This is a genomic window from Brevibacterium limosum (assembly GCF_011617705.1).
Classification (GTDB): Bacteria; Actinomycetota; Actinomycetes; order Actinomycetales; family Brevibacteriaceae; genus Brevibacterium; species Brevibacterium limosum.
On the sequence record NZ_CP050154.1, the window covers coordinates 1,958,572 to 2,015,308 of the forward strand.

Consider the following 56,737-nt stretch of genomic DNA (forward strand, 5'->3'; position numbering starts at 1 on the left):
CCGGAATCGACCTCGGCGAACCCGAATCCGATTCCGGGCAGCTCGCCCTCGACCTCGATTCGGACAGTGCGGTGACCACACACGGTCAGCGGGCCGCCGCTCTGCTCGAAGTCCATGATGTGCTGGCCAAGGCGGTCGACGACGCGAACATGACTCAGGTCTACCGCGACATCGAACTGCCGCTCGTGCCCGTGCTCGCGCGGATGGAAGCCACCGGGATCGCCGTCGACGAGGACGGCCTGTCGAACCTCATCGGCGAATTCACGAAACAGGCCGAAGCCAGCGCTCAGGAGGCCTACGACGCGATCGGCCACGAGGTGAACCTCGGTTCGCCCAAGCAGCTGCAGGCCGTGCTCTTCGATGAGCTCGATATGCCCAAGACCAAGCGGACGAAGACCGGTTACACGACCGACGCGGACGCCTTGGCAGAGCTGTTCGTGAAGACCGAACATCCCTTCCTCCAGCATCTGCTGGCCTACCGGGATTCGACGAAGCTCAAACAGACCGTCGTCGGTCTGCGGGGGTCTGTCGCCGACGATGGGCGCATCCACACCACCTACCAGCAGACAGTGGCCGCCACCGGCCGGCTCTCGTCGCTAGACCCGAACCTGCAGAACATCCCGGTGCGGACCGAATCGGGACGCCGCATCCGCAATATCTTCATCGCCGACCCCGAGGTGGCTGACGGGACCCTGCTCACCGCGGACTATTCGCAGATCGAAATGCGGATCATGGCCCACCTGTCCGGTGACGCCGCACTCATCCAGGCGTTCAAGGAGGGCGAGGACCTCCACTCCTATGTCGGTTCGAAGGTCTTCGGAGTCGGCATCGACGAAGTGGACTCCGAGATGCGTTCGAAGGTCAAGGCGATGTCCTACGGGCTGGTCTACGGCCTCTCCGCCTATGGGCTCTCTCGGCAGCTGGCGATCGGCGTCGACGAGGCCAAGGCGCTGATGGAGCAGTACTTCGAACGCTTCGGAGCCGTCAAGGACTACCTCGACGACATCGTCGAGCAGGCTCGCGCCAAGGGGTTCACGGAGACCATCATGGGCCGTCGTCGTTATCTGCCGGCGCTGCACAGCGACCGCCGTCAGCTGCGGGACATGGCCGAGCGCGCCGCACTCAACGCGCCGATCCAGGGTTCGGCCGCCGACATCATGAAGATCGCCATGCTCAAGGTCGCCTCGCGGCTGGAGGAACTGCGGTCACCGATGCTGCTGCAGGTCCATGACGAGATCATCGTCGACGTTCGAGACGATGAGATCGACGAGGTGAAGACGGTCGTCACGGAGGAGATGGGCTCGGCGTTCGAACTCGATGTGCCCTTGGACGTCAACGTCGGCACCGGCCGTTCCTGGCACGCCGCCGCCCACTGAGCTGAGCAGCTCGCCACTTGATGCCTCAAGTCACGCGAAACTCGAAAAAGTCGCCGCCGGAGACGACTTTTTCGAGTTTCGCGTGACTTGAGCTCGCTTCGCGCTGCGTGACCTCGTTTCGCGCTCGGGCGAGTCAGTCCTTGTTCAGGGTGGTGGAGAAGATCACGGTGCCGGGCATGAGCGCTCCGCGCAACGGCGACCAGCCGCCCCAGGCGGTCCGATTCTCCTCGGGCCATTCGGGTTCGGTCACCGAATCGATCGTGAAGCCTGCCTCGACCAGCAGTCGCACCCAGTCGCTCATCGTCCGGTGATGTTCGGCGTAGACGGGCTGACCGTTCGAGGACAGCTCGACGTACGGGGTGCGATCGAAATACGAATACTCGACGGTCAGCCCGGCTTCACCCGGAACATCGGGGAACATCCACCGCATCGGGTGAGTCGTCGAGAAGATCCACTGTCCGCCGCTGCGCAGCACCCGAGCCACCTCGGCGAAGACGACCTCCGCGTCCTTGACGAAGGGCAGGGCGCCATAGGAGGAGAACGCGCCGTCGAAGCTGTTCGACGCGAACGGCAGCTGCCGGGCATCGGCGAGGAGGAACGTCGGGGGAGTCGCCTCGGTGCTCAGGGGATGTTCGCGCTGCAGACGCGAAGCCTGCTCGAGCATTCCGGCCGAGACATCGACGCCTGTGGTGATCGCTCCCTGCTCGGCCAGCCACCGGGAGCACTGACCGGCACCGCAGCCGACCTCGAGCACCTGCTTCCTGGTGACATCGCCGAGGAGGCGCACGTCGGATTCGTGAATTCCTTCCGGACACCAGATGAAATCCGACGCGCCCAGGAACGTGCCGTGCTCGGCCAGATACTCCTCGGCCGAGTTGTCCCAGTAGCTGCGATTGGCCCGGACAGAAGCCTCTTCGTCGATCGGGAGATAGCCACCGCTGATGACCTCGGCTCCGTCAGTTCCTTCGCTCATGGTTCCTCCGTGGCCCCAGGTGGTGATGATTCGACTCTTCGGCGTGCATTCACGCCCAAGAAGGTGCTAGCATTGACAACCGTATGCGCCTGTGCATACAAGTCCAAATTCGCAATCGAGACCGGATTCGGTTCTTGCGGCAACATTCACGACCTGCCGCCAGGGTACCGGATCTGGACCAATATTCCATCGGAGTCCCTACCTATATGACCACCACCACGCCGGAATCGGTGCAGCCGAAGCAGGTCGCTGTCAACGACATCGGAACCGCTGAGGATTTCCTCGCCGCCGTCGATGAGACCATCAAGTACTTCAACGATGGCGACATCGTTGAGGGCGAAGTCGTCAAGGTCGACCGTGACGAAGTCCTCGTCGACATCGGATACAAGACGGAAGGCGTCATCCTCGCACGTGAGCTTTCCATCAAGCACGATGTCGATCCCGGCGAAGTCGTCGAGGTCGGGGACGAGATCGAAGCCCTCGTTCTTCAGAAGGAAGACAAAGAGGGCCGTCTCATGCTCTCCAAGAAGCGGGCTCAGTACGAGCGTGCCTGGGGCGACATCGAGAAGATCAAGGAAGACGACGGCGTTGTCACCGGCACCGTCATCGAGGTCGTCAAGGGCGGCCTGATCGTCGACATCGGACTGCGCGGCTTCCTGCCCGCGTCCCTGGTCGAAATGCGCCGCGTCCGCGACCTCGCCCCTTACATCGGCCAGCAGGTCGAAGCCAAGATCATCGAGCTCGACAAGAACCGCAACAACGTGGTCCTGTCGCGCCGTGCCTGGCTCGAGCAGACCCAGTCGGCCGTCCGTCACGACTTCCTGCAGACCCTGCAGAAGGGCCAGGTCCGTCCTGGTGTCGTGTCCTCCATCGTCAACTTCGGTGCGTTCGTCGACCTCGGTGGTGTCGACGGACTCGTCCACGTCTCCGAACTGTCCTGGAAGCACATCGATCACCCGGGTGAGGTCGTCACCGTGGGCGACGAGGTCACCGTCGAGGTCCTCGACGTCGACATGGACCGTGAGCGCGTCTCGCTGTCGCTCAAGGCCACTCAGGAAGATCCGTGGCAGCACTTCGCTCGCACGCACGTCATCGGACAGATCGTGCCGGGCAAGGTCACCAAGCTCGTTCCGTTCGGTGCATTCGTGCGCGTCGAAGACGGCATCGAAGGCCTCGTCCACATCTCCGAGCTGGCCGTGCGCCACGTGGATCTGCCCGAGCAGGTCGTCTCGGTCGAGGAGACCATCTACGTCAAGGTCATCGACATCGACCTCGAACGCCGCCGCATCTCGCTGTCGCTGAAGCAGGCGAACGAGGGCGTCGACCCCGAGGCCGAAGAGTTCCTCGACCCCGCTCTCTACGGCATGCCGCAGGAGTACGACGAGGACGGCAACTACAAGTACCCCGAGGGCTTCGACCCCGAGACCAACGAATGGGTCGAGGGCTACGAGGCTCAGCGCGAGACCTGGGAGCAGCAGTACGCCGCCGCTCAGGAACGCTGGGAAGAGCACAAGAAGCAGGTCGCCAAGGCCATCGCAGCGGACGCCGAGGCTTCCGCAGCCGATGCCGTCGGTTCTGCCGATGCCGCTCCGGCCACCGGATCGTTCTCCTCCGAAGAGGCGAACGACGAGGGCACCCTGGCCAGCGACGAAGCTCTCGCAGCCCTGCGTGAGAAGCTTGCAGGCAGCTGACAGCAGCTACCCTTTGGGCTCCCGGTCGGAAGATCGGGAGCCCTTTGCGTATGCCCCCACATATCGCTCGCGCCTGCGTCCCTGGCTGTGGTACTCGCTGCTGCTGTGCGTCGGCAGTCTGACCATCTTCGGCTCCGTCGCCGCGGACCCCGGCGGCAGCGTCGTCGCCTCGAACGACGACACCTCCCTGTTCATCTGGTGGCTCGGACACGGCGCACAGGTGCTCGCCGGCGCTCTCGGGTTCGGACCGGGGGAGACCGGCGGTCTGTTGTACACGGAGTCGATGAACGCCCTCGGCGGGGGAGTCAACGGCGCTTGGAACACCTCCTTGGCCGGCTTCGCGATCCTGCTCGCACCCGTGACCTGGGTGGCCGGTCCCATCGTGAGCTACAACCTGCTCGTCCTCGCCTTCCCGGTGCTGGGCAGCCTGGCCACAGCGGTGCTCTTCCGCCGTTTCCTCGACCGTCTGCCCGCGTTCATCGCCGCGGCCGGAGTCGGCTTCTCCAGCTATGTCATCGCCCAGCTCGGCGGCCACCCGAACCTGGCATACATTGTCACCCCGCCGCTGACCGCTTGGGCGATCCTCGCCCTCCTCGACCTCGGGCGGAGACAGGCGGAGCACGGCCGCTCCTGTCTTCGCGGCCGCCGCCTCTGGCTGCTCGGAGGGGGTTTCGGGCTCCTGCTCGGCTTCCAGTTCTACGTGTCCACCGAAGTCCTGGCCGGCACATTCCTCGCCGCCCTGTGCTTCCTGGCGAGCCTCGCCGTCTTCGGCCGCCGCCTCTACCGCGCCCGTTCCTGGCTGACTCTCGGCCTCGGCTCTGCCATCGCCGGACTCATCGCTCTGCTGTACGCCGTCCCGCTGCTGGTGACCATGGCCGGTCCGAACGCCCCACAGGGCGCCATCCGCCCGCACGGGGTGTGGAACACCGACCTGCTCGACCCGATCCTGCCCGCGGCTCCGGCCTGGCTGAGCTCCGGAGTCTCCCCGCTGCCCCGGATCATGGACATCGACCCCGCCGAACTCGGGGCCTACATCGGTGCGCCCGCACTGCTGGCGGCAGTCCTCATCGTCGTCGGACTCGCACACCGGTCCGCACACGCGGTGCCGCTGCGCATCGCCGCCGGAACCGGCCTCCTCGTGTTCCTGCTGGCACTGGGCTCCCCGATCCTCCTCGGCGGTCGTGTCGTCCTTGAAACCGGCCCGTTCGCCCTCATCGAAGCCGTCCCCGTCCTCAACAACATCCTGCCCATGCGCCTCGTCCTCCACTCGACGATCGCGCTGTTCGCCGTGCTCGGCATCGGCCTCCAATGGGCATCGACCCGCTTGAAGTCGCGTGGCGCCCGGTCCCTGATCATCCTGCTCGTCCTCGCCGCCGTCACCGTCGTCCCTGCCCCGCAGGCCGCCCACGAGGTGACCGTTCCCGCCTTCTTCTCCGAATCCATCGCCGAGGTGGTTCCCACCGGATCCGTCGTCAAGACCTTCCCCCGCCCCCTGGCCTGGGCAGAACCCCACGCCGACGAAGCCATGGTGTGGCAATCGGTCAGCGGATTCCGCTACCGAGAGACCGGCGGCTACTTCATCGGCTCCAGCCCGCAGTCGCCGGTGATCTATTCCGCCCCCGAGGACGCCCTCGACGAACTGCTGCACGGGTCCGTGTTCGACGGGGAGCCCATGCCGGACGCGGAGAGCCAGGAAGTCGGCGCGGCGGTCGCCGAGCTGCGGGACTCCGGGGTCGACTTCATCGTCCTCGCCCCCGAGGCCCCGCTCCTGCCGGGAGGCGACGGCGTATACGAGGAATTCCTCGACACTGCCGTCGGCGCTCCGATCTTCGCCGACGAGGGAGTGCGAGTCTACCGTCTCGATCAGTAGGATGAACCCATGCTGAGAATCGGTCTCACCGGCGGAATCGGCGCCGGAAAGTCAACGGTGTCCGCGATGCTCGTCGACCACGGGGCAGTGCTCGTCGACGCCGACCAGATCGCCCGCGAGGTCGTCGCACCAGGACAGCCGCTGCTGGAGAGGCTGTCCGGAGCCTTCGGACCGCAGGTGCTGCACGCCGACGGTTCGCTCGACCGACCGGCCCTGGCCTCGGCCGCCTTCGTCGACGCAGAACACACCGCGCAGCTCAACGGACTCATGCATCCGGCGATCCGAGACCGCACGGCCGAACACTTCGCCCGGCACGCCGATGCCGAGATCGTCGTCCACGATGTGCCGCTGCTCGTCGAGAACTCCATGACTCCCGCCTACCACCTCAACCTGCTCGTAGACGTTCCCGCCGAGGTGCGGCTGCGACGACTCATGGACTCCCGCGGAATGGACCGCGATGACGCCGCCGCACGGATCTCCCGCCAGGCCGATGATGAGACCCGCCGGGCAGCCTGCGACGTCGTCATCGACAACTCCGGCCCGGTCGAGGAGACGACTGCCGCGGTCAGTTCGCTCATCGAATCGCGGATCCGGCCCTTCGCCGCCAACCTTGCGGCCGAACAGCGGGCCCCGAAGGCGAGCCTCGACCTCGTCGACCCCGCGGACGCGGACTGGGCCGGTGACGCACAGAGAGTGATCGCGAAGCTGCGATACGGCACGGGCGAGGAGTTCGCCGTCGAACACATCGGATCCACCTCGGTGCCGGGTCTGCCCGCCAAGGACGTCATCGATCTCCAGCTCCTGGTCCCCGATCTCGACACCGCCCGAGTGCTGGCCCCTCGCCTGGCCGAACTCGGCTATCCGGGCACACAGATGAGCGACTACCTCGGCGAGTGTGCGGCCGAAGGGAAATGGTTCCATGCGAACACGGACCCCGGCCGGGCCGTCAACCTGCATGTGCGTACGACGGATTCCGTCGGTGCGCGCTTCGCCCGCGCATTCCGAGATCTGCTCAGCGATGACGCGGGGGAGAGAGACCGCTACCTGCAGGTGAAGCGCGCCCGCATCGCCGAAGCGAAGGCGAACGGCGGCACGAACCCGGAGACGATACGAACATATGCGGAGTCGAAGGAACCGTACTTCCTCGAGATGCGTCGCAGGCTCGTTCCCGACAGCTTCGACTGACACGGTGACACACGGCGCGGGCACGTCCCCGACGGTGTCGTCCCGGCTCCGGCCTGCCCAATGTCAGGGGCGGGGGCTAGGGTTGGACTATGAGCTCAGAACGCCCCCTGCCAGCGATCGGCCACCGCCCCGACGTCACCCGCGAAGTGGCGCCCTTCGAGGTCGTCTCCGAGTACTCGCCCTCCGGTGACCAGCCGACGGCGATCAGAGAGATCTCCGACCGGCTCGACGCAGGGGAGCGGGACATCGTCCTCCTCGGTGCCACCGGTACGGGCAAATCGGCGACGACTGCGTGGCTGATCGAACAGGTGCAGAGGCCCACACTGATCATGGCGCCGAACAAGACACTCGCCGCGCAGCTGGCCAACGAGTTCCGACAGCTGCTGCCCAACAACGCAGTCGAGTACTTCGTCTCCTACTACGACTACTACCAGCCCGAAGCCTATGTGCCGCAGACGGACACGTTCATCGAGAAGGACTCATCGATCAACGATGAGGTCGAGCGACTCCGGCACTCGGCCACGAACTCGCTGCTGACCAGGCGCGATGTCGTGGTGGTCTCGACAGTGTCGTGCATCTACGGTCTCGGCACACCGGAAGAGTACGTCGACCGGATGGTCACCCTCCACAAGGGAGACGAATGCGACCGGGACGAACTGCTCAAACGCTTCGTGTCCATGCAGTACGCCCGCAACGATATGGCCTTCACCCGCGGCACCTTCCGCGTCCGCGGGGACACCGTCGAGATCATCCCGCAGTACGAGGAGCTGGCGCTGCGGATCGAATTCTTCGGAGACGAGATCGAATCGCTGCAGACCCTCCACCCGCTGACGGGTGAGATCGTCCGCGACGAGGACACCATCCACGTGTTCCCGGCCAGCCACTACGTCGCCGGTGAGAACCGGATGGCCACCGCGATCAGCGGCATCGAGGAGGAGCTGCAGAAACGACTGAGCGAATTCGAGTCGCAGAACAAACTGCTCGAAGCCCAGCGGCTGAAGATGCGCACGACCTATGACCTCGAGATGATGGAGTCGATGGGCTTCACCTCCGGCATCGAGAACTACTCCCGGCATATCGACGGCCGCGAACCCGGTTCGGCACCGAACTGTCTGCTTGACTACTTCCCCGAGGACTTCCTCCTCGTCGTCGACGAATCCCATGTCACGGTCCCGCAGATCGGCGGCATGTACGAGGGCGATATGTCGCGCAAGCGCACCCTCGTCGAACACGGTTTCCGCCTGCCCAGTGCCATGGACAACCGGCCGCTGAAGTTCGATGAGTTCCGGGAGCGGGTGGGTCAGAGCGTGTACCTGTCCGCCACGCCCGGCAGCTTCGAACTCGGCAACGCCGACGGCTACGTCCAGCAGATCATCCGTCCGACCGGCCTCGTCGATCCCGAGATCAAGGTCAAACCGACGAAGGGTCAGATCGACGACCTGCTCGATGAGATCAAGACCCGCGTCGATGCGAACGAACGTGTCCTCGTGACGACGCTGACGAAGAAGATGGCCGAAGATCTCACCGACTATCTGCTCGAGCACGATATCCGCGTTCAGTACCTCCACTCAGACGTCGATACCCTGCGACGTGTGGAGCTGCTCACAGAGCTGCGCGCCGGCGAGTTCGATGTGCTCGTCGGCATCAACCTGCTGCGTGAGGGCCTCGATCTTCCCGAAGTCTCCCTCGTCGCGATCCTCGACGCCGACAAGGAAGGATTCCTCCGGTCGTCGACCTCGCTCATCCAGACGATCGGTCGTGCCGCTCGAAACCTCAACGGCCAGGTGCACATGTACGCCGATACGGTCACGGATTCGATGCGCACCGCCATCGACGAGACCGACCGCAGACGTGCCATCCAGATCGCCTACAACGAAGAGCACGGAATCGACCCGGCCCCGTTGGTCAAGAGGATCGCGGACATCACCGAACGTCTGCAGCGTGAGGACGAGGACACTCGCGAGCTGCTCACCGAATTCGACTACGGCAAGGGCAGACGCGGTTACAACTCGACGCTGACCGACGAACAGAGGGAAGCCGCCGGCCGGTCCGGGTCGCTGCGTCCGCCGGCAGCCGACCTCACCGAGCTCATCGAATCGCTGACCTCGCAGATGCACACGGCTGCCGCGGAGCTGCAGTTCGAACTCGCCGCACGTCTGCGCGATGAGCTCTCCGACCTCAAGCAGGAGCTGCGCCAGATGAAGGAGGCCGGGCACGCCTGAATCTCACCTGTGAGGCGCGAGTGATGCTCGCGTGTTTATACTGGTGTGCTGGCGAAAGGGAGTATCCCGTCCATCCGCGGTCGTCACCACGACCCTTCGAGGGGTCCGGACGCGGAGCGCACGCAGAATCACCGCGTGGGAGAGACTTTCGACCCGGATACATCCTGTTCACCACGAAAGGCTTTCATGGATATCCTGTCCTCCACGCTCGCGGCCGGCGGCAATGCTGCGGCAGCGAGCGAATCTCCGATCCCCGTCTGGTTCATGATCACCTCGGGAATCATCGTCGTTGCGATCCTCGTCTTCGACCTTCTTCTGGTCGTCAAGCGGCCACACACCCCGTCGATGCGGGAAGCGAGCATCTGGGTCGCCTTCTACGTCGCCCTGGCCCTCGTCTTCGCCGGTGCGCTCTTCGCCATCGGCGATGCCCAGCACGGCAGCGAATTCCTCACCGGTTGGCTGCTCGAGTACTCGTTGAGCATCGACAACCTGTTCGTCTTCATCATCATCATGGGCAGCTTCTCGGTACCGCGGAAGTACCAGCAGGAAGTGCTCATGGTCGGCATCATCATCGCCATCATCTTCCGCGGCATCTTCATCCTCGCGGGTGCGGCGATCATCAGCGCCTTCGTCGAAGTCTTCTTCATCTTCGGCATCTTCCTCCTCATCGTCGCCTACCGGCAGGCCTTCGGGAACGAAGACGACGGAGACGGAGAGAACGGACTCATCCGGTTCCTGCGGAAGCGGATCAACGTCGTCGACGAATACCACGGCAACAAGCTGCGTGTCACTCTCGACGACAACAAGAAGTACTGGACCCCGATGTTCATCGTCTTCATCGCCATCGGCTCGACCGATGTGATGTTCGCGCTCGACTCGATCCCCGCGATCTTCGGCGTCACGCAGAACGCATTCCTCGTGTTCACCGCGAACGTGTTCGCACTCATGGGACTGCGTCAGCTGTACTTCCTGCTCGGAGGACTCGTCGACAAGCTCGTGTACCTCCACTACGGAATCGCCGCGATCCTCGCCTTCATCGGTGTGAAGCTCGTCATCCACGCTCTGCATTCGAGCGATTGGGAGTTCCTCTCCTGGGGCCATTCGATTCCCGAAGTGCCGACGTGGCTGTCCCTGACCTTCATCGTCTTCGCCATGGTGGTGGCCACGGTCGCCTCGCTGATGAAGATGAAGAAGGACGGCATCTCATTCAAGGACATCGGCTCCGAAGAGTCCGAAGAGGCCTGAGCCGATCGGTCGTGCAGTCACCGCCTCGGCGACTGCACAAGCGGGGTCCGTCTCGATCTCTCGAGACGGACCCCGCTCTTCTCTGCTCTGTCCGGCCCGGGCCGGCCGGCGACCCTCAGCCCTGGGCGAAGGATCCGAACACGGGAGTCCACTCGCGGATCACCGTCGACTCGATGACACCGAGGGGCGCATAGGGATCCTGAGCGAGGTGCCCTTCGACCTCCGCACGATCGGCTGCGCTGAGGATCAGCAGCCCTCCCGGCTGCGGATCATCGTCCAGGGGACCGGAGGCGAGGATCGTCCCGGCCTCATTCATCTCCGCCTGCCATTGACGATGCGCGGGGCGGTGTTCCATCCGCGTATCCGTATCGGGACCATAGTGATAGGTGACGGCGAAGACCGGCATATGTGACTCCTCGGTGTCGAGCAATAGGATGGAACCAGTCTAATCGGAAAGGTCTGTGCATCAGCGTGGCCAGATTGCAGGAGATCCCAGCGGAATTCGCGGACGACGACACGATCTATGAGTCCTTCGCCGAATACTGCGCAGAGATCGGCGTAGAGCCGTACCCGGCTCAGGACGAGGCGTTCCTCACGATCCTCGCCGGAGACAATACGATCATGGCGACCCCGACCGGTTCGGGGAAGTCGCTCGTGGCGCTCTTCGCCCTCTACCAATCCTTCACCCGTGGGATCCGGTCCTACTACACGGCCCCGCTCAAGGCGCTCGTGAGCGAGAAGTTCTTCTCCCTCATCGACGCCTTCGGCGCCGAGAACGTCGGGATGATCACCGGCGACTCCACCGTCAACGCCGATGCTCCCGTGATCTGCGCCACGGCAGAGATCCTGGCCAACCAGGCGCTGCGCGAAGGCGGAATGCTCGACGCCGGAATGGTCGTCATGGACGAATTCCACTATGTCGCCGACCCCTCCCGTGGCTGGGCCTGGCAAGTGCCCCTCCTCGAGATGCCGCAGACGCAGTTCGTCCTCATGTCGGCGACCTTGGGCGACACCACCGACATCCGACGGACGATGACGGAGACGACCGGACGCGACTCCTCCGTGGTCACCTCGGCGACCAGGCCCGTCCCGCTCGACTACGAATATTCGACCGAGACTCTCTCCGACACCCTGCGCGGACTCGTCCGCAACGACAAAGCCCCGGTCTACGTCGTCTCCTACTCCCAGAACGGAGCCATCGACCTCGCCACCAACCTGCTCTCGGTCGACCTCGCCTCCAAAGATCAGAAAGCCGCGATCGCCGCAGCCCTCAAGGGCTTCACCTTCAGCAAGGGATTCGGACAGAGCCTGCGCAAACTGCTCCTCCACGGCGTCGGCGTCCACCACGCAGGAATGCTGCCGAAGTACCGGCGACTCATCGAACAGCTCGCACTCAAGGGCCTGCTGCTCGTCATCTCCGGCACCGACACCCTCGGTGTGGGCATCAACGTGCCCATCCGCTCCGTGCTGCTGACCGGACTGACGAAGTTCGACGGCCGGAAGATGCGCAGGCTCAGCGTCCGCGAGTTCCAACAGCTCGCCGGACGTGCCGGCCGCGCCGGGTTCGACACCCGTGGCTACGTCATCGCCCAGGCCCCCGAACACGTCATCGACAATCTCAAGGCCGAGGCCAAGGCCGCGAACGACGACAAGAAGAAAAAGAAGAAGGTCAGGAAGAAGGCCGCCCCCGTCGGATTCGTCGGCTGGTCGGAAGAGACCTTCGCGAAGCTCATCGACGGCGAATCCGAGACCCTGCGGCCGCGGATGAAGATCGACCATTCGACGATCCTCAACCTCGTCGCCCGACCCGGCTCCGATGTGTCCACCATCAGCGACTTCATCGACAAGACCCACGAGACCCGGGACCGCCGACTCGACCTCAAACTCACCGCGATCAGCATCGGACGCTCCCTCAGCGACGCCGGTCTCATCGAGGTCCGCGGGAAGGAGCTCGTCGCCACCCAGGACCTCGGTCCCCAGTTCGCGCTCAACCAGCCGCTGGCGCCGTTCGTCCTCGCCGCCCTCGACCTCCTCGACGAAGACGACGACACCTACGCCCTCGACGTCGTCTCCATCGTCGAAGCGACCACCTCCGTGCCGTTCCAGATCCTCAAGGGCCAGCTCGACCGGATCAAGGGGGAGACGCTGGCCGAGCTCAAGGCCGAAGGCGTCGAATACGCCGAACGCATGACGATCCTCGACGAGATCGAAAGCCCCGCACCCCTGGCCGAGGTGCTCGACCCGGCCTTCGACCATTTCGTCGAAACCCATCCCTGGCTGGACCGAGGCGGCTTCGAACCCAAATCCGTCGTCCGCGACATGTGCGAACAGGCCATGGGCTTCACCCAGTTCGTCGGCTACTACAGCCTCGCCCGGGCCGAGGGCAGCCTGCTGCGCTATCTCACCGACGTCTACCGCGCGCTGCTGCACAATGTGCCGGCGGAGAACCGGACCGAGGAACTCGAGACCATCATCGAATGGCTCGGCGAGACCATCGCCCGCACGGACTCCTCCCTGCTCGACGAATGGCGGATCCTGCAGGGCCTCGACCCCACCGAGCACTCCGATGATCTGCCGGCACCCGACCGCCGCTTCTCCGAGAATACGAAGGTCTTCACCGCAGAGATCCGCAACGCCATGTTCCACCGGGTGCTGCTGGCCGAACGCGCGAACTACACCGAGCTCGGCCGCCTCGACGCCGAATCGGGATTCGACTCCCGCGCCTGGGAGGACGCGATCGAGGACTTCTACGACGAATATGGGGAGCTTTTCGTCGACCAGAAGGCCCGCGGTCGGGAATATATCGACATCACACCCGGTTCAGACACATGGAGCGTCCGCCAGATCCTCGCCGACCCCGACGACAACAAGGACTGGGCCGTCGACGCCGAGGTGGACGTGGCCGCCAGCGACGAATCCGGAGACATCGTGCTCCGCATCCTCTCCGTCGGAGAGATCGGCAGATGAGCCGGAAACCGCTGCGAATACAGCAATGTCAGTGCCGAGTAATACAGTGGTCAGGTGATGAAAACCAATAACGGTGAGCAAGTGACAGGCGTCTCCCATCTCGACACCCTGTGGGTCAAGGGCGCGCGAGCACACAATCTCAAGAACGTCGAGATCGCGCTGCCCCGCGACTCGATGGTCGTGTTCACCGGCTTGTCCGGTTCCGGCAAATCCTCGCTGGCCTTCGACACGATCTTCGCCGAGGGACAGCGACGCTACGTCGAATCCCTGTCCTCGTATGCCCGGATGTTCCTCGGGCAGATGGACAAACCGGATGTCGACTTCATCGAAGGGCTGTCTCCGGCGGTGTCGATCGATCAGAAGTCGACCTCGCGCAACCCGCGTTCGACCGTCGGCACGATCACCGAGGTCTACGACTTCCTCCGCCTGCTGTGGGCACGGATCGGCATCCCCCACTGCCCGGTCTGCGGTGAAGTGATCACGAAGCAGACCCCGCAGCAGATCGTCGATCAGCTGCTCGAACTCGAGGAGCGGACGAAGTTCCTCGTCCTCGCCCCTGTCGTCCGCTCTCGCAAGGGCGAATTCGTCGACCTCTTCACCGATCTGCAGTCCAAGGGCTTCTCCCGCGCAGTCGTCGACGGTGAGCAGATCAGCCTGAGCGAACCGCCGACCTTGGAGAAGCAGTACAAGCACACGATCTCCGTGGTCGTCGACCGCCTCGTCGCCAAACCGGGAATGCGCCCACGCCTGACCGATTCCGTCGAGACCGCCCTCGGATTGGCCGACGGCCGCATCGACATCGAACTCGTCGACGCGGGCACGACCCGCACATTCTCCGAGCACATGTCGTGCCCGAACGAGCACCCGCTGGCGATCGACGAGATCGAACCCCGCTCGTTCTCCTTCAACTCGCCCTTCGGCGCCTGCCCCACCTGCGACGGCATCGGCACCCGCCTCCAGGTCGACGAAGACCTCGTCGTCCCCGACGAGGACCTCAGCCTCGGCTCCGGTGCGATCGCCCCCTGGTCGGGCGGCAAGCAGGTCGCGAAGTACTTCAACCGTCTGCTCAAGGGTCTCGGCGACGAACTCGGCTTCGACATGAAGACGCCCTGGAAGAAGCTGCCGAAGACCGCGAAGACCGCGATCCTCACCGGCAAGGACTACAAGGTCCACGTCAAATACAAGAATCGCTTCGGCCGTGAACGCACGTATTCGACCGGCTTCGAAGGCGTCTACCAATACATTCAGCGCAAACACGAAGAGACCGAATCCGATTGGTCCCGGGAACGCTACGAGTCGTATATGCGTGAGATCCCCTGTGCCAGCTGCCAGGGGACTCGGCTCAAGCCCGAGATCCTCGCGGTCAAGGTCGGCGACAGGTCGATCGCCGAAGTCTCCGAACTGGCCCTCGACGAGGCCGCGCAGTTCCTCGGCGCGCTCGAACTCAGCGACCGTGACGCGGCTGTGGCGGCGCAGGTGATGAAGGAGATCAACGCGCGACTCGGCTTCCTCCTCGACGTCGGCCTCGACTACCTCAGCCTCAATCGGGCCGCCGGCACCCTGTCCGGAGGCGAGGCCCAGCGCATCCGCCTGGCCACGCAGATCGGCTCGGGACTCGTCGGCGTCCTCTATGTCCTCGACGAACCCTCGATCGGTCTGCACCAGCGCGACAACCGTCGGCTCATCGAAACGCTCAACAAGCTCAAGGACCTGGGCAATACCCTCATCGTCGTCGAACACGACGAGGACACCATCGAAGCAGCCGACTGGATCGTCGACATCGGCCCCGGCGCCGGCGAGCACGGGGGAGAGGTCGTCTACTCGGGGCCGGTGCCGGGCCTCAGAGAGGCTCCGGGCTCGATCACCGGCGATTACCTGGCCGGTCGTCGCGAGATCCAGATCCCGCCGACTCGACGTCCCACCGACAAGGACCGGATGGTCACCGTCGAGAAGGCGGTGGAGAACAACCTGCGCGATGTCACGGTGTCCTTCCCACTCGGTGTGCTCACCGCGGTCACGGGTGTCTCCGGCTCAGGCAAATCGACACTCGTCAACGAGATCCTCTACACGCAGATGGCGAATGTCCTCAACGGCGCCTCCCGCGTGCCCGGACGCCACAAACGGGTGACCGGTCTGGACAACCTCGACAAGGTCGTCCACGTCGACCAGTCACCGATCGGCCGGACCCCACGGTCGAACCCCGCCACCTACACCGGCGTGTTCGACCATGTGCGCAGACTCTTCGCCGAAACCGAGTCGGCGAAGGTCCGCGGCTACCTGCCCGGCCGATTCTCCTTCAACGTCAAGGGCGGTCGCTGCGAGAACTGCAGCGGCGACGGCACCATCAAGATCGAGATGAACTTCCTGCCCGACGTCTATGTCCCCTGCGAGGTCTGCCAGGGAGCCCGGTACAACCGGGAGACCCTCGAAGTCACCTTCAAGGGCAAGAACATCGCCGAAGTCCTCGACATGCCCATCGAAGAGGCCAACGACTTCTTCGCCGCGATCCCCGCGATCTCCCGGCACCTGAAGACCCTCGTCGAGGTGGGACTGGGCTACGTCCGTCTCGGACAGCCGGCGACGACGCTGTCCGGTGGAGAGGCGCAGCGCGTCAAGCTCGCTGCCGAACTGCAGAAGCGTTCGCGCGGACGCACCGTCTACGTGCTCGACGAACCGACGACCGGTCTGCACTTCGAAGACATCTCCAAGCTGCTCATGGTCCTCCAGGGGCTCGTCGACAAAGGCAATACGGTCATCGTCATCGAACACAACCTCGATGTCATCGGCAATGCCGACCACATCATCGACCTCGGACCCGAGGGCGGTCGCGGCGGCGGTCAGATCATCGCCCAAGGCACCCCCGAGGAAGTCGCCGAGGTGACCTCGTCCCACACGGGGCGGTACCTCAAACCGATGCTCGACGCCTGATCCCCATGCCCGACCCATCCAGCTACCGCCCGGCGACGGGATCGATCCCGACCTCGGCCGGGGTCTACAGATTCCGTGACCCCGACCGGCGGGTGATCTATGTCGGAAAGGCGAAGAACCTCCGCAACCGGCTCAACTCGTACTTCGCCAATCCCGCCCAGCTGCATCCCCGCACCTCGACGATGGTCCACACCGCGAATTCCGTGGAATGGACCGTCGTCGACACCGAGGTCGAAGCGCTGCAGCTCGAATGGACGTGGATCAACGAGTTCAACCCGCGGTTCAACGTCATGTTCCGCGATGACAAGTCCTACCCGTACCTCGCGATCACGATGAACGACGAAGTGCCCAGGGCTTATATCACCCGCGGAAAACGGCGCAAGGGCATCCGCTACTTCGGCCCCTTCGCTCAGGTGTGGGCGATCAAGGAGACCCTCGACCTGCTGCTCAGGGCCTTCCCGATGCGCACCTGCACCCCCGGTGTCTACAGGCGGGCCGAACGCAGCGGCCGGCCCTGCCTGCTCGGCTACATCGACAAATGCGCTGCCCCCTGCGTCGGTCAGATCAGCAAGGACGACCACAAGGACCTGGCCCGCAGCATCTCCGATTTCATGTCCGGCAACACCGGTCGGTTCATCAGTCACCGGCAGAAGGAGATGGCCAGTGCCGCGGCCGAACTCGACTACGAGCGGGCAGCCCGTCTGCGCGACGAGATCTCCGCTCTGCAGAAGGTCCTCGACAAGTCTGCCGTGGTTCTGTCCGTCAGCGCCGACTGCGATATCTTCGCCCTCGTCACCGAGGAGTTCGAAGCCTCCGTCCAGGTCTTCCATGTGCGCCAGGGCCGCATCCGCGGTCAGCGCGGCTGGATCATCGAACGCTCCGACGACCACACTCCTGCGGAGCTGACCACCGACTACCTGCGACAGGCCTACTCCGGTCTCGACGCCGAAGCCATCCCGAAGGAGATCCTCGTCGACACCCTGCCGGCGGACCTGGACTCCCTGGAAGCGTGGCTGAGTCAGCTGCGCGGTTCCCGCGTGACCGTGCGGGTGCCCGAACGCGGCGAGAAGAAGGCCGCGCTGGAGACCGTGGAGAAGAACGCGAAGGAAGCTCTCGTCCAGCACAAGCTCAAACGCTCTTCCGACCTGACGACCCGCAGCCAGGCGCTCAAGGAGATCCAGGAGCACCTCGACCTGCCGGAAGCGCCGCTGCGCATCGAATGCATCGACATCTCCCACACCCAGGGATCGAACGTCGTCGCCTCCCTCGTCGTGTTCGAGGACGGAATGGCGAAGAAGCGCGACTACCGTCACTTCGCCATCCACGGGGAAGCCGCGGCCGACGACACGGCCTCGATGTACGACGTCGTCTCCCGTCGCTTCAGCCGTTACCTCGAACAGATGACCGCCGAGGAACCCGATGAGCGTTTCGGCTACCGGCCGAGTCTCCTCGTCGTCGACGGTGCCGGACCGCAGGTCGCCGCCGCCACCAGAGCACTGATCGATCTCGGCATCGTCGACATCTCCGTCGTCGGTCTGGCCAAACGCCTCGAAGAGATCTGGGTGCCGGACGATCCGTTCCCCGTCATCCTGCCGCGCAACTCCGAAGGGCTCTTCCTCATGCAGCGGCTGCGTGATGAGGCTCACCGCTTCGCCATCTCCTACCACCGATCCAAACGGGCGAAGGCGATGACGAGCTCGGTGCTCGACGACATCGCGGGTCTGGGGGAGTCGAAGCGGACCGCGCTGCTGCGGCATTTCGGATCAGTGAAGAAGGTCCGCGCCGCCACCGCCGAGGAGATCTGCGAGGTCAAGGGAATCGGTCCCGCCCTCGCCGCCAAGATCGTCGCGGCTCTGGCCGACTGAGCTCTGCGGATCTGCTCTAGAGTAGTGCCCAGACACATTGTGCCCACCGACAGAACGGGCACGATCAGAGGAGGACGTGTGAGCATACAGGCCGAATCGACCGGATCCGACCACCCGATCGAGGTTGTGCTCGTCACCGGAATGTCGGGTGCCGGCCGCACGACTGTGGCCAATGTGCTCGAGGACATGGACTGGTACGTCGTCGATAACCTGCCGCCGCAGATGATGCGTCCCCTCGTCGAACTCGTCGCCCGCGCCGACGGCGCCCTGCCGAAGATCGCGATCGTCATCGACGCCAAGGGCCGGACGAAGTACACCGAACTGCAGGAGACCATCAGCGACTTCGTCGATCAGGGACTGTCCCTGCGCATCGTCTTCCTCGACGCCTCCGACGAAGTCCTCGTCCGACGCTTCGAATCGACGAGGCGACCCCACCCGCTGCAGGGGGAGGGGACCCTGCTGGAAGGCATCGAAGCCGAACGCTCCCAGCTCGAGTCGCTGCGGCACCGGGCCGATATCATCGTCGACACTTCCGATCTCAACGTGCACCAGCTGTCGGCGGAAGTGCGCAAGCGCTTCAGCGACGATGACTCGCCGCCGCTGCGTCTGACCGTCATGAGCTTCGGCTTCAAATACGGACTGCCGAAGGACGCCGACCACATCGCCGACGTCCGCTTCCTGCCCAATCCATACTGGATACCCCACCTGCGCGGACACAACGGACTCGACTCCGACGTCGCAGCGTACGTCCTCGAACAGAACGGCGCCGAGGAGTTCATCGAACGCTATGCCGCAACCCTGGCGACGGTCGCCGAAGGCTACCTCCACGAGGGCCGCGGCTACGCGATGATCGGCATCGGCTGCACCGGCGGCAAACACCGTTCGGTGGCGATCAGCGAACGTGTCGGCCGGCTGCTGTCGGCGCAGACCGGGATTCCCGTGACCGTGCGCCACCGCGATCTGGGAAGAGAATGACATGGAGACCGAAGACCTGCCCGTCATCACCACGGGTGCACAGAACGATGGTCCCAGCATCGTCTCCTTCGGCGGAGGCCACGGACTCTACGCCGCACTGAGGGCGTTCCGTCTGCTCACCGAAGACCTCACCGCCGTCGTCACAGTCGCCGACGACGGAGGCTCCTCCGGGCGTCTGCGCGACGAACTCGGCGGGCTGCCTCCCGGGGACCTGCGGATGGCCCTGGCCGCGCTCTGTGATGACGGCACCTGGGGCCAGACCTGGCGTGACGTCATCCAGCACCGTTTCGAATCCGCAGGAGAGCTGCACGGTCACGCGGTGGGCAATCTGCTCATCGCCGCACTCTGGCAGATCCACGGCGATCACGTCGCCGGCCTGGACTGGATGGCCAGACTGCTGCGCGCCCACGGCCGGGTGCTGCCGATGTCCTCGGTGCCGCTGACGATCGAAGCCGATGTGAAGTTCCCCGGCTCGTTCCAAGTCGTGCGCGGACAGTCCGTGCTCGCCTCCACCATCGGCCACGTCGAGACCGTGCGCCTCGACCCGGCGGCCCCACCCGCCCGCTACGAGACGATCGAAGCCGTGGAGGAAGCCGACGTCCTCAACCTCGGTCCCGGCTCCTGGTACACCTCGGTGATGCCCCACCTGCTCGTGCCCTCTCTGGCGGAGGCGATCGTGGCCTCGACAGCGGTGAAATCCCTCACGCTCAACCTCAGTTCCACCGACGGTGAGACGAAGGATCTGAGCCTCGGCGAACACCTCGTCTCCCTGCACCGGCATGCACGCTCGCTGACCTTGGACTACGTCCTCGTCGACGAGGCCGCCACCGAACTCGAACCCGACCTGTCGCAGCGGGCCGAGGACATGTTCGGAGCGAAACTCTGGGAACGCCCCCTGCGCTCACGGAGGCAGGGTCAACATGACAGCCTCAAACTCGCGGCATGCTACCGTGACATGTTGTTGGACGCCGGGATCGGCGTCGCCGAGCAGTGGTAGAACTTCAGGTGCAGGAGGACGAGCTATGGCACTGACCGCTCAGGTCAAGGACGAGTTGGCGCGAGTGAAGATCACACGCACCTCCGCCCGCAAGGCCGAGGTGTCCTCGATCTTCCGGTTCTCGTCGGCTCTCCACCTCGTCAACGGCTCGATTGTCCTCGAAGCCGAACTCGATACTGCTCAGGCAGCCAAACGACTGCGCGCGGAGATCAAGGACCTCTACGGTCAGCATGCCGATATCGTCGTCATCAACGCTGCCGGCATCCGCCGATCCAACCGCTATCTGCTGCGCGTGAGCCGCGACGGCGGAGCGCTGGCCCGCCAGACCGGCCTCGTCGACAACCGCGGCCGTCCCGTGCGCGGACTGCCCTCGGCCATCGTCAACGGCTCCGTCGCCGATGCCGAAGCCGCCTGGCGCGGTGCCTTCCTCGCTCACGGGTCCCTGACAGAGCCGGGACGTTCCTCGGCCCTCGAGGTCACGTGCCCCGGCCCCGAGGCGGCTCTCGCCCTCGTCGGTGCGGCCCGTCGGCTCGGCCTGAGTGCGAAGGCCCGCGAAGTCCGCGGAGTCGACCGCGTCGTCATCCGCGACGGCGACGATATCGCCGCCCTGCTCACCCGCATGGGCTCCCACAGCGCCGTGCTGGTCTGGGAAGAACGACGGATGCGCCGGGAAGTCCGTGCGACAGCGAACCGTCTGGCGAACTTCGACGATGCGAACCTGCGCCGCTCGGCCCGTGCCGCTGTCGCCGCCGGTGCCCGCGTCGAACGCGCCCTGGAGATCCTCGGCGACGAGGTCCCCGAGCACCTCCGCTACGCCGGAGAGCTGCGGGTGACCCACAAACAGGCGTCCCTCGAAGAACTCGGTCAACTCGCTGACCCGCCGATGACGAAGGACGCAGTGGCCGGACGGATCCGGCGGCTGCTGTCGACGGCGGACAAGCATGCGGAAGAACTGGGAATTCCCGGCACTGAAGCCAGTCTGACCCCGGAAATGCTCGAGGATCGCTAAGATCGAGGCATGAGACGAATCGCCATCAACGGCTTCGGCCGAATCGGTCGTGCCCTGTTCCGTCTGTCCCTCGAACCCGATACCGATTTCGAGGTCGTGGCCATCAACGATCTCACCGATACGACGACCCTGGCCCATCTGCTCACCCACGACTCCGTGTGGCCGCGATTCGACCATGACGTCGACGCCGCCGCGGAGGCGATCATCGTCGACGGACGTGAAATCGCAGTCACCAGCCAGGCCGACCCGGCGGCCATCGACTGGAGCTCCCACAACGTCGAACTCGTCGTCGAAGCCACCGGACGCTTCACCCGCCAGGATCAGGCCGAGGCCCACCTCGGCGGCACCGTGAACACGGTCGTGCTCTCCGCCCCGGGAAAAGACGTCGATGCCACCCTCGTCATGGGCGTGAACGAAGACACCTTCGATCCGTCCGCGCACTCCGTGGTCTCGAACGCCTCGTGCACGACGAACTGCATGGCCACCGTCGTCAAGGCCCTCGATGACGCCCTCGGCGTCGAATCCGGGCTGCTCAACACCGTCCACGCCTACACCGGCGACCAGATGCTCGTCGACGGGCCCCACCGGGATCTGCGCCGTGCCCGCGCCGCCGCCGTGAACATCGTGCCCACCACGACGGGAGCCGCACGCACTGTCGGCCGGGTCATGCCCCACCTCGAAGGCAAGCTCGACGGTCTCGCCGTGCGCGTGCCCGTGCCTGCCGGATCGATCATCGACTTCACCTTCACCACCGGCACGCACGCCGATCGGGATGAGGTCAACGCGATCCTCGCCGCCGCAGCGGACGGCTCGGCCTACCTCGACTACTCCGCCGACGAACTCGTCTCCAGCGACATCGTCGGCACGACCGCCTCGGCGATCGTCGATTCCAAGCTCACGATGGTGCTCGGAGACCAGATCAAGGTGGTGGCGTGGTACGACAACGAGTGGGGCTACACGAACCGACTCAAAGACATGGTCAGCTATATTCTCAGCGAAAGGGACTCATGAGGACATTCGACGATGCGGGCATCTTCGCCGGCCACACTGTGCTCGTCCGCAGCGATCTCAACGTGCCGATGGACGATGGCACGATCACCGACCGCGGGCGCATCCTGGCCTCGGCCGGAACGATCAGGTCCCTCGCCGAGGCGGGAGCCAAGGTCATCGTGATGTCGCATCTGGGTCGTCCCAAGGGGGAACATGATCCGCAGTTCTCGCTGGCTCCGATCGTCCCCGAACTCGCCGAGGCCATCGGCCGTCCGGTCGCCTTCGCCACGGACACCGTCGGTGACGATGCGAAGACGAAGGCCGCCGCCCTGTCCGACGGTGACGTGCTGCTGCTGGAGAACCTGCGGTTCAACCCCGGCGAGACGGCGAAGGACGATGCGCAGCGGGAGGAATTCGCCGCCCAGCTGGCTGCCTTGGCCGATGACTTCGTCTCCGACGGATTCGGCGTCGTCCACCGCAAGCAGGCCTCGGTCTTCGACATCGCCGGACTGCTCCCGCACTTCGCCGGTTCGCTGGTGCGTGCCGAGGTCGAAGTCAGCGACCGGCTGCTCAATGACCCGGCCTCACCGTTCACAGTCGTTCTCGGCGGATCGAAGGTCTCGGACAAGCTCGGCGTCATCGACAACCTCATCGACCGTGCCGACAATCTGCTCATCGGCGGGGGAATGGTCTTCACCTTCCTCGCCGCCCTCGGGCACGACATCGGTTCGAGCCTCGTCGAGAAGGACCGAGTCGAGGACGTCAAGGGCTACCTCGAACGATCCGGATCCGGCGGCGCACGCATCGTCCTGCCCACCGATATCGTCATGGCCGCCTCCTTCGCCGCCGACGCCGACAGCTGGGTTCGCCCCGTCGCCGAACTCGAAGACACCCCGGCAGGGGCGAACGGTCTCGGCCTCGACATCGGCCCCGAATCGGCAAACGCCTACGCCGAGATCATCGCAGGCTCCACCACCGTGTTCTGGAACGGACCGATGGGCGTCTTCGAATTCCCGGCCTTCGCCGCCGGCACCAAGGCCGTCGCCCAAGCACTGACCGGTGGCGGCACCGGCGAAGGAAAGCGGCTGACCGTCGTCGGCGGCGGTGACTCCGCAGCCGCCGTGCGCAGCCTCGACTTCGCCGACGACGCCTTCGGCCATATCTCCACCGGCGGCGGTGCCAGCCTCGAATACCTCGAAGGCAAGGCACTGCCCGGACTCGACGCACTCGGATGAGGAAGACATACACTATGAGCGACCGCACCCTGCTGCTGGCAGGCAACTGGAAGATGAACCACGACCACCTCGAGGCGATCTCCGCCGTCCAGAAACTCGCCTGGGCACTCGAGGACGCAAAACTCGACGAGAGCCGCTGCGAAGTCGTCGTCATTCCGCCCTTCACCGACATCCGTTCGGTGCAGACCCTCGTCCAGGGCGACAAGCTGTGGCTGAAATACGGAGCCCAGGACGTCTCCCAGCACTCTCCCGGAGCACACACCGGAGAGATCGCCGCATCGTTCCTCTCCCGCCTCGGCTGCAGCTATGTGGTCATCGGCCACAGCGAACGTCGAGCGGACAACCATGAGACCAACGAGGTCGTGGCCGCGAAGATCAAGGCCGCACTCTCGGCCGAACTCACACCGATCCTCTGCGTGGGGGAGTCGCTGGAACAGCGCCAGGGGAAGAGCCACGTCGAGTTCACCCTCGGACAGCTCGACGAATCCCTGGCCGGATCCGACGCCGCAGATCTCGAGGGGCTCGTCATCGCCTACGAACCTGTGTGGGCGATCGGCACCGGTGAGACCGCCACCGCCGCCGATGCCGCCGAAATGTCGTCGGCCATCCGGGCGCGGATCGGACAGAAGTACGGCGACAGCCTGGCCCAGACGACCCGCATCCTCTACGGCGGATCGGTCAAGGCCGACAATGTGGCCGAGATCGTCGCCTCCGCGGATGTCGACGGCTCACTGGTGGGAGGCGCGAGTCTGAGCGGCCCCGACTTCGCCGCTTTGTGCAAGGCCGCGGTCGCGAAGTAGACTGACAGACGCATCATTCGACGAAACCCTCGACGAAACATAGGTTGAATCCGACGTGGAAATCCTGAACATCATTCTCATCGCGCTGCTCGTGCTCACGAGCATCTTCCTCACCCTGCTGATCCTCATGCACAAGGGCAAGGGCGGTGGCATGTCCGACATGTTCGGCGGCGGAATGTCCTCGTCGCTGGGGTCCTCGGGCGTGGCCGAGCGCAACCTCAACCGGTTCACGACGCTGATGGCGATCATCTGGGCCGCCTGCATCATCCTGCTGGGCGTCCTCACCCGCTTCAACGCCTGAGGCGTCTTTCGAGGCTGATGCGAAGACCGTGAGACACCGGCCCCGAGGCGGCTAGCCGGTGGACGGATGAGAAGGACCCCGACCGATTCGGTCGGGGTCTTTCTCCTTACTCATTACCCATCGCTCTGTGCCCGGCGATGAGCGCTGATCATCGAGCGCAGGCAGCCACGCTCGTCCGCATCAGTCGAGGCCGAAGTGGTGGAGCGGGCTGATCGACGCGATCGCCCTCCGCAGCTGCTCGAGCCCACGGGCACGATCAAGCAGATGGAGGCGCAGCACGGGCCGGCCCTTCTCGGCCAGCACAGCCGCATCGCCTGCGGCCTGGGCACGCTGCAGCTCAGCGAAGCCGTAGCTTCGCCCCGGCACCAGCAGATCCGTGCGAGCCTCACCGGTGATCTGGAGGAACACTCCGTTCGGATGACCGCCCTTGTGATACTGACCGGTCGAATGCAGGTAGCGGGGACCGAAGCCGAACGTCGTCTGCACGCCCGCATGAGTGGACACGAGCGGACGCAGCTCTGCCGCCTCGGCATCGGCGATCCGGTCCAGGTAGGCCTGAACGCCGACGTAGCCGTACTCGTCTACCTGTGAGAAGAGCTCCTGCAGAGCACCGATGAGATCCGTGGCTTCGTCGACGACGTCGAGGACGTCGATCTCTCCCTCACGGAACTTCGGCTGCCCCGACTGACCGGAGTCCGGTCCGTCGAGCAGCTGCCTGGCCTGCGCCTTCGCCGCTTCCACATCGGGCTGGTCGAAGGGATTGACCCCGATGCTGTATCCGGCGATGGCCGTGGCGTATTCCCAGAACAGGAACAGCTCACCCAATCCGCCGGTGATCGTGGCTTCGAAACCGGACGGTGCGCCCAGCTCCGCGTCGCCGGCCGAGGGCCCGAGCAGGCACAGCAGCGCGTCCGCTCGTGCGTCGGAGAACCCGATGTCGGCGGGGGAGTCGACGACGACGGGAAGGATGCCCTGTCCGTCCTTGCCGAGGGATTCGGCGACGAGCTGCTCGACCCAGGCACCGAGGCCGCGCAGCTGCGGAGCGGTTTCGGCGAGGACGAGCTTCTCCGTCGTCCGGGCATGAGCGATGCTCAGCCAGGTGCCGAACCGCAGCGCCGGGTTGTCCAGACTGTCGGCGGACAGGTGCGGGACTGCCTCAGCCGCCTCGGCGACGATTCCGCGCACATCCGCACCGGCCAGACCCGCGGGAACGAGTCCGAAGGCCGAGAGCGCACTGAACCGCCCACCGACCGTGGGCTCGGCGAGGAAGGTCGCGAGGAAGCCCTGCTCGGCGGCCAACGCCTCGAGCTCCGTCCCCGGGTCGGTGATCGCGATCATCCGTGACGCCGGATCGACGCCGATCGATTCGAAAGCCGCGGCGAAGCTGCGTCGGATCGAATCCGTCTCCACCGTGGTTCCGGACTTCGAGGCGATGATGAGGACCGTGCGTTCGAGGTCGGTGCCGATCGCCTCGGCGACCTGGTTCGGATCCGTCGAATCGACGATCTCGAGCCGGACGCCCGCGGTCTGGGTCATCACCTCGGGGGCGAGCGACGATCCGCCCATTCCGGCCAGGCTGATCGTGCGCAGACCCTGCTCCTGCAGTCGTGCCCGCAGGGAATCGATCTGATCGAGCAGCTCTGCGGCCTCCTGCGGCAGATCCACCCAGCCCATCCGGTCCGCGGCATCCGCGGCACCGTCGAAGAGCTCGGCATCTTGGCGGCTGAGGCGGGAGGCCGGACCGGCGTCGATGAGACGCGCGGCCTCGACATCGAATTCTTCGCCGACGGGAACAGAGAGTGAGAGCTTCATGAGCGGTCCAGAGCCGTACGGATCGTAACCTGGAGTTCGGTCCAGCTGACGTCGAATTTCTTCAGACCCTGCTCTTCGAGCACGGTCATGACGTCGGCATAGTCGATGCCCAGTCGTGCCAGAGCATCGAAGACCTCGTCGGCGGCGCGGTAGTGCTCCGACGTGATCTGCCCGGTGACCTCACCGTGGTCGGCGAAGGCCTCCAGAGTGGGTTCGGGCATCGTGTTCACGGTGTTCGGTGCCACGAGACCGGTCACATACATCGTGTCGGAGTAGTCGGGATTCTTCACCCCCGTCGAGGCCCACAGCAGGCGCTGCGGACGGGCCCCGGCGAGTTCGAGGACCCGGAAGCGTTCGGAGGTGAACAGCTGCGAGTGGATCTCATGGGCGAGCACGCAGTTCGCGATGCCCGCCTTGCCCTTGAGCTCTGCGGCCTTCGGATCCTCGACGGCGTCGAGACGGGAATCGATCTCCGAATCCACACGGGAGACGAACACCGAAGCCACCGACCGGATCGTCGAGAGGTCATGGCCGGCGGCGCGGGCCTTCTCCAGACCCTGCAGGAAGGCTTCGACGACGTGACGGTACCGGGTCAGGGAGAACACGAGAGTGACGTTGACGCTGATCCCTGCCGCGATCGTCTCGGAGATCGCCCGGAGCCCCTCCTCGGTGGCGGGGATCTTGATCATCGCATTCGGCTCGCCGACGCGTTCCCACAGGGCCTTCGCCGAGGCCACGGTGCCTTCTGCATCGTGAGCCAGCGGGGGAGCGACCTCGATCGACACGCGACCGTCCTCACCGTCCGTGGACTCGAAGACCGGTCGGAACAGACGAGCCGCCTCGGCGACATCCGTCGTGGTCAGAGCCTCGATCGCCGAATCCACATCGGCGCCCGAGGCACCGAGCTCGGCGACCGCGGAATCGTAGTCGTTCGCAGCGGAGATCGCGTTGGCGAAGATCGTCGGATTCGTCGTCACCCCCGTGACCGCGGAGTCCTCAATGAGTCGGGCGAGGTCGCCGGATTCGAGCCGGGTGCGGGAGAGGTCGTCGAGCCAGATCGAGACCCCGGCTCCGCTGAGCTGCTGGAGACGTTCACTCATGCTTCCGCCTTTGCTGCGTAGATGGATTCCTTGGCTGCGTCGACGACGGCCGAGGCCGTGATGCCGAACTTCTCGTACAGGGTCTGGTAGTCCGCAGATGCCCCGAAGTGCTCGATGGACACGGCACGACCGGCATCGCCGAGGTACTTGTGCCAGCTCATCGACGAGGCGGCTTCGATGCTCACACGGGCCCTGAGGGAGCGTGGGAGCACCGTGGTCCGGTAGTCCTCCGGCTGAGCGTCGAACCACTCCTGGCAGGGCATGGAGATCACGCGTGCAGCGGTGCCCGATGCCCGGAGAGCCTCGGCGGCATCGAGAGCGATGGCGACCTCGGATCCGCTGGCGATGATCGCCACCTCGGGCCGGTCACCGGTGTCGGTGAGCACATACCCGCCGCGTGCCGCCTCGGAGGCGGGTGCGTACTTCTCACGGTCGAGGACCGGCACGGCCTGACGGGTCAGCACGAGTCCGCTGGGTCCGTCCGTGCGGTCGAGAATCTTCCGCCAGGCGACCGCGGTCTCGTTCGCATCGGCGGGACGGACGACGTCGAGGCCGGGGATGGCGCGCAGGGCCGAGAGGTGCTCGATCGGCTGATGCGTGGGACCGTCCTCGCCGAGGCCGATCGAATCGTGAGTCCACACAAACAGGTTCGGCAGCTGCTGGAGGGCGGCCAGTCGCACGGCGGGGCGCTGGTAGTCGCTGAAGACGAGGAAGGTGCCGGTGTACGGGCGGGTTCCGCCGTGGAGGGCGATGCCGTTGCCGATGAGGCCGGCGGAGAACTCGCGGACGCCGAAGTGGATATTGCGTCCGTAGGCGTGACCGGAGAAGGCCTCGGTCGACCGGTGAGTGGGCAGGAAGCTCGGCTCACCCTTGATCAGCGTGTTGTTCGAACCCGCGAGATCGGCGGAACCGCCCCAGAGCTCCGGCATGATCTCGGCGATGGCATTGAGCACCTGACCGGAGGCCGCACGAGTGGCGATGCCTTTCTCGCTGACTTCGAAGACCGGGAAAGCCGCATCGAGGCCGGCGGGCAGCTCCCGTTTGGACAGGCGGTCGAAGAGAGCCGCGTTGTCCGGGTTCGCGCTGCGCCATTCGGCGAAGGAGTCGTCCCATGCGAGGTGAGCGGCACGACCCCGGTCGAGGGCCTGACGGGTGTGGGCGAGGACCTCGTCGTCGACGGCGAAGGTCTGCTCGGGATCGAAGCCGAGGATCTCCTTGGTCGCCCGGATCTCGTCCTCACCGAGGGCCGCGCCATGGGACCCGCCGGTGTTCTGCGCGTTCGGGGACGGCCAGGCGATGATCGTGGACAGCCGGATGAACGAGGGGCGAGAATCGGCGCGCGCGGCCTCGACGGCGGCGTGGAAGGCGGCGATGTCCTCGTGGTAGTCATCGCCTGCGGTGAAGTCGACGTGCTGGACGTGCCAGCCGTAGGCGGCGTAGCGGGCGGCGGTGTCCTCACCGAAGGCGATGGCGGTGTCGTCTTCGATGGAGATCTTGTTGTCGTCCCAGATGACCAGCAGATTCGACAGCTCCTGTGTGCCCGCCAGCGAGGAGGCTTCACCGGACACGCCCTCTTCGAGGTCGCCGTCGGAGGCCAGCACGATGATCGAGTGATCGAACGGCGAGGTGCCGGGGGCCGCCTCGGGATCGAAGAGTCCGCGTTCGCGGCGAGCGGCCATGGCCATGCCCACGGCCGAGGCCAGTCCGGAGCCCAGCGGACCCGTGGTGATCTCGACGCCGGCGGTGTGCCCGACCTCGGGGTGGCCCGGGGTCAGCGAGCCCCATGTGCGCAGCGCCTTCAGATCGTCGAGTTCCAGTCCGAATCCGGCCAGGTAGAGCTGGATGTACTGAGTCAGCGAACTGTGACCGCAGGAGAGGACGAAGCGATCACGGCCGACCCAGGTCGGGTCGGCCGGGTCGTGAGTGAGTCCGTGCTGATACAGGTAGTGGGCGATGGGGGCCAAGCTCATGGCGGTGCCCGGGTGCCCGTTCCCTGTCTTCTGCACCGCATCCGCGGCGAGGAGGCGGGCAGTGTCGACTGCGCGATTGTCGAGTTCAGTCCAGGACAGAGTTGTCATGTCGTCGAGCGATCCTTCGTTCGTCTGAGAGCGTGCATTCAAACTCTACCCGTCGGACGCCAGAAGCGTCGCCCCTGTTCGCCAGCCGCACCGTCGGGGTCCGAGACTTTCCGGCTACTGACGGGTAGAGTGTGGTCCCGAGCACAGCTGTGATTCGACAATCGACAACTGCTGCGAGTTGCACAGACTCAGAAGAGACCGTGGTCGACAGGAGAGGTGGCAGGGTGGGCGAAGGTGCTGATCCCGTGCTCGATGTCGCTGGCGCAGACGGCGCGGACCGGCGAGCTGAATGGCCGGCGGGCAGGCGTCCCGACCTCGCCGAGGCGGCCCACCAGACCAGAGCGCTCCGTCGGGCGCTCTCCCGGTTCGGCGCGGCCTTCCCCGTGTTCTTCGCTGTGGTGACCATCGCCGTGTCGTCGGCGATCGGACAGCCGCTGCGCGGCAGCGTCGACCTCGGTGAGCTCGGGCTCTGGACGCTGGGCACTCTGCTTCTGCTCACACCCTTCGCAGCCGCGCTGGCTGTGATGCTCAACGCCCGACGCGGCGGGCTGGTATGGAGGACGGCTCTCATCTATTCCCTCCTCGCCGGCACCCTCGGTCTGTGTGTCGACTTAGGCGTCCTCGGCACGGATCCGCAGTCCGCCTCGCTGAGCTTCGTCTCGGCACTCGTCGTGCAGGTCATCGTGCTTGCACCCGTGTGTGCCGCAGTGGCCTTCCTCGTCCGCATCGTCAGTGAGTCGACTCGCCTTCGCGCGACTGGCAAAAACTTCGACAACAGGTAGAATCTAGGCCGTGAGCAAACTTCGTCAGAACCGGGAAGAGCAGAGTGAACGACCTCTGCAGAGGGCCATCGACGAGCAGAATCTCGCTGCCCGACCGCGTTCGATCATCAGCGCATATATCTCACTGACCAAACCGCGTGTCATCGAACTGCTCCTCGTCACGACCGCGCCCGTGATGTTCCTGGCCGCTCAGGGCCTGCCGAACATCTGGCTGGTCATCAACACTCTCATCGGCGGAGCCGCGGCAGCGGCCTCGGCGTCGGTCTTCAACTGCTATGTCGACCGTGACATCGACGCGAAGATGGAGCGGACGAAGGACCGACCCCTCGTCACCGGTGAGGTCAGCCCCCGCTCCGCACTGATCTTCGCCTTCGTGCTCGGCATCGGTTCGATCTTCTGGCTCGGGGGATTCACGAACTGGGTCACGGCGGGGCTCACCGCCTCGGCGATCCTGCTCTACGCAGTCTTCTACACTCTCGTTCTCAAGCGCCGCACCTCACAGAACATCGTCTGGGGCGGCGCCGCGGGCTGCATGCCCGTGCTCATCGGCTGGTCGGCCGTGACCGGGGGAGTCGCATGGGAGCCCGTGCTGCTCTTCCTCGTCGTCTTCTTCTGGACCCCGCCGCACTACTGGCCGCTGGCGATCAAATACAAGGCCGACTACGACGCCGCCGAAGTGCCCATGCTGCCGTCGAAGGTTCCGCCGACGTCCGTCGGTCGTCAGATGATCCTCTACACGTGGGCGATGATCGCATGCTCGCTGGCACTCATCCCCGTCGCTCCGATGGGCCCGGTCTACACGATCGTGGCTGTGGGCGCCGGAGCCTGGTTCCTGTGGTCGTGCTACTCGCTGGTCTCCCGCGCCAAGCAGGGCAAGGACGGCACCTCGCTCAAGGCGATGAAGGTCTTCCACGGTTCGATCACCTACCTGTCGCTGCTCTTCCTGGCTGTGGCCATCGACCCGTTCGTGCCCACTCTGATCCCCGGCATCTGGTGAGTCGTCGCCGGAACCCGGTGCGCTGAGACTCGCCGCCGGGCGCTCACAGAGAAGTCTCGCAGAGAGCCCGGTGTCACATTCGGCCGAGTCTGCGCTGAATAGCCCAGTTCCGAACCTGGGCTATTCAGCGCAGACTGGGCCGTTTCCCATTTGTACCCCGGTTTTCGGGCCGGAACGCAGATCCTCAGCCGGCGCCCACGAGGTCGTCGATGACGATCTTCTTCATCTGCATGAGGGCCTGAGTCTGTGCCGGGCCGGTCATCAGCTCACCCAGGTTCGCAGGGACGATCTGCCAGCTGATCCCGAATCGGTCCTTGAGCCAGCCGCACTGCTCGTGCTCGGGTGAGGCCGACAGATGCGACCAGTAGTGATCGATCTCGGCCTGGTCGGCACATTCGACGGTCAGCGAGATCGCCTCGTTGAATGTGAATGCCGGTCCTCCGTCGAGGCAGATGAAAGGTGTGCCGTCGAGGACGAAGCGGCCGTCCAGGACCTTCCCGCTCATCCCCGCGAAGTGTTCGTCGAGGGATTCGTCGGGATAGCGTTCGATGGAGAGGATGCGCGAATCAGGGAAGACTGAGCAGTAGAACTCCATGGCCTCCTCGGCGCGATCAGGAAACCACAGACACGGAACGATCGGGACTGGCATCGGTGCTCCTCGGGTATGCGCTGTCGAGGACGGCAACGCTTGCCGCAATCGTAGCGGACAGCCCGACCATGTGTAAGGCCACCAGGGCTTCGGGAACGCCGAGGAAGTACTGGACGTATCCGATGACCCCCTGCGCGATCTCGACGACGAGGAGCACGGCCAGCGGAGCGACCATTGCGGTCTGCGCCTTCTTCCGGGCGACCACCAGGGCGGAGAGCGTGGCGACGACGAGCAGCCACACCGGTGCGGCATGGAGGCGGGTGACCCAGATGTTGTCGAGGTCGTTGCGGGTCGAGATCGTCGAACCCGAGTGTGGTCCGGCACCCGTGGTGAGCACTCCGAATACGACGATGATCGCGGTGAGGCCGAGGATGATCCAGCCGAGTGTCGGCAGGGGAGCCGGAGCCTTGGTGTTCAGTCGCACGCCCGTGTCGTAGGTGCGACGGACGAAGTAGGCGGCGACACCGACGGCGACGGCCGAGGGGACGAAGTGGCCGGCGACGACCCAGGGGTTGAGCTTCGTCCACACGGTGATTCCGCCGACGACGGCCTGGACGGGGACGATGGCCAGCAGTCCGATATTGAGCCAGAAGAGATCCGGGCGCTTCTTCCGGTGCCTCCACAGCATGAGCGCGATGCACACGCCGAGGATCGCCAGCGCCACGGCAAGGAGCCGGTTGCCGAACTCGATGGCGCCGTGGATGCCCATCTCGCTGGTGGCCACGAGGGAATCGGGGGTGCACTTCGGCCAGTCCGAGCACCCGAGTCCCGATCCGGTGAGCCGGACGATTCCGCCGGTCAGGATGATCCCGGCCTGGGCGATGAGCATGGCCCAAGCGGCGATGCGGATCTTCTTCGTGACCACTTCACTCCTCATTCGAAACGGAACCACCTGCGTGCCGCAAGCGTTCCCACAAGCCCCCATACCAGGAGCACGATGATTGCCTTGATGTCTGTGCCGCCGTCCCCGATGGCGGACCGCATGGCGTCGCCGAGAGCTCCGGAGGGCAGGTAGCCCACAACTGTTCCCCATTCTCCCGGATGCGCGATGATGAGGCCACCGACGCCGGCCATGAGAACCCAGATGAGGTTCGTCGCCGCCAGCGTCGCCTCGGCGCGGACGGTTCCGGCCATGAGCAGACCGAGGGAGAGCAGCGCAGCGGTGCCCAGCAGAGTGGTCACCACGAGCCCGAGAACATCGACGGGTCCGCGGAAACCGAGGGCGACCGCCACGGCGAGGACGAGTGCGTACTGGATGACGATGACGACGATGACGGCGCCGAGTTTGCCGAGGATGAGTCCGCTCGTCCCCAGCGGAGTCGTCGCCAGCTGCCGCAGCACGCCGTAGCGGCGGTCGAAGGCGGTGGCGATCGCCTGACCGGTGAATGCGCTGGAGGCCAAGCTCAGGCTCAGCGCTCCGGGCACGGCGATCGCCAGCGGATCGGTTCCGGAATCGATGACCCCGAGTCCAGTGAGCAGGGGAGTCTTCGCGAGGAAGACGAGCAGACCGAGAGGGAAGATCACCGAGAGCAGCAGCTGCTCGCCGTTGCGCAGAACGGACAGGGTCTCGAACCTCGTCTGCGAGACGATGCGCGTGAGGGTCATCGCAGCGGCCTCCCCGTCAGTTCGAAGAACACATCGGACAGTGACTGTCTCTGCATCCCGATGTCCGTGATCTGCAGTCCCGCCTCGGCGATGGCCGTGCAGGCGGCCGCGATCTGGCTCGCCGTCGGTGTACCGTCGATGGTGATCAGCGAGTCCTGCGCCGAGGCGGGGCCGAGCTCGGCGAGCCGGTGGACGAGATCGGCGGGGACTGGGGAGCCCAGACGAATCGTCAGCGACCGTGACCCGGCGGAGGCGCTGCGCAGCTCTTCCGGGGCTCCCTGAGCGATGATGCGTCCGCGGTCGATGACGACGACCTCGTCGGAGAGCTCCTCCGCCTCGGCGAGGTCGTGAGTGGTGAGGACGACGGCGACTCCGCGTTCGGCGAGATCGGCGATGAAGCTGTGGACGACCTCGCGAGCCTGCGGGTCGAGGCCGGCGCAGGGTTCGTCGAGGAAGACCAGACGAGGACGGCCGATGAGCGCGGCGGCCAGGGCCACGCGCTGCTTCTGCCCGCCGGAGAGTCGGCGCATCGTGCGACCGGCGAAGTCATGGAGTCCCAAGGGTTCGGCGAGCTCGTCGACCGGCAGGGGGTTCTCATAGAGGGAGGAGAGGTGGCGCAGCACCTGCAGGGGCTTCGAGCTCATGGGCAGTCCGCCGTCCTGGAGCATGACACCGGCCAGCTGCGACGTCGTGGGGTGATCGGAGACGGGATCGTGCCCGAAGATCTCCACCGTGCCCGAGTCCGGACGGCGGGTGCCGACGGCCAGGGAGATGGTCGTGGACTTGCCGGCGCCGTTGGGCCCGAGGACGCCGAGGACGGACCCGGTCTCGGCCGTGAGGTCGATTCCGTCGACGACACGGTGGGTGCCGTAGGAGTACTGGAGACCGCGGATGGTCAGGGCCGGAGTTGACACCAGGCTATTCTACGACGCGTCGAAACCGGTGTCGAAACGGCAGTTGGCCGGTGCCGAATCCGCCGGTGGTTAGGCTCACCTAGTTTTACGAAACAAATTACGCAACAATAGTGTTGTGTTAGTCAAGGAGGTGGATTATGGCTGCAAACGACACGGAAGATCGCCGAACCCGGCAGAAAGTCTTCCAGTCGGTGCTCGACGAAGGGCCGATCACCGCTTCGTCTTTGGCCAGAGCCCTCGAGCTGACTCCCGCGGCGATCCGTCGTCACCTGGACGCGCTGGAGAGCGAGGGCCTCATCGAGGTCCGTGAACTCGCCGGCAAACAGGCGGGCAGGGGCCGACCGGCCCGGCACTATGTGGTCACGACGGCCGGACACGATTCGGTCAGTCATTCCTACGACGAGTTGGCCGTGAATATCCTGCGCTACATGGAGGACAAGCACGGCAAGTCGGCGGTGGAGGATTTCACCGAAGACCTCGTGGGTCGGTTGCGGGACCGGCTCGGACCGGAGCTCGACAAGCGCGGCGGCACCACAGTGGCGTCTCGCTCACGTGCACTCGCTGCTGCACTGACACGGGAGGGGTACGCCGCCTCGGCGACACCGGTCGCGGCCGGAACCCCGCTCGAAGCGATGCAGCTGTGCCAGGGACACTGTCCGATCCAGGCCGTGGCGGCGGAGTACCCGGAGATCTGCGAAGCAGAACTCGCGATGTTCTCCGACTACCTCGGCGTCGACGTGCGCCGGCTGTCCTCGCTGGCACAGGGAGACCACGTGTGCACCACCCACATTCCGACTTCGGAACTGACCAGACCACTCATCCACAGCAATGATCGACCTCAAGGAGGTTCACGATGACTGACACAGGAAATCGGATCATCGATGCGAATCCCGAGCTCAAAGACCTCGGGCAGTATGCATACGGTTGGCACGACGAGAACGACGCAGGAGCGACCGCGACCCGCGGGCTCAGCGAAGACGTCGTGCGCAACATCTCGAAGCTCAAGGACGAACCCGAGTGGATGCTCAAGCGTCGGCTCAAGGCGCTGCGCCTGTTCGACAAGAAGCCGATGCCTAACTGGGGCGCCGACCTCACCGGAATCGACTTCGCCGACATCAAGTACTTCGTCCGCTCCACCGAGGGACAGGCGACTTCCTGGGAGGACCTCCCCGAGGACATCCGCAACACCTACGACCGTCTGGGCATCCCCGAGGCCGAGAAGCAGCGCCTCGTCGCCGGTGTCGCCGCTCAGTACGAGTCCGAGGTCGTCTACCACCAGATCAACGAGGAGCTCGAGGCTCAGGGTGTCATCTTCATGGACACCGACACAGGTCTGCGTGAGCACCCGGAGATCTTCGAAGAGTACTTCGGCTCGATCATTCCGTCCGGCGACAACAAGTTCGCCGCGCTGAACACCGCAGTCTGGTCCGGCGGCTCCTTCGTCTACGTCCCCAAGGGCGTCCACGTCGAGATCCCGCTGCAGGCCTACTTCCGCATCAACACGGAGAATATGGGCCAGTTCGAGCGCACGCTCATCATCGCCGACGAGGGAGCCTCGGTCCACTACGTCGAGGGCTGCACCGCTCCGATCTACAAGACCGACTCCCTGCACTCGGCCGTTGTCGAGATCATCGCGAAGAAGGACGCGAAGGTCCGCTACACGACGATCCAGAACTGGTCGAACAACGTGTACAACCTGGTCACCAAGCGTGCCATCGCCGAAGAGGGCGCCTCCATGGAATGGGTCGACGGCAACATCGGCTCGAAGGTGACCATGAAGTACCCGGCCATCTGGCTCACCGGTGAGCACGCTCGCGGTGAGACGCTGTCCGTGGCCTTCGCCGGCGAGGGGCAGCACCAGGACACCGGTGCCAAGATGGTCCACGCCGCTCCGCACACCCATTCGTCGATCGTGTCGAAGTCCGTGGCCCGCGGCGGCGGCCGTGCCGGCTACCGCGGACTCGTCCACGTCCATCCGGGTGCCGAAGGCGCGTCGAACAACGTCCTCTGCGACGCCCTGCTCGTCGACAACGTCTCCCGTTCGGACACGTACCCCTACATCGACATTCGCGAAGACGACGTCACACTCGGCCATGAGGCCACCGTGTCGAAGGTCAGTGAGGATCAGCTCTTCTACCTCATGTCCCGCGGCATGGAGGAGACCGAGGCGATGGCGATGATCGTGCGCGGCTTCGTCGAGCCCATCGCACGTGAACTCCCGATGGAGTACGCCCTCGAACTCAACCGCCTCATCGAACTGCAGATGGAAGGCGCGGTCGGCTGAGACCCGACCCGGCGCCCACTGCACTCAAAGGAGTAAATCTGTGACTGACACCACCAATCCGCTTGGCCTCTCGGAACACTCGCACGGTTCCGAGGTCCAGGTGCCCGATTCGAAGCGCGATGCGCGCACCCGCAGCTTCGACGTCGCCGACTTCCCCGTGCCCACCGGCCGGGAGGAGGAATGGCGCTTCTCTCCCGTGCGCAAGTTCAGCGAGTTCTTCGAGGACACCGCCAGCGAGGCGACGCTGAAGTTCGAGTCGGACCTGCCCGAGGGGTTGTCCGTCGAGGAGATCTCGCTCGAGTCCGCTCAGGAACTGGGCATCCTCGAACCCGAGGATCGTGCCGCGGCCGTCGCCGCCAACCGAGCCGCCGCCGTGACGCACTACTCGATCCCCGCGGACACCGAACTCGATCGGGCCGCGATCATCCACGCCGACGGCACGGGTGAGGCGCTCGGCCACGGCCATGTCGTCGTCACCGTCGGAGCGAACTCGAAGGCGACCATCGTCGTCGAGCACGAGGGACTGGCCCGGTACTCCGAGCTCGTCTCCCTCGTCGTCGGCGACGGCGCGGAGGTCACCTTCGTATCGCTGCAGCTGTGGGACGAGGGCTCCCAGCACCTCGGCCAGCACGACGCGATCGTGGGCAAGGACGCGAAGTTCAAGCACATCCACATCACCCTCGGCGGTGAGGTCGTGCGCCTGAACACGAACGTGCGCTACTCGGCGGCCGGGGGAGAGGCCGAACTGCTCGGCCTCTACTTCGCCGACGCCGGTCAGCACCTCGAGCACCGCACCTACATCGACCACAACACTCCCAAGGCCCAGTCCAACGTCCACTACAAGGGCGCTCTGCAGGGCAAGGACGCGCGCAGCGTGTGGATCGGCGATGTGCTCATCCGACCCGAGGCCCTCGACATCGACACCTACGAGCTCAACCGGAACCTCATCCTCACCGAGGGTGCCCGTGCGGACTCGGTGCCGAACCTCGAGATCGAGACCGGCGACATCGCCGGTGCCGGCCACGCCTCCTCGGTGGGTCGCTTCGATGAGGAGCACCTGTTCTACCTCATGAGCCGCGGCATCCCGGAAGAGGTCGCTCGTCAGCTCGTGGTACGCGGATTCTTCAATGAAGTGATTCAGAAGATCCAGGTGCCCGAGATCGAAGACGTGCTCAACGAGCGCATCGAAGACGAACTGTCCCGGAGTGTTCTGTGACCATGATCGACGTGGCGGCCACCGATGAGGTGACCCCCGGCGGCACCATGCGCATCGAGATCGGCGAGTTCGAGATCTGCATCGCTCGCGACTCCGACGGCACGATCCACGCCATCGACGACCTGTGCACCCACGGTGAGGTGTCGTTGGCGGAAGGAGACGTCGAGGACTGCACCATCGAATGCTGGCTGCACGGATCGCAGTTCGACCTGACGACGGGCAGGCCGGTGAATCCGCCGGCCTTCGAACCCGTCGCGGTCTATGACTGCAAAGAGATCGCCGGCCGGATCCTCGTCGACCCGAACACAACCCTGAACTGACCTCAAGACCGAAGAAGAAGGATCAATATGTCCACTCTCAAGATCGAAGACCTGCACGTCGGTGTCAACACTGATACCGGTCTCAAGCCCATCCTCAACGGCATCAACCTCGTCATCAACTCGAACGAGACCCATGCCATCATGGGGCCCAACGGCTCCGGCAAGTCGACCCTGGCGTATGCCCTGGCCGGTCACCCCAAGTACGAAGTGACCTCCGGTTCGGTCACGCTCGACGGTGAGGACGTCCTCGAGATGTCCGTCGACGAGCGTGCGAAGGCCGGCCTGTTCCTGGCCATGCAGTACCCCGTCGAGGTTCCCGGCGTGACCGTGACGAACTTCCTCCGTTCGGCCAAGACCGCCATCGACGGCGAAGCTCCCAAGCTGCGGAACTGGACCAAGGACCTCAAGCAGGCCATGGAGAACCTGCGTGTGGATCCCGCGTTCGCGTCGCGCAACGTCAACGAGGGCTTCTCCGGCGGTGAGAAGAAGCGTCACGAGATCCTGCAGCTCGAGATGCTCAAGCCGAGGTTCGCCGTTCTCGACGAGACCGACTCGGGCCTCGACGTCGATGCGCTGCGCATCGTGTCCGAAGGCGTCAACCGCGTCAAGGACGCCACCGATGTCGGCGTCATGCTCATCACTCACTACACGCGCATCCTCAACTACATCAAGCCCGATCACGTCCACGTGATCATCAACGGCAAGGTGGCCGAGGAAGGCGGACCGGAACTGGCCGAACGCCTCGAGAACGAAGGCTACGACCGCTTCTTCACTGCCGGCGTCTGATGTTCTCACGTCTGAGGGGCGACTTCCCGATTCTCGATGTGAGAGTCGGGGAGTCGCCGCTGTCGTATCTCGACTCGGGAGCGACATCGCAGAAGCCGCAGTGCGTCATCGACACCTTCGTCGAGTACTTCCAGCAGCGCAATGCCGCCGTTCACCGTGGCGCTCACTCCCTGGCCGTCGAGGCCACCGACGCGTTCGAGAACGGTCGGATCGCCGCTGCCGGGCTCGTCGGCGGCACGCCGGAACAGGTGTGCTGGACGAAGAACGCCACCGAGGCGCTCAACATCGTGGCCCTCGGCATGGATCGGGCCAGCCGCGGCTTCGGGGGAGAGGGCGCAGCGTGCTTCGCCCTCGGTCCCGCTGACTCGATCGTCGTGACCGAGATGGAGCATCACGCGAATCTCGTTCCGTGGCAGCAGCTGGCGGCCTCGACCGGAGCGCAGCTGCGCTGGCTGCCGGTCACCGATTCCGGAGAACTCGATCTGGCCGATCTCGACACGATCATCGACGAATCGACGAAGGTGTTCGCGTTCACGCACGTCTCCAACGTCCTCGGCACGATCAACCCGGTCGACCTGCTCGTCGAGCGGGCTCGCGCCGTCGGGGCGTACATCGTACTCGATGCCTGCCAGTCCGTCCCGCATATGCCCGTGGATTTCGTCGAGCTCGACGTCGACTTCGCCGCGTTCTCCGCTCACAAGGCGCTCGGCCCCACCGGTCTGGGTGCGCTGTGGGGCAGGTCCGAGCTGCTCGACGCTCTGCCGCCGGTGCTGACCGGCGGATCCATGATCACGACGGTGACCATGGAGGAGACCGAGTTCATGCCCGCCCCGCAGCGTTTCGAGGCCGGCACCCAGCCGGTCGCCGAGGTGGCCGCGTTCGCGACCGCGATCGGCTACCTCGCCGAGGTGGGGCTGGAGAATGTGTTCGACCATGAGAAGGAACTCGCCCGCGTCCTCCTCGACGGGATCGCGCAGATCCCCGGAATCCGCGTCCTCGGCGATGCCGCTGACCGGATCGGGACCGTGGCCTTCGACGTCGACGGCGTGCACGCCCACGATGTCGGGCAGTATCTCGACTCCCAGGGGGTCGCCGTGCGCGTGGGCCACCACTGCGCCCAGCCGCTGCACCGGCGCTTCGGGGTCACCGCCTCGACGCGGGCGAGCACGTATCTGTACAACAACGTCGAAGACTGCACCCGCTTCCTGACCGCTCTGGCAGAAGTGCGGCCCTTCTTCGGAGTCGCATGAAGAGGGGAATGAGCCGATGAGCACACAGATGCAGCAGCTCTACCAGCAGGTCATCCTCGACCAGTCCCGGGCACGCATCGGCAACACCGCACTGCTCCGTGACGCCGCACTCTCACCGCACGGGTATTCACACCAGGTGAACCCGACCTGCGGCGATGAGATCGAGCTCGAGACCGAGCTGCTCGCGGACGGCAAGATCGCGGTCCGGTGGACCGGCGACGGCTGTTCGATCTCGATGGCCTCGGCCTCGGTGCTCTCCGAACTGGCCGCCGACTCGTCCGTCGCGGAGATGCTCGAGATCGAAGCGGCGTTCCACGAACTCATGCATTCTCGTGGGACAATGGAGGCGGATGAGTCGATTCTCGGGGACGCTGCGGCGTTCACCGGAGTGTCGAAGTTCCCGGCCAGGATCAAGTGCGCTCTCCTGGCATGGATGGCGTTCAAGGACGCAATCACCCAAACGCAAGCAGCTCGTGAGGAGAAACACAATGCCTGAAGTCATTGACGCACCGCAGAATGCCAGCGTCGACGAAGTGCGCGAAGCGATGATGGACGTCGTCGATCCCGAGCTCGGTGTCAACATCGTCGATCTCGGACTCGTGTACGGACTCTCGGTCGAAGACGACGGCACCGCCGTGATCGAGATGACCCTGACCTCGGCGGCCTGCCCGCTGACCGATGTCATCGAGGATCAGACCGCACAGTCGCTCGAGGGAATCGTGCCGGCGTACCGGATCAACTGGGTCTGGATGCCGCCATGGGGACCGGAGAAGATCACCGAGGACGGTCGCGAACAGATGAGGGCTCTCGGCTTCAATATCTGAGACCGTCATCGACTGAGTCGAACACCGGCGCGTCCCCGCGGGGACGCGATCGATCACATCGCCGAGGTGGGGCTGCCCGAGCAGGGCAGGACCACCTCGGCGATCGTCGTTGAGTTCGATGCCTGTCGCAGATGCCGGGGTCGTGGAGATCACCGCCCCGCGGACTCCGAACCAGAGTGCGGCGTGAAAGAATGGAATCCGACTTCCAAGGAGAACCATTGACGATCATCGCTGCCGCCGACGGATCCGCGCTCGGCAATCCCGGACCAGCCGGGTGGGCCTGGTACATCGACGACACCTCCTGGCATGCCGGCGGGTGGAAGAACGCGACGAACAACCGCGGTGAGCTCATGGCCGTGCTCGACCTGCTCCGGTCGACGGCAGGCAGCGACGATGACCTGAAGATATACTGTGATTCGCAGTACGTCATCAACGCCCTGACCAAATGGATGGCGGGGTGGAAACGCAAGGGATGGAAGAAGGCCGATGGCAAAGAAGTCCTCAACAAGGACCTCTTAGCGTCTCTCGACGAGGCACTGAGCGGGCGGACGGTCGAGTTCGAGTGGGTCAAGGGACACAGCAACCACGAACTCAATGAGGCCGCAGACGATCGAGCCCGCGCGGCAGCCACCGCCTTCCAGAAGGGCACGACTGTGCCGGAGGGCCCCGGATTCGTCCCCGCGGGGACGTCGTCCTCGACTCCGGCAGATGAATCGGCTGAACCTGCAGAGCAGAACGATCTTGCCGCCGGACCCGCGACCACAGCGGCTGCGTCGGCAACCACCGTCGTGTCCTGTCGGGTCTCGTCCTCAGTCGCAGATGAACTCGTCGCCCGGGCACAGGCCCGCGGCATCCACCCCCAAGAATTCCTGGCCGATCTCATCGGCCGCAGTTTGGAGACAGAATGATTCAGGCCTCCGGCCTCGAAGTCGCCGTCGGCGCCCGGACCCTCATGTCCGAGGTGTCCTTCCGCGTCGACAAGGGCGACCGAGTCGGTCTCGTCGGTCGCAACGGCGCCGGCAAGACGACCCTGACCAAGGTGATCATGGGCGGACATCCGGCTCATGCCGGATCCGTGTCGATCTCCGGCACCGTCGGCTACCTGCCGCAGGACCCGCGCAGCGGCGACCTCACCGCCACCGGGATGGAACGCATCCTCTCGGTGCGAGACCTCGACGTCCTCGTCAAGCGGCTGCGCAAGGCCGAACGCCAGATGGCTTCACCGGATGAGAAGGTGGCGACGAAGGCCATCGATCGCTACCCGCGCATCGAAGCCGAATTCATCGCCGCCGGCGGTTATGCCGCGGAATCCGAAGCCTTCGCCATCGCCGCGAACCTCGGCCTCGACGAAGCCCTGGTCAGCCAGGAGATCGGGACGCTCTCCGGCGGTCAGCGCCGCCGCGTGGAACTCGCCCGGATTCTGTTCTCGTCCCCGGACACAATGATCCTCGATGAGCCGACGAACCACCTCGACGCCGAATCCGTGCTGTGGCTGCGCGACTACCTCAAGGGGTACTCGGGCGGACTCATCGTCATCAGCCACGACCTCGATCTCATCGACGAGGTCGTCAACAAGGTGTTCTTCCTCGACGCGACCAGGCAGACCATCGACATCTATTCGATGGGCTACCGCCTCTACCTCAAACAGCGTGAGGACGATGAACGTCGCCGTCGGCGTGAGCGGGCGAACGCGGAGAAGAAGGCCTCGGCACTGACCGCTCAGGCCAACAAGATGATGGCGAAGGCCACGAAGACCGTCGCTGCCCAGCAGATGGCCAAACGCGCCGAGCGCCTGCTCGCCGGCCTCGATGACGAACGCGCCACCGAGAAGGTCGCGAACCTGCGCTTCCCGGCCCCGGCAGACTGCGGTCGCGTGCCGCTGACCGCCGAGGGCCTGTCCCGCAGCTTCGGCTCGACCGAGGTGTTCACCGGCGTCGATCTCGCCATCGACAAAGGCTCCCGCGTGGTCATCCTCGGCTACAACGGCGCCGGCAAGACGACGCTGCTGCGTCTGCTCGCCGGGCTCGACGAACCCGATTCGGGCGAAGTCGTGCCCGGACACGGGCTCAAGCTCGGCTACTACGCGCAGGAGCACGAGACTCTCGACCTCGAACGCACGGTGCTCGAGAACATGTCGCGGAACTCACCGCATCTCGATGACACTGCGGTGCGCAATGTGCTCGGTTCCTTCCTGTTCAGCGGTGATGACGTGCACAAACCCGCCGCGGTGCTCTCCGGTGGGGAGAAGACGCGTCTGGCTCTGGCGACTCTCGTGGTCTCGAGTGCGAATGTGCTTCTGCTCGATGAGCCGACGAACAACCTCGATCCCGCCTCCCGTGAGGAGATCCTCTCGGCGATCCGCCGCTATGAGGGTGCGATCGTGCTGGTCACCCACGATGAGGGAGCGGTGTCCGCGCTCGATCCCGACCGTGTGCTGCTGCTGCCCGACGGCGACGAGGACCTGTGGAACGACACGTACCTCGACCTCGTCACACTCGCCTGAGCCGATCCGCTGTACGGCCCGGTCAGTCCGCTGACTGGTACGTATGGACTCACTGAGTGCGGAAGCGCTCCTCGAACAGGGCGTCCTCATCGGCTTCGGCGCGTCCGCGCACGGTGGGCGAAGCCCAGCGATTGCGGCCGTAGCGGCTGCCCGGTTGGCTGATCTTCGCACCTGCGTCGAGGGCGGCCTTGTCGATGACGACCATTTCGCTCCCGGCATCGCCGCGTCCGACGGCCTCGGCGGCGGCCTTGCGCTCTCGGCGGGCCGAGATGACCACGGCGATGATGATCATGATGCCGAAGGCGAACCACTGGAGCATATAGGACAGGTGGTTGCCCGGATCGAGCTCGGGCATCGGCAGCGGGGTCAGTCCCTCTTCCGGCGCACCACCAGTCTCTCCCGGTGAGGCCTCGACGTAGACATTCGAGTAGCCGTCATCCATTCCGGGGATGCGCGCAGGATCGATGGCCCTGATGAGGCCCTGCGGGTTCTCGTCCTCGGAGCCGTCCTGAGCCGGACGCAGATGAGCGACGACGGTCTGCTCACCCTGCGGTGCCGGCGGCACGGAGCCCTGTTCGGCGGTGAAACCGCGGACGACGGCGATCGTCGATCCGCCGGTGAGCTCGAACGGAGTCACCACATAGAAGCCGGGTGTGTCCCCGACCGTGCGGTTGCGGGCGAGGACTGTGTCCTCGTCGGAGTAGTGTCCGGTCAGCTCGACCTGAGTCCACTCCTCAGTGGTGGCCAATGCGGACGTCGGGTTCGGCAGCACCGAGGAGACGTCGACGGGGTCGGCGGAGTAGTTCGCCGTGATCGTCGCGATCTCCTGTTCCCGCTGGTCGCGGCGATCCTTCTGCCACAGGGCGAGGAACACGCAGGCGATGATGACGATGATCGCCATGGCGATGTATTTGAGCCAGCGTGCGGAGAAGAGGAAGGAATAGCGGCTCAACCGGCGTCCTCCGGAATCTCGTCGACGGAGACGTCGGTGATGAAGAAGTCGCGCAGCGTCAGGAAGTCACGCAGATAGTCCAGGTGCTCGTCACAGGCCAGCCACGTCTTCTTCCTCTCAGGAGTGTGAACGCGGGGGTTGTTCCACAGCAGGGCGCGGGTCGCGAACGCCCGGCATTCCTTCGCGGAGCACTGCAGCTGCTCGCTCACGCCTGGTCACTCCTGTCGTCGTCGTTCTCTTCCACGGTCTCACCCTGGATGGTCTCACCGGGGATGGTCTCGTCCCGGGCGGTCTGACCTGGACCAGGGCCGTCCCAGGCGGCACCACGGGCATCTGCATCGTCGTCGCTCGTCTCCTCGTCGACGGTCTCGCCGTCGAGGGTGTCCGCGGAGATCGTCTCCCCGCGAGCCGGCGGCAGTTCCGCCAGCGGGGCCCGATCGAGCAGTGCCGAACGGTCGTCGCGGGTGCGCTCACGCCCCGCATTGGCGAAGATCACCGCCGGGTAGGGGAGAGCGACGGCTCCGGCCACGCACACCCACATGAGGATGTGCATATCGGCGACGAAAGCGAAATAGGCGGCCACAAAGCAGACCGTCCTGATGCCCATGGTGATCGAATACTTGATGATCCGGGACCTCATGTCATCATCAAGGGCGGTGTCTGCCGTTGTGATCTGCTGCGAGTGCCTGACCATATCCTTCTTCGATCGATGACTGCCAAACATGATACTCGTCCTTTGTGAGAGTCGTATCCATCGGCCAAAGGACAGGATAGGTTTGTCCACGATAGATTTGAAGAACACAGTCGATCAACAGGAGACCAACGTGTCAGAACCACGCACAGTCCTCGTCACCGGCGGCAACCGCGGAATCGGTCGCACCATCGCCGAGGAATTCCTCGCCCAGGGGGACAAGGTGGCAGTCACCTCCCGCAACGGTCAGGCCCCGGAAGGCGCCCTCGCCGTGGCCGCCGATGTCACCGACAGCGAATCCATCGATCGGGCGTTCACCGAGATCGAAGAGAAGCTCGGCCCCATCGAGGTCGTCGTGGCCAATGCCGGAATCACCGCCGACAACCTGCTCATGCGGATGAACGATGACGAGTTCGAATCCGTCATCGACACGAACCTCACCGGTGCCTTCCGCACCGTCAAGCGCGGCATCACCGGGATGATCCGGGCGAAGAGGGGCCGCATCGTCCTCATCTCCTCGGTGTCGGGCCTCTACGGCGTTCCCGGCCAGGCGAACTACTCGGCGTCGAAGGCCGGACTCGTCGGCTTCGCCCGCTCCATCACCCGTGAGGTCGGCTCCCGCGGAATCACCGCCAACGTCGTGGCACCCGGCTTCATCCGCACGGACATGACCGATGAGCTGAGCGAGAAGCAGCGATCAGAATACCTGGCGACGATCCCGGCCAAGCGCTTCGCCGAAGCCGAAGAGGTCGCCAAGATCGTCCGCTGGGTGGCCTCCGACGAAGCCGCCTACATCTCCGGTGCCGTCATCCCCGTCGACGGCGGACTGGGCATGGGCCACTGAGCCGGAGCCGGCGGACGATGCGGCCCTGCCCGGCCGCAGCCCGTAGACTTCGATACAGGGACACCGCCTGAAGCGGAGTCATGCACACGCAACCACCTTCCTTTCGAAAGGACCACCATGGGAATTCTTGACGGAAAGCGCATTCTCGTCACCGGCGTGCTCACCGAGGCCTCGATCGCCTTCGCCGCCGCTCGCATCGCACAGGAGCAGGGAGCCGAGGTCATCCTCTCGAGCTTCGGCCGCCAGATGAAGATCACCCAGGTGATCGCCGAACGCCTGCCCCAGACCCCGCAGGTCATCGAACTCGACGCCACCAACGAAGAGGATCTCGCGGCACTGCCCGAGCGCCTCGGGGGCAACATCGACGGAATCGTCCACGCCATCGCCTTCGCCCCGAAGGATGCCCTCGGCGGAGTCTTCCTCGACACCCCGTGGGACTCGGTGTCGGCGGCCATCCACGTCTCCGCATACTCGCTCAAGGCCATCGCCGTGGCTGCGAAGCCCGTGCTCAACAAGGGCGCCGGGATCGTCGGTCTCACCTTCGACGCGACCATCTCCTGGCCTGTCTACGACTGGATGGGTGTGGCGAAGGCCGCCTTCGAATCGACCGCCCGCTACCTCGCCAAGTACGTCGGCGAAGACGGTGTGCGCGTCAACCTCGTCTCGGCGGGACCGCTGAAGACCACTGCCGCAACGTCCATTCCCGGCTTCGGAACGCTGGAAGACATGTGGGGCGACCGCGCACCTCTGGGCTGGGACCAGACGGACACCACTCCTGCCGGCAAGGCCATCGTCGCCCTGCTCTCCGACTGGTTCCCCGCCACCACCGGCGAGATGATCCACGTCGACGGCGGATTCCACTCCACCGGAGCCTGAGCCAGCTCATGCCTGTGCTCATCCTCGCCCGCCATGCGAAGGCGGAAGCGCACGGTCCGACCGATTTCGAACGGTCCCTGGACCCGAAGGGTCTGGCCCAAGCGGTCGAAGCCGGTGCCGAGATCGCCGAACGCTGGTCACCCGATGTGGCCATCGCCTCGGCGGCCCGGCGCACCGTGCAGACCGGCCAGGCCGTCGTCGAGGCCGTCAACCGCGCCCACGGAGGATCTCTCGACGAACCGGGTGAACTGACCCTGCGTGAGGACCCCTCCCTGTATGCCGGGTCCGTCGACGACTGGCTGGATGCGATCAACTCGATCCCCGCGGACGCGGAATGCGCGTATATCGTGGGCCACCAGCCCACCGTCGCCGAGGTGGTCGGCCACCTCAACCCGGAAGGCGGGGTTCCCGATACGTTCCGTCCCTCCTCGATCGCGGTCTTCGACCTCGAGAGCTGGGACGTGGAACCGGGACAGTACCCTGCCCCGCAGATCCGGGTCTTCCACGGAGTCTGAGCCCTCTGCCCGACTGGTGAGACGGCTGTGGCGCTGACGGATCATCCGTCAGCGCCACAGGCGTCTCACCGGTCAGGTGGCTGTGACGAAGTTCAGCTTCCTGTCCGCGCCGTCACGAGGTCGATCACGGACCGCAGGTCGCGAGTCGTCACCGACGCATCCGCTGCTGCCACGAGAGCCGGCTTCGCGCAGAAGGCGACTCCCAGGCCGGCGGCTTCGATCATGTCGATGTCATTGGCCCCGTCACCGACCGCCACCGAGGCGGCACGGTCGTATCCGCCGGCGGCCAGCAGATCCTCGAAGATCTCGGCCTTGACGTCCGGGCCGATGACGCGGCCGCTCGTCCGACCGGTGAGGTACCCGTCGACGAGGTCGAGTCCGTTGGCGAAGACGTCGGTGATGCCCAGCTGCGCGGCCACTGGAGCGATGATGGCGGTGAAGCCGCCCGAGACCAATGCCACCTGACCACCGGAGGAATGCACTGCCGCGACGAGCTCGGCGGCGCCCTCGGTGAGGGTGATCTGCTCCCGCACCTCATCGAGCACGGACTCCGGCAGGCCGCTCAGAAGTGCGACCCGTTCGGCCAGGGACGCGACGAAGTCGAGCTCACCGGCCATGGCGCGTTCGGTGATGTCGGCGACCCGGTCTCCGATACCGGCATGTGCGGCGATGAGGTCGATGACCTCCTCGTTGATGAAGGTCGAATCGACGTCCATGACAAGCAGCTGGACGGGGATCTGGGAGGCGTTGGCCTGTGGTGTCTCATTCACCCCTTCATCGTAGCCACAGCCATGATGTAGTCCGCGGCGGCGGGGTGCAGCTGAGACAGCAGCGCACCGAACCGAGGCGGGGCGACCGTGGCCGGGGCGAGCACCGAGCGCATCCGGTGGTGGATGTCGAGGGCGGCGTAGATCGCTCGGGAATCCGCCTCGGTGGGGATGAGCCGGGAGATCGGGTGCATCGTCGACAGCTCCTCCTGCCAGTCGCGCCACGGTCCCTGCCGCCATTCCTCGGGGACGTCGATGGTCTCGATGAGACGAAGACCTTCCATCACCAGCAGACGCAGACGACGCAGCGCCTCCGCAGCGGTTCCGACCGTGACGGGCCGGAACACCGTGGGTCGGCAGGCGAGGACCTCCACGTTCGCCTCGGCGCCGGTGAGGGCGATCGCCGCCTGTTCGTCACCGCGGTGGAGGACGACGGGGGCGCTGTGGCGCCCGACCTTCGTCCGGGCGGTGCGATCGACCGGGGGAGTCGTATGCGGCAGCGACGGGTGGTGCAGGGCCAGGCGCGCATGGGTGATTCCGGCGGCGGCCGCCTCGGCTGCGAAGAGCAGCAGACCGGTGGGCACGGACGTGTCGAACACCTCATCGGAGACGATGAGAGGAACATCACGATCATCATCGAGGAAGGCAGAGGTGACCTCGTCAGGGGGCAGCGTCGAGCGCAGACGGTGGTTGATGGCCAGGGTCAGCAGCAGCGAGTCGGTCGTGAGGTCCATGTCGAACCAGGATAGACGGCTCGTCTGCGATAGAGTCTGAGGATATGAGTGAAGTCCTGAATCTGGATTCTGTGTCCGTGCGCCGGGGGACCGATTTCCTCCTCGACGATTTCTCGCTGACCGTCGCCGAAGGCGAGCACTGGGCGGTGCTCGGCCCCAACGGTGCGGGCAAGACGACCCTGCTCGAACTCGCGGCCGGTCGCATGCACCCGACGACGGGTACGGTCAACATCCTCGAAGAGCAGCTCGGGCGCGTCGACGTGTTCGAACTGCGTCCGCGCATCGGCTATGCCTCGACGATTCTGGCCAACCGCATTCCCAGTTCCGAAGCGGTCCTCGACACCGTGCTCACCGCCGCCTACGGCGTCACCGGACGCTGGGTGGAGGAGTACGAGCAGGACGACATCGACCGCGCCCGCGATCTGCTGGCCGCCTTCCACATCACCCATCTGGCCGATCGCACCTTCGGCACCCTGTCCGAAGGTGAGCGCAAGCGCGTGCAGATCGCGCGTGCGCTCATGACCGACCCGGAGCTGCTGCTGCTCGACGAGCCGGCCTCCGGACTCGACTTCGGCGGACGTGAGGAGCTGCTCGGTGCGCTCTCGGAGATCCTGTCGTCGAAGTGGGCACCGGCCACGATCATGGTCACCCACCATGTCGAGGAGATCCCGGAGGGCATCACGCACGTGCTGCTGCTGTCCGAGGGCACCGATCTGGTCGCCGGCCCGATCGAGGAGACCCTGACGGCCGAGAACCTCGCAGCGACCTTCGGCATCGACGTCAAGCTCACGCGGGACGGTCAGCGCTACCACGCACGCTCCGCCCTCTGAGCATGGAACTGCTGGCGAACCTCAGCCTCGAACCGTGGCAGATCGGTCTCATCGTCGTCGCCGGAATCGCGGCGGGCGCCATCAACGCCGTCGTCGGCTCCGGAACGCTCATCACCTTCCCGGCGCTCGTCGCCTTCGGAGTGCCGCCGGTGGTGTCGACGATGAGCAACGCGGTCGGTCTGATCCCCGGCAATATCGCCTCCTCGTTCGGATACCGCGAAGAGCTGCGCGGGCAGTGGAGACGGATCCTCGGGTTCGTCCCCGCGTCCCTGCTCGGATCGCTGACCGGGGCGTATCTGCTGCTGCACCTGCCCGAGGATGCCTTCGAGACGATCGTGCCCGTCCTCCTCGTCGTGGCTCTCGTCATGGTCGTGGGGCAGCCGTATCTCTCGCGCTACCTGAAGAACCGGTCCCTGCGCAGAGCCGAGGCCGCCGGCATCGAACATCGGGCCGCCTCGGCGGGGGACAGGCTGTCCACGGGTCGGTACATCGCCGTGCTCGTCGTCGTCTTCCTCACCGCGATCTACGGCGGCTACTTCGCCGCGGCGCAGGGCATCATCCTCATCGCCCTGCTCGGCCTGCTGCTGCCCGATGATCTGCAGCGGCTCAACGGGCTGAAGAACGTCCTCGTCCTCGTCGTCAACACGGTCTCGGCGAGCACGTACATCATCGTGGGCCATGACCGGATCAACTGGATCGCCGTGATCTGCATCGCCGTCGGCTCCCTCATCGGCGGATACTTCGGAGCGCGGGTGGGGCGGAAGTTCTCCCCGGTGCTGCTGCGCACCGTCATCGTCATCCTCGGTCTCGTCGCGATCTGGAGGATCGTCACACTGTGATGGGTAGAGCGCTGTGAACACTCCGGCCAAGGCACCCCTGACGAGGCAGCAGGTCATCGACCGGTCCGCTGAGCTCGGGATCGCCGTCGAACGACTGCGGTTCTTCGACGAAGCGGATCTCGTCGCCGGCGGCTCGGATGAGATGCGCGACTATACACAGCTGACCGACGTCGCCCTGCGCAGCGTCCGGGAACCCGCCGAGGGGCTCTTCATCGCCGAATCCTCGAAGATCATCCGCCGCGCTCACGCTGCCGGTCTGTCTCCCCGGTCATTCCTGACCAGCCCGAAATGGCTGTTCGACCTCGCCGACATCATCGTCGACAGCGATGTGCCGATCTTCATCGGCACGGATGCCGCCGTCGAATCTCTGACCGGATTCCACCTGCACCGAGGCGCCCTGGCCGCCATGGGCCGCCCCGTTCTGGCCCCGGTCGCCTCCTTGGTCGAGGACTCCCGGCGCATCGTCGTCATCGAAGACATCGTCGACCATACCAACGTCGGCGCGATCTTCCGTTCCGCTGCCGCGTTCGGAGCCGATGCCGTGCTCGTGAGCCCGCGCTGCGCCGACCCGCTGTACCGCCGGTCGATCAGAGTCTCGATGGGCACGGTGTTCCAGGTGCCGTGGACCCGTATCGAGACCTGGCCCGCCGGGATCGCCGAACTGCAGGAAGCCGGGTTCCACGTCGCCGCACTGGCGCTCGAGACGGATTCGGTGAGCCTGCGCGAGTTCGCCGCATCCGCACCCGAGCGGACCGCCGTCGTGTTCGGAACCGAGGGCGACGGCCTGAAGAAGGCGACGATCGCCGCCTGCGATTCGACCGTGATGATCCCCATGAGCGGGGGAGTGGACTCCCTCAACGTGGCAGCCGCCTCGGCGGTGACCTGCTTCGCCCTGCAGAAGGGGTGAGCTATGACAGCTGAACCGACAGCGCCCTTCGCCGCCGCCGCTACAGAGAGGACCTCAGTGGACCGCAGCACCCTAGCCCAAGCCCTCGAAGCCGGACGGATCACCGGGGAGGTCGCAACTCCCAGGGAGAACAACCTCTCCCATATCCACCGCTTCCTTGCCCAGGAACGCCAGTTCGACTTCGGTGTCGAACTGGCCCGCGACTGGGACTATGACTCCGTGTTCGCGCTCATGGTCGAACGCTGCGGTCTGCGGCCCGACGCCGAATTCGTCGAAGGCGTGGACACGATCTCCACGGAGGCCTGCATCGCCGCGCTGGAGAGACTCGCCGAGGCGGTCGGCGAGGTCACACGCTCAGGTGGCCGGATCCTCTTCGCCACCGGTCACCCGGCCGGGTTGCTGCCCGTCCATATGGCGATCGCCCGGGCCGCGAAGTCCGCCGGCGCGGTCATCGACACCCAGGACCATTTCATCCCGGTCCCGGAGATCGGCGGTGACGTCCGCCAGATCGGCGATGTGTGGACCTGGCATCAGCACGGCGGCAGCCCGCACACCCACCTGGCCGAACCCATGCATGCGCTTCTCAACGATTTCGCCGCCCGCGGCGGATCGTCTCCCGACCTCGTCGTCGCCGACCATGGGTGGGCCGGGGCCGCCTCGAGCAGGGGGCTGCGGACCATCGGCTACGCCGACTGCAACGATCCGGCGCTCTTCGTCGCCGAAGCGCAGGGGCAGGTCGAGGCGACCATCCCGCTCGATGACGACGTCGTGCCGAACCTCTATGCCCCGCTTATCGATTTCGTCATCGAACGGGCGGGGCTGCACTGACGGGCGGTTCTGCACTGACGGGCGGGGCTGAACTGACGGGCGGGGCTGAACTGCCAGTCGGCACCGGACCGGACGTCACCCTCAGTCGATCTCGTTGGCCAGGTCCTCGATCACCTCGGCGCCAGGCAGGGACGCGAGCGTGGAACCGGAGAGCAGCAGCTTGGAGCCGCGGATACCGGAACCGATGATGAGTTCGTCGGCCTCGGCGACGCGCGAATCGATGAGCACCCGATAGTTTTCCGGCAGACCGATCGGTCCGATCCCGCCGTACTCCATCCCCGATTCGCTCACGGCGCGCTCGAGCGGGAGGAACGAGGCCTTGCGGACGTCGAGGAGCTTCTTGACTCGTTTGTTGACATCGGCGCGGGTGTTCGCGAGCACCATACATGCGGCGATGCGCTCCTCACCGCCTCGCGAACCGGCAACGAGGACACAGTTCGCCGAGGTAGCGGGAGGCAGATCGGTGGCACCGAGGAGAGACGCGGTGTCCGCGATCTGCGGATCGATGGCGAACACGTCGACGTCACCGGAGACTGTCTGAAGAGCGGCGGCCGTCGATTCGGCCACGAGCTCGGGGGCGGTGGCGGCGGGTTGGAGAGTGAACTGAGTGGTGAGGCGTTCCTTCGTGGTCATGGCCACAGTGTAGGAGGTCCGTGTCGAATCGCTTTGCCCGCGCCCATCGGTTAGACTGGACTGTCGCTTCGTGTCCGGTTCCTACGGTTCGGAGCGTGTCCAGCAGACGAATTCGGGCACTGGCAGATGGGTCGGACCCATATCAGGCGCCTGAAAGAATTCAGCAGAGGTAAGAATATGAAGAAGGACATCCACCCGGAATACGCGCCGATCGTGTTCAACGATCTGGCTTCCGGCACCAAGTTCCTCACCCGCTCCACCGCTAAGAGCGACAAAACCATCGAGTGGGAAGACGGCAACACCTACCCCGTGATCGACGTCGAGATCTCTTCCGCTTCGCACCCGTTCTACACGGGCAAGCAGCGCATCCTCGACTCCGCCGGCCGCGTGGAGAAGTTCAAGGACCGTTACAAGGGCTTCGGCAAGCGCTGATCTCGGGCGTTTCCGACAGCTTCATACAGATTGCCCCGCACACCGAGTTCGGTGTGCGGGGCAATCTGCTGCCGGCAGGCCATCTGCGACTGATGCGACGTCCCCGCGGGGACGAGTCAGGTCGCGCGCACGTCCCCGCGGGGACGTGACGGGTTGTGTCCCGCGGGGGCACAGCCTCTCGCAGGTCAGTCGACGGTGACTGAGACCTCGGGGGAGGGGCTCACCCGAGCCGCCGGGTGGTAGAGCGACGCGACGCCGGTGGCGTTGTCGAGGCAGTTCGCGATTCCGTGAGCCGCCTTCTCCTTCGCGGAGACGACGGCATCCTTGATATCCAGACCGGTGGCGATGCCCGCCGCGATCGAGGAGGCGAAGGAGCAGCCGGCGCCGTTGACGAGCTTGTCGTTGACCTTGCGCGAACGCAGAGTCGTCACGGTCTCACCGTCGAAGAGGATGTCGATGGCATCATCTCCGGCGAGGCGGGCCCCGCCCTTGACGACGACGTTCTTCGCTCCCTGCCCGTGGATGATCTTCGCGGCCTCGATCATGCCCTCGACGGAATCGATGGCGTCGACCCCGGCCAGGGTCGCGGCCTCTTCGAGGTTCGGGGTGACGACGGTGGCCAAGGGCACGAGGTTCTCGACGAAGAGATCCTTGAGGTCGACCATGGTGCCAGCGCCCTTGCACACGAGCACAGGATCGAAGACGTACGGCAGATCGTTGGTCTTCAGCTCTTCGGCGAGGACCAGTGCCGAGTCGACGGAGCCGAGCATTCCGGATTTGATGGCGGTGAACTCGTGCACGGCCAGAGTCGATTCGAGCTGACGGTTGACGACCTCGGGCTCGATGAACTCGAGGACGTGGGCGAATCCGTCATTGGGATCGAAAGTGACGATGCAGGTGACGACGGCAGTGCCGAAGGCACCGTATTCGTCGAACATCTTCAGGTCGGCTTCGAGGCCGGCGCCTCCGGATACGTCGGATCCGGCGACGGTGAGCACCTTTGCGGTCATAGTGGTCCTTTCGGGTAGAGCGTCCGCGAAGAAGTCTACGCGGGTTCAGGCCCCTGCGTAGCCGTGCTGGCGCCAAGCTTCGTAGATGGCGATCGATGCCGAATTCGCCAGGTTGAGCGAACGACGTGCCGGCAGCATCGGAATCCGCACCGCCATGTCCACATGCTCGTCGTTGATGACATCGTCGGGCAGTCCCGTCGACTCGCGCCCGAAGAGGAGGACATCTCCGTCTTGGTAGTCCACCTCGGCGAAGGAATCGTCCGTATGCGTGCTGAACGCGATCACCCGACGCTCACCGAGGTGGCCCCACAGCTCGTCGATCGACCGGTGAACGGTGACATGGGCGAGGTCGTGATAGTCGAGACCGGCGCGCCGCAGCTTCGCATCGGAGAGATCGAAGCCGAGGGGTTCGACGAGATGAAGATGGGCCCCGGTGACCGCTGCGAGCCGGATGGCGTTGCCGGTGTTGCCGGGGATCTCGGGAGTGTGGAAGACGATGTCGATATTCATATCCCACTCATCTTCTCACCCCGCGGTCTGCTGGTCAGACAGCGCGGTCGCACTTTCGTCTGCGCCGTTCTCCCGGCGGGGTGAACATGATCACTGGTCCGGTTTGCGTACAAGCAGGCAGCCCTGTCGGGTCGTCTCCGGATAGCGGCCGATGCGGTCGGGTTCGCGTTCGAATCGGGTGGCCGGTGTGAACCCGTGCGGTTCGAGGGCGGCGAGGACCTGATCGAGCGAGCGCCGGTGGAAATCGAGATCGACGGGGAAGCCGGCGAGATCGGAGACATGGTCGATCCGGCCGCCGAGTTGGAACGCCAGCTGGAACCAACCGCCCGGACGGAGGACACGAGCCGCCTCGGCGAAGGCGAGGGCAAGGGCGTCATCGGGGACGTGGATCGTCGAGTACCAGGCGACGAGACCGGCGTAGGAATCGTCGGCATAGGGCAGTGCGGTCATCGTTCCGACGTCGAATCCGAGCGTCGGATAGAGACCCCGGGCGAGTTCGATCATGGCAGGGGAGAGGTCGAGGCCGCGCGGGGTGAGCCCGAGAGCGGCGAGGAACGAGGTGATGCGACCGGGACCGCAGCCGATGTCGAGGACCTCTGTCGAGCCGGTGCCGAGGACGAGTTCTGAGAAGGCTCCGAGGACGGCCCGGTCATGCGGTTTCGCAGTGAGTTCATCGGCGACCCACTCCGTGTAGGTCTGCGCGATCGCATCATAGGAATCGCGCGTGGGCGCCTCCCGAGTGCGGGTGTCATCGGTCGGCGGTGTCTGTGCGGTGCCTGCGCCGTGGCCGTCGCCTGCGCTGTCGTTGCTGCCGTCAGTCATGACGTCACCTTACCCGTCGGTAGTGACATGACTGGTGCGGAGGAGGTCGATGATCAGCCTGCCTGCGATGTTCACCTGCATAAACGAAACTCAATCGAATCTGGACTGCGGTCCATGCATGCAGGGTGCTGTGGATGGATTTCTCGTGTCAGTGCCGGCTTCTAGAGTGAAGGCACGGTTGGTGGTCAGGGGGATTGCCGGACCGGAGGACCGAAGGGGTCGCGGAAGGGGAGAACCATGAGAGACGACAACCCGATTGAGGCGGAGGCCGCCGAGTTCGACGGGCTGAGTGTCGACCCGAAGGACTGCGGAGGGGCTGAAGCCGATGTGGACCCCAGCACCCTCACCTGTGAGCAGATCGTGATCGATATCCGGCGCAACATCTCGTGCATCTCCTTCTGCCACGCTCGTGTCATCGCGCTCATCGACGAGGTCGAGCGGCGGGGGCTGTGGGCGGAATGGGTCGGCGTGAAGACCTTGACCGAGTGGGTGATGCATGTGGCGTCGGTGAGCATGCACACTGCACGCGAGTACGTCCGTGTGATGACAGCGCTGCGTGAGATGCCGAAGGTGAGGAAGAGTCTGGCAAACGGTGATGTCAGCTTCTCCAAGGTGCGGGAAGTGACCCGACTGGGGGAGCGGATCGGCGACGATGAAGCGCTGCGTCTGGCCACCCTTGCCACGGGCAGTCAGATCAGCCGGATCTCCCAGAACTACCAGCAGCTGGCCGACAAGATCGACAACGGACCGTTCCCGCTGTTCCTGGCTCAGGACAGCGTGAGCATGCGTCAGGTGGCA

The 56,737-nt window shown here is 65.3% G+C and carries 55 protein-coding genes (2 of these 55 running past the window's edge); 37 read left to right on the forward strand and 18 right to left on the reverse strand.

The genetic code is table 11. The features are described from left to right. On the forward strand, positions 1 to 1,376 hold the 3' portion of the coding sequence (gene polA, locus GUY37_RS08690; RefSeq protein ID WP_166824600.1) for a DNA polymerase I. 1,288 nt of this gene lie to the left of the window's left edge; only the last 1,376 of its 2,664 coding nucleotides appear in the window; its start codon lies off the left edge, out of view; the stop codon is at positions 1,374 to 1,376. A 133-nt stretch (positions 1,377 to 1,509) separates the two neighbouring features. Here the strand turns inward: polA and GUY37_RS08695 are convergent, their stop codons facing one another. Further along, positions 1,510 to 2,349, reverse strand: coding sequence for a class I SAM-dependent methyltransferase (locus GUY37_RS08695; RefSeq protein ID WP_166824603.1), 840 nt, complete (start codon positions 2,347 to 2,349; stop codon positions 1,510 to 1,512). A gap of 206 nt (positions 2,350 to 2,555) precedes the next feature. On the opposite strand from GUY37_RS08695, the gene rpsA reads away from it, so the two are divergent. The 5 genes from rpsA to GUY37_RS08720 all read left to right on the forward strand — a co-directional run bounded on the left by rpsA (position 2,556) and on the right by GUY37_RS08720 (position 10,562). Further along, complete coding sequence (gene rpsA, locus GUY37_RS08700) at positions 2,556 to 4,040, forward strand: 30S ribosomal protein S1 (protein WP_152346367.1); 1,485 nt, start codon at positions 2,556 to 2,558, stop codon at positions 4,038 to 4,040. Beyond that, positions 4,018 to 5,910, forward strand: a complete 1,893-nt coding sequence (locus GUY37_RS08705) for a hypothetical protein (RefSeq protein WP_228278444.1) — start codon at positions 4,018 to 4,020, stop codon at positions 5,908 to 5,910. The genes rpsA and GUY37_RS08705 overlap by 23 nt, the downstream gene beginning before the upstream one ends. Before the next feature lie 9 nt (positions 5,911 to 5,919). Continuing rightward, positions 5,920 to 7,095, forward strand: a complete 1,176-nt coding sequence (gene coaE, locus GUY37_RS08710) for a dephospho-CoA kinase (RefSeq protein WP_166824606.1) — start codon at positions 5,920 to 5,922, stop codon at positions 7,093 to 7,095. Positions 7,096 to 7,184: 89 nt separating this feature from the next. Then, positions 7,185 to 9,317 carry an excinuclease ABC subunit UvrB gene (gene uvrB, locus GUY37_RS08715; RefSeq protein WP_228278445.1) on the forward strand — a complete coding sequence of 711 codons (2,133 nt, stop codon included), beginning with the start codon at positions 7,185 to 7,187 and terminating at the stop codon, positions 9,315 to 9,317. A gap of 186 nt (positions 9,318 to 9,503) precedes the next feature. Further along, a complete protein-coding gene (locus GUY37_RS08720) occupies positions 9,504 to 10,562 on the forward strand; it encodes a TerC/Alx family metal homeostasis membrane protein (RefSeq protein ID WP_166824626.1) in 1,059 nt (352 codons plus the stop codon). 115 nt (positions 10,563 to 10,677) lie between these two features. On the opposite strand, the gene GUY37_RS08725 is transcribed toward GUY37_RS08720, so the two are convergent. Then, entirely contained in the window at positions 10,678 to 10,968 is a 291-nt protein-coding gene (locus GUY37_RS08725; RefSeq protein WP_166824629.1) for a YciI family protein, read from the reverse strand. A 65-nt stretch (positions 10,969 to 11,033) separates the two neighbouring features. Between GUY37_RS08725 and GUY37_RS08730 the strand changes: the two genes are divergently transcribed. The 10 genes from GUY37_RS08730 to secG all read left to right on the forward strand — a co-directional run bounded on the left by GUY37_RS08730 (position 11,034) and on the right by secG (position 24,629). After that, the gene (locus GUY37_RS08730) at positions 11,034 to 13,529 is read left to right on the forward strand and encodes a DEAD/DEAH box helicase (RefSeq protein ID WP_166824632.1); all 2,496 of its coding nucleotides are present in this window, start codon (positions 11,034 to 11,036) and stop codon (positions 13,527 to 13,529) included. 57 nt (positions 13,530 to 13,586) lie between these two features. After that, positions 13,587 to 16,457 carry an excinuclease ABC subunit UvrA gene (gene uvrA, locus GUY37_RS08735; protein ID WP_166829558.1) on the forward strand — a complete coding sequence of 957 codons (2,871 nt, stop codon included), beginning with the start codon at positions 13,587 to 13,589 and terminating at the stop codon, positions 16,455 to 16,457. A 5-nt stretch (positions 16,458 to 16,462) separates the two neighbouring features. After that, entirely contained in the window at positions 16,463 to 18,322 is a 1,860-nt protein-coding gene (gene uvrC, locus GUY37_RS08740) for an excinuclease ABC subunit UvrC (protein WP_166824635.1), read from the forward strand. Positions 18,323 to 18,400: 78 nt separating this feature from the next. Further along, positions 18,401 to 19,297, forward strand: a complete 897-nt coding sequence (gene rapZ / locus GUY37_RS08745) for an RNase adapter RapZ (protein ID WP_152346374.1) — start codon at positions 18,401 to 18,403, stop codon at positions 19,295 to 19,297. 1 nt (position 19,298) lies between these two features. Continuing rightward, a complete protein-coding gene (locus GUY37_RS08750) occupies positions 19,299 to 20,294 on the forward strand; it encodes a gluconeogenesis factor YvcK family protein (RefSeq protein WP_152346375.1) in 996 nt (331 codons plus the stop codon). A 25-nt stretch (positions 20,295 to 20,319) separates the two neighbouring features. After that, complete coding sequence (gene whiA, locus GUY37_RS08755; RefSeq protein ID WP_152346376.1) at positions 20,320 to 21,303, forward strand: DNA-binding protein WhiA; 984 nt, start codon at positions 20,320 to 20,322, stop codon at positions 21,301 to 21,303. A 9-nt stretch (positions 21,304 to 21,312) separates the two neighbouring features. Continuing rightward, complete coding sequence (gap, locus tag GUY37_RS08760; RefSeq protein ID WP_166824638.1) at positions 21,313 to 22,314, forward strand: type I glyceraldehyde-3-phosphate dehydrogenase; 1,002 nt, start codon at positions 21,313 to 21,315, stop codon at positions 22,312 to 22,314. Next, positions 22,311 to 23,528 carry a phosphoglycerate kinase gene (locus tag GUY37_RS08765; RefSeq protein ID WP_166824642.1) on the forward strand — a complete coding sequence of 406 codons (1,218 nt, stop codon included), beginning with the start codon at positions 22,311 to 22,313 and terminating at the stop codon, positions 23,526 to 23,528. Before gap ends, GUY37_RS08765 begins: the two co-directional genes overlap by 4 nt. Positions 23,529 to 23,542: 14 nt before the next feature. Then, positions 23,543 to 24,328 carry a triose-phosphate isomerase gene (gene tpiA / locus GUY37_RS08770; RefSeq protein ID WP_166824645.1) on the forward strand — a complete coding sequence of 262 codons (786 nt, stop codon included), beginning with the start codon at positions 23,543 to 23,545 and terminating at the stop codon, positions 24,326 to 24,328. Between the two features lie 55 nt (positions 24,329 to 24,383). Continuing rightward, positions 24,384 to 24,629, forward strand: a complete 246-nt coding sequence (gene secG, locus GUY37_RS08775; protein WP_152346380.1) for a preprotein translocase subunit SecG — start codon at positions 24,384 to 24,386, stop codon at positions 24,627 to 24,629. A 180-nt stretch (positions 24,630 to 24,809) separates the two neighbouring features. Here the strand turns inward: secG and GUY37_RS08780 are convergent, their stop codons facing one another. The 3 genes from GUY37_RS08780 to tkt are packed head-to-tail and all read right to left on the reverse strand — an operon-like array spanning position 24,810 to position 29,619. Next, positions 24,810 to 26,441 carry a glucose-6-phosphate isomerase gene (locus GUY37_RS08780; RefSeq protein WP_166824648.1) on the reverse strand — a complete coding sequence of 544 codons (1,632 nt, stop codon included), beginning with the start codon at positions 26,439 to 26,441 and terminating at the stop codon, positions 24,810 to 24,812. Continuing rightward, entirely contained in the window at positions 26,438 to 27,541 is a 1,104-nt protein-coding gene (gene tal, locus GUY37_RS08785; RefSeq protein ID WP_166824651.1) for a transaldolase, read from the reverse strand. Before tal ends, GUY37_RS08780 begins: the two co-directional genes overlap by 4 nt. Further along, positions 27,538 to 29,619, reverse strand: a complete 2,082-nt coding sequence (tkt, locus tag GUY37_RS08790) for a transketolase (RefSeq protein ID WP_166824654.1) — start codon at positions 29,617 to 29,619, stop codon at positions 27,538 to 27,540. The genes tal and tkt overlap by 4 nt, the downstream gene beginning before the upstream one ends. A gap of 245 nt (positions 29,620 to 29,864) precedes the next feature. Between tkt and GUY37_RS08795 the strand changes: the two genes are divergently transcribed. Both GUY37_RS08795 and GUY37_RS08800 read left to right on the forward strand, forming a co-directional pair. Continuing rightward, positions 29,865 to 30,401 (forward strand): hypothetical protein, encoded by a 537-nt coding sequence (locus GUY37_RS08795; protein ID WP_166824657.1) that lies wholly within the window; start codon positions 29,865 to 29,867, stop codon positions 30,399 to 30,401. Between the two features lie 10 nt (positions 30,402 to 30,411). After that, positions 30,412 to 31,398, forward strand: coding sequence for a heme o synthase (locus GUY37_RS08800; protein WP_152346385.1), 987 nt, complete (start codon positions 30,412 to 30,414; stop codon positions 31,396 to 31,398). Between the two features lie 184 nt (positions 31,399 to 31,582). Here the strand turns inward: GUY37_RS08800 and GUY37_RS08805 are convergent, their stop codons facing one another. The 4 genes from GUY37_RS08805 to GUY37_RS08820 are packed head-to-tail and all read right to left on the reverse strand — an operon-like array spanning position 31,583 to position 34,566. Next, complete coding sequence (locus GUY37_RS08805) at positions 31,583 to 32,047, reverse strand: VOC family protein (RefSeq protein WP_166824660.1); 465 nt, start codon at positions 32,045 to 32,047, stop codon at positions 31,583 to 31,585. Then, positions 32,010 to 32,912: a COX15/CtaA family protein gene (locus GUY37_RS08810; protein ID WP_227492531.1), complete on the reverse strand. Its 903-nt coding sequence runs from the start codon at positions 32,910 to 32,912 to the stop codon at positions 32,010 to 32,012. Before GUY37_RS08810 ends, GUY37_RS08805 begins: the two co-directional genes overlap by 38 nt. Before the next feature lie 8 nt (positions 32,913 to 32,920). Next, entirely contained in the window at positions 32,921 to 33,652 is a 732-nt protein-coding gene (locus GUY37_RS08815) for an ABC transporter permease (RefSeq protein ID WP_166824663.1), read from the reverse strand. Continuing rightward, entirely contained in the window at positions 33,649 to 34,566 is a 918-nt protein-coding gene (locus GUY37_RS08820; protein ID WP_166824666.1) for an ABC transporter ATP-binding protein, read from the reverse strand. Before GUY37_RS08820 ends, GUY37_RS08815 begins: the two co-directional genes overlap by 4 nt. Positions 34,567 to 34,703: 137 nt before the next feature. Between GUY37_RS08820 and GUY37_RS08825 the strand changes: the two genes are divergently transcribed. The 10 genes from GUY37_RS08825 to GUY37_RS08870 all read left to right on the forward strand — a co-directional run bounded on the left by GUY37_RS08825 (position 34,704) and on the right by GUY37_RS08870 (position 43,749). Next, complete coding sequence (locus GUY37_RS08825) at positions 34,704 to 35,423, forward strand: helix-turn-helix transcriptional regulator (protein WP_152346390.1); 720 nt, start codon at positions 34,704 to 34,706, stop codon at positions 35,421 to 35,423. After that, entirely contained in the window at positions 35,420 to 36,850 is a 1,431-nt protein-coding gene (sufB, locus tag GUY37_RS08830; protein ID WP_166824669.1) for a Fe-S cluster assembly protein SufB, read from the forward strand. Before GUY37_RS08825 ends, sufB begins: the two co-directional genes overlap by 4 nt. 40 nt (positions 36,851 to 36,890) lie before the next feature. Next, positions 36,891 to 38,066 (forward strand): Fe-S cluster assembly protein SufD, encoded by a 1,176-nt coding sequence (sufD, locus tag GUY37_RS08835; RefSeq protein ID WP_166824671.1) that lies wholly within the window; start codon positions 36,891 to 36,893, stop codon positions 38,064 to 38,066. Then, the gene (locus GUY37_RS08840) at positions 38,063 to 38,386 is read left to right on the forward strand and encodes a non-heme iron oxygenase ferredoxin subunit (protein WP_407645401.1); all 324 of its coding nucleotides are present in this window, start codon (positions 38,063 to 38,065) and stop codon (positions 38,384 to 38,386) included. Before sufD ends, GUY37_RS08840 begins: the two co-directional genes overlap by 4 nt. A gap of 27 nt (positions 38,387 to 38,413) precedes the next feature. After that, the gene (gene sufC, locus GUY37_RS08845; protein ID WP_152346393.1) at positions 38,414 to 39,172 is read left to right on the forward strand and encodes a Fe-S cluster assembly ATPase SufC; all 759 of its coding nucleotides are present in this window, start codon (positions 38,414 to 38,416) and stop codon (positions 39,170 to 39,172) included. After that, the gene (locus GUY37_RS08850) at positions 39,172 to 40,422 is read left to right on the forward strand and encodes a SufS family cysteine desulfurase (RefSeq protein ID WP_166824674.1); all 1,251 of its coding nucleotides are present in this window, start codon (positions 39,172 to 39,174) and stop codon (positions 40,420 to 40,422) included. The genes sufC and GUY37_RS08850 overlap by 1 nt, the downstream gene beginning before the upstream one ends. Before the next feature lie 16 nt (positions 40,423 to 40,438). After that, positions 40,439 to 40,918 carry a Fe-S cluster assembly sulfur transfer protein SufU gene (gene sufU, locus GUY37_RS08855; RefSeq protein ID WP_208094807.1) on the forward strand — a complete coding sequence of 160 codons (480 nt, stop codon included), beginning with the start codon at positions 40,439 to 40,441 and terminating at the stop codon, positions 40,916 to 40,918. Further along, the gene (locus tag GUY37_RS08860; RefSeq protein ID WP_025778421.1) at positions 40,911 to 41,246 is read left to right on the forward strand and encodes a metal-sulfur cluster assembly factor; all 336 of its coding nucleotides are present in this window, start codon (positions 40,911 to 40,913) and stop codon (positions 41,244 to 41,246) included. Before sufU ends, GUY37_RS08860 begins: the two co-directional genes overlap by 8 nt. A 218-nt stretch (positions 41,247 to 41,464) precedes the next feature. Next, complete coding sequence (locus tag GUY37_RS08865; RefSeq protein ID WP_166824677.1) at positions 41,465 to 42,154, forward strand: ribonuclease H family protein; 690 nt, start codon at positions 41,465 to 41,467, stop codon at positions 42,152 to 42,154. After that, the gene (locus GUY37_RS08870; protein WP_152346396.1) at positions 42,151 to 43,749 is read left to right on the forward strand and encodes an ABC-F family ATP-binding cassette domain-containing protein; all 1,599 of its coding nucleotides are present in this window, start codon (positions 42,151 to 42,153) and stop codon (positions 43,747 to 43,749) included. The genes GUY37_RS08865 and GUY37_RS08870 overlap by 4 nt, the downstream gene beginning before the upstream one ends. 49 nt (positions 43,750 to 43,798) lie before the next feature. Here GUY37_RS08870 and GUY37_RS08875 read toward each other — a convergent pair whose 3' ends face one another. The 3 genes from GUY37_RS08875 to GUY37_RS08885 are packed head-to-tail and all read right to left on the reverse strand — an operon-like array spanning position 43,799 to position 45,425. Further along, positions 43,799 to 44,701, reverse strand: a complete 903-nt coding sequence (locus GUY37_RS08875) for an SURF1 family cytochrome oxidase biogenesis protein (protein WP_166824680.1) — start codon at positions 44,699 to 44,701, stop codon at positions 43,799 to 43,801. After that, positions 44,698 to 44,910, reverse strand: a complete 213-nt coding sequence (locus GUY37_RS08880; protein WP_101544269.1) for a hypothetical protein — start codon at positions 44,908 to 44,910, stop codon at positions 44,698 to 44,700. Before GUY37_RS08880 ends, GUY37_RS08875 begins: the two co-directional genes overlap by 4 nt. Beyond that, positions 44,907 to 45,425: a DUF3099 domain-containing protein gene (locus tag GUY37_RS08885; RefSeq protein WP_228278446.1), complete on the reverse strand. Its 519-nt coding sequence runs from the start codon at positions 45,423 to 45,425 to the stop codon at positions 44,907 to 44,909. Before GUY37_RS08885 ends, GUY37_RS08880 begins: the two co-directional genes overlap by 4 nt. Positions 45,426 to 45,525: 100 nt before the next feature. On the opposite strand from GUY37_RS08885, the gene GUY37_RS08890 reads away from it, so the two are divergent. The 3 genes from GUY37_RS08890 to GUY37_RS08900 all read left to right on the forward strand — a co-directional run bounded on the left by GUY37_RS08890 (position 45,526) and on the right by GUY37_RS08900 (position 47,627). Further along, on the forward strand, positions 45,526 to 46,236 hold the full coding sequence (locus GUY37_RS08890) for a beta-ketoacyl-ACP reductase (protein ID WP_166824683.1): 711 nt from the start codon (positions 45,526 to 45,528) through the stop codon (positions 46,234 to 46,236). A gap of 117 nt (positions 46,237 to 46,353) precedes the next feature. Continuing rightward, entirely contained in the window at positions 46,354 to 47,112 is a 759-nt protein-coding gene (gene fabI / locus GUY37_RS08895; protein WP_152346400.1) for an enoyl-ACP reductase FabI, read from the forward strand. Positions 47,113 to 47,120: 8 nt separating this feature from the next. Further along, a complete protein-coding gene (locus GUY37_RS08900; RefSeq protein ID WP_166824686.1) occupies positions 47,121 to 47,627 on the forward strand; it encodes a SixA phosphatase family protein in 507 nt (168 codons plus the stop codon). 92 nt (positions 47,628 to 47,719) lie between these two features. Here GUY37_RS08900 and serB read toward each other — a convergent pair whose 3' ends face one another. Both serB and GUY37_RS08910 read right to left on the reverse strand, forming a co-directional pair. Then, a complete protein-coding gene (gene serB / locus GUY37_RS08905; protein ID WP_228278447.1) occupies positions 47,720 to 48,397 on the reverse strand; it encodes a phosphoserine phosphatase SerB in 678 nt (225 codons plus the stop codon). Further along, positions 48,394 to 49,128, reverse strand: a complete 735-nt coding sequence (locus tag GUY37_RS08910) for a hypothetical protein (protein ID WP_166824689.1) — start codon at positions 49,126 to 49,128, stop codon at positions 48,394 to 48,396. The genes serB and GUY37_RS08910 overlap by 4 nt, the downstream gene beginning before the upstream one ends. Before the next feature lie 44 nt (positions 49,129 to 49,172). On the opposite strand from GUY37_RS08910, the gene GUY37_RS08915 reads away from it, so the two are divergent. Genes GUY37_RS08915 through GUY37_RS08930 form a run of 4 tightly spaced genes read left to right on the forward strand, consistent with a single transcriptional unit; the run spans position 49,173 to position 52,532 of the window. After that, entirely contained in the window at positions 49,173 to 49,958 is a 786-nt protein-coding gene (locus tag GUY37_RS08915) for an ABC transporter ATP-binding protein (RefSeq protein ID WP_152346404.1), read from the forward strand. Between the two features lie 2 nt (positions 49,959 to 49,960). Beyond that, entirely contained in the window at positions 49,961 to 50,797 is an 837-nt protein-coding gene (locus tag GUY37_RS08920; RefSeq protein WP_166824692.1) for a sulfite exporter TauE/SafE family protein, read from the forward strand. A gap of 13 nt (positions 50,798 to 50,810) precedes the next feature. Next, entirely contained in the window at positions 50,811 to 51,704 is an 894-nt protein-coding gene (locus tag GUY37_RS08925) for a TrmH family RNA methyltransferase (protein WP_208094811.1), read from the forward strand. Positions 51,705 to 51,707: 3 nt separating this feature from the next. Next, on the forward strand, positions 51,708 to 52,532 hold the full coding sequence (locus tag GUY37_RS08930; protein ID WP_166824695.1) for a phosphatase: 825 nt from the start codon (positions 51,708 to 51,710) through the stop codon (positions 52,530 to 52,532). An 81-nt stretch (positions 52,533 to 52,613) separates the two neighbouring features. Here the strand turns inward: GUY37_RS08930 and GUY37_RS08935 are convergent, their stop codons facing one another. Beyond that, entirely contained in the window at positions 52,614 to 53,165 is a 552-nt protein-coding gene (locus tag GUY37_RS08935; RefSeq protein WP_166824698.1) for a YbaK/EbsC family protein, read from the reverse strand. A gap of 177 nt (positions 53,166 to 53,342) precedes the next feature. Between GUY37_RS08935 and GUY37_RS08940 the strand changes: the two genes are divergently transcribed. Next, positions 53,343 to 53,597, forward strand: coding sequence for a type B 50S ribosomal protein L31 (locus GUY37_RS08940; RefSeq protein ID WP_009375892.1), 255 nt, complete (start codon positions 53,343 to 53,345; stop codon positions 53,595 to 53,597). Positions 53,598 to 53,782: 185 nt separating this feature from the next. Here the strand turns inward: GUY37_RS08940 and GUY37_RS08945 are convergent, their stop codons facing one another. From GUY37_RS08945 to GUY37_RS08955, 3 genes are all read right to left on the reverse strand, one after another. After that, entirely contained in the window at positions 53,783 to 54,607 is an 825-nt protein-coding gene (locus GUY37_RS08945; RefSeq protein ID WP_166824701.1) for a PfkB family carbohydrate kinase, read from the reverse strand. A gap of 45 nt (positions 54,608 to 54,652) precedes the next feature. Then, the gene (locus GUY37_RS08950; protein WP_152346409.1) at positions 54,653 to 55,117 is read right to left on the reverse strand and encodes a tRNA (cytidine(34)-2'-O)-methyltransferase; all 465 of its coding nucleotides are present in this window, start codon (positions 55,115 to 55,117) and stop codon (positions 54,653 to 54,655) included. Positions 55,118 to 55,207: 90 nt separating this feature from the next. Then, a complete protein-coding gene (locus tag GUY37_RS08955; RefSeq protein ID WP_166824704.1) occupies positions 55,208 to 55,939 on the reverse strand; it encodes a class I SAM-dependent methyltransferase in 732 nt (243 codons plus the stop codon). 237 nt (positions 55,940 to 56,176) lie between these two features. On the opposite strand from GUY37_RS08955, the gene GUY37_RS08960 reads away from it, so the two are divergent. Then, a protein-coding gene (locus GUY37_RS08960) for an HNH endonuclease signature motif containing protein (RefSeq protein ID WP_166824707.1) crosses the window boundary here: on the forward strand, positions 56,177 to 56,737 show its beginning. Its footprint extends 1,095 nt past the window's final position; the window shows 561 of its 1,656 coding nt (coding positions 1–561); it begins with the start codon at positions 56,177 to 56,179; its stop codon lies beyond the right edge, outside the window.

Excerpts from the sequence above, each read along its gene's own strand:
- GUY37_RS08695 (WP_166824603.1), bottom strand. The coding sequence starts at position 2,349 with ATGAGCGAAGGAACTGACGGAGCCGAGGTCATCAGCGGTGGCTATCTC.
- rpsA (WP_152346367.1), top strand. The coding sequence starts at position 2,556 with ATGACCACCACCACGCCGGAATCGGTGCAGCCGAAGCAGGTCGCTGTC.
- coaE (WP_166824606.1), top strand. The coding sequence starts at position 5,920 with ATGCTGAGAATCGGTCTCACCGGCGGAATCGGCGCCGGAAAGTCAACG.
- uvrB (WP_228278445.1), top strand. The coding sequence starts at position 7,185 with ATGAGCTCAGAACGCCCCCTGCCAGCGATCGGCCACCGCCCCGACGTC.
- GUY37_RS08720 (WP_166824626.1), top strand. The coding sequence starts at position 9,504 with ATGGATATCCTGTCCTCCACGCTCGCGGCCGGCGGCAATGCTGCGGCA.
- GUY37_RS08725 (WP_166824629.1), bottom strand. The coding sequence starts at position 10,968 with ATGCCGGTCTTCGCCGTCACCTATCACTATGGTCCCGATACGGATACG.
- uvrA (WP_166829558.1), top strand. The coding sequence starts at position 13,587 with ATGAAAACCAATAACGGTGAGCAAGTGACAGGCGTCTCCCATCTCGAC.
- uvrC (WP_166824635.1), top strand. The coding sequence starts at position 16,463 with ATGCCCGACCCATCCAGCTACCGCCCGGCGACGGGATCGATCCCGACC.
- GUY37_RS08750 (WP_152346375.1), top strand. The coding sequence starts at position 19,299 with ATGGAGACCGAAGACCTGCCCGTCATCACCACGGGTGCACAGAACGAT.
- whiA (WP_152346376.1), top strand. The coding sequence starts at position 20,320 with ATGGCACTGACCGCTCAGGTCAAGGACGAGTTGGCGCGAGTGAAGATC.
- gap (WP_166824638.1), top strand. The coding sequence starts at position 21,313 with ATGAGACGAATCGCCATCAACGGCTTCGGCCGAATCGGTCGTGCCCTG.
- GUY37_RS08765 (WP_166824642.1), top strand. The coding sequence starts at position 22,311 with ATGAGGACATTCGACGATGCGGGCATCTTCGCCGGCCACACTGTGCTC.
- tpiA (WP_166824645.1), top strand. The coding sequence starts at position 23,543 with ATGAGCGACCGCACCCTGCTGCTGGCAGGCAACTGGAAGATGAACCAC.
- GUY37_RS08780 (WP_166824648.1), bottom strand. The coding sequence starts at position 26,441 with ATGAAGCTCTCACTCTCTGTTCCCGTCGGCGAAGAATTCGATGTCGAG.
- tal (WP_166824651.1), bottom strand. The coding sequence starts at position 27,541 with ATGAGTGAACGTCTCCAGCAGCTCAGCGGAGCCGGGGTCTCGATCTGG.
- tkt (WP_166824654.1), bottom strand. The coding sequence starts at position 29,619 with ATGACAACTCTGTCCTGGACTGAACTCGACAATCGCGCAGTCGACACT.
- GUY37_RS08805 (WP_166824660.1), bottom strand. The coding sequence starts at position 32,047 with ATGCCAGTCCCGATCGTTCCGTGTCTGTGGTTTCCTGATCGCGCCGAG.
- GUY37_RS08815 (WP_166824663.1), bottom strand. The coding sequence starts at position 33,652 with ATGACCCTCACGCGCATCGTCTCGCAGACGAGGTTCGAGACCCTGTCC.
- GUY37_RS08825 (WP_152346390.1), top strand. The coding sequence starts at position 34,704 with ATGGCTGCAAACGACACGGAAGATCGCCGAACCCGGCAGAAAGTCTTC.
- sufB (WP_166824669.1), top strand. The coding sequence starts at position 35,420 with ATGACTGACACAGGAAATCGGATCATCGATGCGAATCCCGAGCTCAAA.
- sufC (WP_152346393.1), top strand. The coding sequence starts at position 38,414 with ATGTCCACTCTCAAGATCGAAGACCTGCACGTCGGTGTCAACACTGAT.
- GUY37_RS08850 (WP_166824674.1), top strand. The coding sequence starts at position 39,172 with ATGTTCTCACGTCTGAGGGGCGACTTCCCGATTCTCGATGTGAGAGTC.
- sufU (WP_208094807.1), top strand. The coding sequence starts at position 40,439 with ATGAGCACACAGATGCAGCAGCTCTACCAGCAGGTCATCCTCGACCAG.
- GUY37_RS08860 (WP_025778421.1), top strand. The coding sequence starts at position 40,911 with ATGCCTGAAGTCATTGACGCACCGCAGAATGCCAGCGTCGACGAAGTG.
- GUY37_RS08870 (WP_152346396.1), top strand. The coding sequence starts at position 42,151 with ATGATTCAGGCCTCCGGCCTCGAAGTCGCCGTCGGCGCCCGGACCCTC.
- GUY37_RS08885 (WP_228278446.1), bottom strand. The coding sequence starts at position 45,425 with ATGTTTGGCAGTCATCGATCGAAGAAGGATATGGTCAGGCACTCGCAG.
- fabI (WP_152346400.1), top strand. The coding sequence starts at position 46,354 with ATGGGAATTCTTGACGGAAAGCGCATTCTCGTCACCGGCGTGCTCACC.
- GUY37_RS08900 (WP_166824686.1), top strand. The coding sequence starts at position 47,121 with ATGCCTGTGCTCATCCTCGCCCGCCATGCGAAGGCGGAAGCGCACGGT.
- GUY37_RS08910 (WP_166824689.1), bottom strand. The coding sequence starts at position 49,128 with ATGGACCTCACGACCGACTCGCTGCTGCTGACCCTGGCCATCAACCAC.
- GUY37_RS08915 (WP_152346404.1), top strand. The coding sequence starts at position 49,173 with ATGAGTGAAGTCCTGAATCTGGATTCTGTGTCCGTGCGCCGGGGGACC.
- GUY37_RS08920 (WP_166824692.1), top strand. The coding sequence starts at position 49,961 with ATGGAACTGCTGGCGAACCTCAGCCTCGAACCGTGGCAGATCGGTCTC.
- GUY37_RS08930 (WP_166824695.1), top strand. The coding sequence starts at position 51,708 with ATGACAGCTGAACCGACAGCGCCCTTCGCCGCCGCCGCTACAGAGAGG.
- GUY37_RS08935 (WP_166824698.1), bottom strand. The coding sequence starts at position 53,165 with ATGACCACGAAGGAACGCCTCACCACTCAGTTCACTCTCCAACCCGCC.
- GUY37_RS08940 (WP_009375892.1), top strand. The coding sequence starts at position 53,343 with ATGAAGAAGGACATCCACCCGGAATACGCGCCGATCGTGTTCAACGAT.
- GUY37_RS08945 (WP_166824701.1), bottom strand. The coding sequence starts at position 54,607 with ATGACCGCAAAGGTGCTCACCGTCGCCGGATCCGACGTATCCGGAGGC.
- GUY37_RS08950 (WP_152346409.1), bottom strand. The coding sequence starts at position 55,117 with ATGAATATCGACATCGTCTTCCACACTCCCGAGATCCCCGGCAACACC.
- GUY37_RS08955 (WP_166824704.1), bottom strand. The coding sequence starts at position 55,939 with ATGACTGACGGCAGCAACGACAGCGCAGGCGACGGCCACGGCGCAGGC.